The sequence below is a fragment of the Bacteroidales bacterium genome, assembly GCA_023228145.1.
Taxonomy (GTDB): Bacteria; Bacteroidota; Bacteroidia; order Bacteroidales; family CAIWKO01; genus CAIWKO01.
Genome location: JALOBU010000022.1, coordinates 1 through 51,536 on the forward strand (window position 1 = coordinate 1; position 51,536 = coordinate 51,536).

The window sequence follows — 51,536 nt, forward strand, 5'->3', positions numbered from 1 at the left end:
GCTCCCCAGCCTGGACTTGAACCAGGGACCCTCTGATTAACAGTCAGATGCTCTAACCAACTGAGCTACTGAGGAATTTTTAAATTGAAGTGCAAAATTACTTTTTTTTTTGACACCTCAAAATATTTTTTAAATTTAAAACTTAAATTTCATAGTTAGCTTGTGCCTTTTTGACTGATAAGAATTTAAATAAAAATTCCACATCACCATTATGTTTTATTAACTCAATTATAACTTTCCTGCTTTTTAATTTTTTTAATTTCTGTTCACATAACATTGATTCCGATCTTTTTTCACTAACTGCAAATACTGCTGAAATCGACCATGGACGATATTTTGAAGTATAAGTATTATGACGTGATGTGTTATGCTCATTCAGTCGGCGCAGGGTGTCCTCAGTATAACCAATATAATATTTATTTGCTGATTCGGAATGAAGGATATAAATGTAAAACATAAAATTTTTTTACAAATTCTTGACTTTCTGTCGAAATTTTTAAATTGTAATAACCCTCTGATTAATCCCGACAAGTCGGGACTCTAACCAACTGAGCTACTGAGGAATTTTTAAATTTGGAGTGCAAATTTACTTATTTTTTTTAAACTTCAAAAAAATTTTTATTTCTTAAAAAACCATGCAGTTTCATGTATTTTTCTATAAGGCGCGGAACCGGATAATCCTCTAAATCCTTTGCTTTTATCTTTATTAGCTTATCAACATGCAACTCTCCGGAAATATGTAATTGAATAAAAACAGCAAAAATTTCCTGATGGCTGAGTTTATGAATATAGGCAGGTGATACTTCTGAAATTTTATACTTTACACCCCTGGTCATTTTCCTGAATTCATACGTTTTTCTCAGTTCCAAAATACTTAAAGGTTTTGTTGTTTCAATAAGCGGAAATTGAAACAACAGCTTCCAGATATCGTTTTGCCCCCTTTGCATCAAAAAAGTATATGTTATATTATTTTTATTATTAAAAGGGACTATATAATAAAAGTACCTTCTTTTTACCTTGCTCTTTCTTTTCTTAAGGGGTATTTCATCAACTTTTCCTGAATTAAATGCTTTACATTCTTTTATAAAAATACATATTTTGCAATCCGGGTTGACAGGGACACAATGCAGGGCGCCAAACTCCATGATGGCCTGGTTGAAATCGGAGGGATTTTTTTTATCCAGGATTTCATCAAGTTTTTTATAAAATATTTTTTCGGTGCCCGTTTCGGAAATGTCGCTGTTTACAGCGTATATTCTTGCCAGCACACGTTTAACATTGCCATCCAGCACAGGATAAGGTTGGGAATAAGCAAATGATAATATTGCCGCGGCAGTATATTTTCCTATCCCCCTGAGTTTTATTATTTCATCATAACTTTCTGGTAATTCTCCATGATGCATTAAACTAATTTGCTTTGCCGCAATATGCATGTTCAACGCACGAGAGTAATATCCTAAGCCCTGCCATAGTTTTAACAGTTCCTTTTCATCCGCTTCTGCCAAAGAACGAATATCCGGATATTTCTCTATAAATTTCAAATAATAGCTTTTCCCCTGCTCAACACGGGTTTGCTGCAGAATGATCTCTGAGACCCATATTTTATAAGCATCATCGGTATTCCTCCAGGGCAAATCTCTTTTATTTTTATGATACCATTTTATAAGTTTTTTTGCAAAAGACATAAAATTGCTTTTTTCCCCCGTCCAAATGTAATTTTAAATTCAATAAAAAATTTTTATAAATCACTGATTTAAAAAATATTCTTATATTTGCACCCCAAAATTTGACGTAACAAACTTAAAATAAAATACTAACTTTTTTAAAAAATTCAGGTATGACAAAAGCAGAAATAGTAACGGAAGTTGCTAACAAGACAGGAATAGAAAAATTTACTGTACAAACAACTGTTGAGGCTTTTATGGAAGCAGTTAAAACTGCCATGCAGAAAGGCGAAAATGTTTATTTAAGAGGTTTTGGCAGCTTTATTGTAAAAAAACGCGCTGAAAAAACAGGGAGAAATATTTCCAAAAACACTACCATCATTATTCCAGCTCATAATATTCCGGCCTTTAAACCTGCCAAAGTATTCTCCGCTGCAGTAAAAAAGAATGTTAATAAATAAATTGTAAATCATGCCAAGCGGAAAAAAAAGAAAAAGACACAAGATGTCAACCCACAAGCGCAAAAAACGCTTGAGAAAAAACAGGCATAAGAAAAAGTAATACGTAATATTTTTTAATTCTTTAAAGTTCTTTTTACTTTATAGTTTAAAAATGTATTGCTTCATGCATATATGTTTTTTATATTACAGGTGTTTTAACATCTAACATATCAAACTCATTGCCCGTGAACAAGGAGCTTATTATTGACTTCGGCCCTTCTGAAGTATTAATTGCATTACTCGAAAACAAAAAGCTGGTTGAACTCCACAGGGAAAAAAGCAATAACTCTTTTTCCGTTGGCGATATTCATTTGGGGAGAGTAAAACGCATTGTACAGGGATTGAATGCTGCTTTTGTAGATATAGGCTATGAAAAAGATGCCTTTTTGCACTACCTTGACCTTGGCCCCCAGATACATACGGTAATCAAATATTCAAAAAGCGCTATAGCGGGAAAGGCGATAGCTCTGTCAAGCAATAATTTACCTGCTGAAAAAAATATTGAGAAAACCGGAAAAATATCTTCCGTTTTATCTGTCGGGCAGGAAATACCGGTTCAGATAGCCAAGGAGCCTATATCCAATAAAGGTCCGCGCATTACTTCAGAGATTGCCATTGCCGGACGATATCTTGTTTTGGTGCCTTTTTCCGACAGAATTTCAATTTCTCAAAAAATCAGGAATATTGAAGACCGTAACCGGCTGAAAAGATTGGTACAGAGCATAAAACCAAAAAATTTTGGTATCATAATCCGCACTGTTGCCGAAAACAAAAAAGCAGCTGAGCTTATTGCCGACCTGGAAGAACTCATAAAAAAATGGGAATCATTGGTAGCCAAACTGCAACATGCAAAGGCTCCAAAAAAAATCCTCAGCGAAATTGACCGCTCGTCTGTAATACTCCGCGACCTGCTGAACGAATCATTCAACAGTATTATCGTCAATGATGCCGGAACTTACGAAGAGTTAAAGAATTATATCAAATCTATTGCTCCCGACAAAGTTGACATCATCAAACAATACAAAGCAAAAGAGCCCATTTTTGAGCATTTCGGCATTGACAAACAAATACGTAATGCTTTTGGGAAAAAAGTATTTATTAAGAACGGGGCATACCTTATCGTTGAGCACACCGAGGCCATGCATGTCATTGATGTCAACAGCGGGCACAGAAGCAATAAAGACAACAATCAGGAAGAAAATGCCATGGAGGTGAATATGGATGCCGCCACTGAGATTGCCCGCCAGCTTAGGCTGCGCGACATGGGAGGCATCATAGTGATTGATTTTATTGACCTTCATAATTTAACCAACCGGCGCATGCTCTTCGAAAAGCTACGTGACGAAATGCAGACAGATAATTCAAAACACACCATACTTCCCCCGAATAAATTTGGAGTTGTCCAAATTACACGGCAAAGAATTCGGCCGGAAACAAATGTTAAAACATTGGAGCAATGTCCTGTATGCGAAGGCTCCGGCGAAATTCGGGCAAGCATTTCCCTTGTTGACGATATCGATAACCGCATCAACTACCTGTTGAACGAACAAAATGAGAAAAAAATCAAGCTATTTGTGCATCCCTATCTTTATGCGTTCCTGACAAAAGGATTTTATTCCAGGCACCTGAAGTGGTATTTCAAATATAAAAAATGGATACCTCTTTCCTTCTCAAACAACTATCACCTGCTCGAATATCATTTTTATAACAAGAACAACGAAGAAATTAAACTCTGATTTAATTCTTTAATTGTTTTTGTTTATTTTTGGGTATTAATTCTCTCTCAATTAACACATAAACCTGATTTTTTATGAAAAAATTATTTGTTTTATTATGTATTCCTTTGGTATTAACACTTACAAATTGCCAGCGGAGTGTGAAAATCAAAACCACAACTATGAGCTCAATTACACAAACCACCATGGATTCAACCATCAGCAAACTTATTGCTCAATATGGCGACACGAAAAAAGACCGCATCACAAAAGGTATAACCCAGGCAGCTTCTCTTTGGGAAAAAACTGACGGGGATAACAAAGATTTTCAGGCATTTTGCCTGCAATATTTTGCAGGGGATTCTGCTTCTCTTGATGCCCTGTTTCAACGCTTGCTTGTTAACTTTGAAGTCATTTTCGGCAACTTCAATCGTGTAAGCCTTGACCTGAAGAGCCCTTTACATGTTGATGATGGCGAAATGATACCTGTGGACGATATTTTCGGAGCATACGATCCTTATGCCCACCTGAATGACGACTTCTTTAAAAACAAAATAGCGTTTATTACTATATTAAATTTCCCTTTTTACACATTAAAGGAAAAAATTGAGCTTGGCTTACAATGGAACAAAAAACAATGGGCTTATGCACGTCTTGGCGATATGTACACTTCCCGGGTGCCTGCCGATGTACTGCAGAAATTTTCAGACGCCCTTACTGCCGCCGATATGTACATTTCGGAATATAATATTTACATGGGCAACCTGATTGATGATAAAAATCAAACTTATTTCCCGAAAGAAATGAAACTCATCAGCCACTGGGGCCTCCGCGATGAACTGAAAGCAAACTATCAGAGCGAAAATGGGTTAACAAAACAAAAGATGATTTATCAGGTTATGCTCCGCATTATTTTACAGGAAATTCCTGACAGCGCTATCAATAATTCAGCCGTTCAATGGAATCCTTATTCCAATAAAACATTCAAAGGCAATCAGGAATTTACAACTCAGGCTGAAGATAACATGCGCTATGGCCAAATGCTCGGCTTGTTTAATGCTATACAGGAAATAGACAAATATAATCCTCAATATCCCACTTACATACAAAGAGCTTTTGAACAGGGAATGGAAATACCTCAGCCGGAAGTTGAAAAACTGTTTGTTGATTTTGTTTCTTCTCCGGAAGTAAAACAAGTGGCACAACTCATAAGCCAACGTCTCAACCGCAAACTTGAACCGTTCGATATCTGGTATGATGGTTTTAAACCAAGAAGCACTATTTCACAGGAAGAATTAGATGCAAAAGTACAGGCTAAATATAGAAGCACTGTTGATTTTCAGAATGACATGTCAAGCATGCTGGTAAAACTACAATTTACAAAAGCTAAAGCCGATTATATAGCATCTAAAATAGTTGTTGACCCGGCACGCGGTTCCGGGCATGCCTGGGGCACCATGATGAAAGGCGATGTATCGCATCTTCGCACCCGTGTTCCCAAAGAAGGATGGAATTACAAAGGCTACAATATTGCCTGCCACGAATTCGGCCATAATGTGGAACAAACTCTTTCCATGTATGATGTAGATTATTATTCTCTGGCGGGTGTTCCCAACACAGGATTTACCGAGGCTCTGGCTTTTGTTTTTCAGAAACGCGACCTTGAATTACTTGGAATAAAAAATAACGACCCCAACAAAGAATATTTCCAAACACTCGACGATTTCTGGTCATGTTATGAAATTATGGGAGTGTCGCTGGTGGATATGAAAACATGGAAATGGCTGTACGAACATCCTAAAGCCACCAAAAAAGAATTGAAAGAAGCCGTTATTGCAAATGCCAAAGAGGTTTGGAACAAATATTATGCAGATGTCTTCGGAATAAAAGATTGCCCCATACTTGGAATCTATTCGCACATGATAGACAACCCGTTGTATCTTTCCAATTATCCCATAGGCCATTTGATTCAGTTCCAGATTGAGGAACATATGAAAGGGAAAAACTTTGCAGACGAAGTAATTCGTATGTTTACCTACGGCCGCACGATTCCTGAAGTATGGATGAAACATGCCGTAGGCGCCCCTATTTCAATACAACCGATGGTTAATGCTACAAAAGAAGCTCTTAAAAAGGTTGGTAAATAGCTATTTTAATAAATTGACACAACCAAAAATGTTCTTTTAAGAGTTAGAATTGCTATCCTTGTTGTATTGACACAAAGAAAATTAACTTCTTATGTCATTTATAAATTCTCTGTGATTTAATGTTTTTTTATTAAACACAAGATTCCTTGAGATTTATGGTTAAGATATCTTGAATAAGCGATAATGTAATTTTTAAACGCCACGCTTAATTAATTTCGTGGAATATAAATCTTTGCTTACAGTTTCTGAATAAATTTTTTAATAGGAAGGACTTTTTTAAAAACCAACTATAATGACCACAGAATTAAGCGCGTTAATAATTATTCGTTTTCAAGGTTGAACTTATAATTTTTTGCAAAAATTTTTGCTTCTCCCGCAAAGTTGTCAATTCTATCCTGCAGGTTATTATCTATCATCTCGGTTATTTCAAGAAATTTATTATCGTCCTCATAGGTATAATTAACAGCAGGAGTTTTAACGATAGTTATCACCTCAGCATATTCCTTATCGCAAATGTTTTTATAGGTTTCTACTAATTTAATTGCAGCAACCCTCAAGTTGTCCTCTTTGTCAAATGGAGGCATTGAACTAATTTTATTGAATGAAACAGAAATTTGCAGCCTGAGATTGTTGAATGCAATATCGAGTTTTTTATGTAATTCATTTAAAACAGTTGTATCTTCCGTTACAGCGATTGCAGAAGAAGTGACAGAATCATGTATCATGATGGTGTTTATGGCCACAACAAGAGAATCTTCATTTTCAATAACAGATTCAAGTGAAGTTAAAATGTCATGATAATAATTTTCCGCTTTATAGGGAGAAGGTTTACATGCCTGAAAAACAAACAGGGTAATAAAAAACAGAATATAAAAAAAAGACTTCATATTAAAATTTTGGTAAAAATATTAAAAAACAAGTTTCTATCATCTGTTATTAAATAAGAATATTGTAAAATAAATCTGTTTATTTTTGTAAAACCTATGGCAATAAATAAAATTGAATTAATTGCTCCCGTCGGGTCTTTTGATTCGCTTGCGGCTGCTATTCAGGGCGGTGCCCATGCTGTATATTTTGGTATTGGAAAACTTAATATGAGAGCCCGTTCATCCATCAATTTTTCTCTTGATGACCTGATAAATATTTCTGAAATATGTAAAAAAAATAATATCAGAACTTATCTTACTCTAAATACCATTGTTTTTGATGATGAAATTCCCGAAATAGAATCTTTACTGGAGGCTGTTAAGAAACATAGTATTGATGCTGTTATCGCCTCTGATATCAGTGTCATTGAACGTGCTTATAATCGGGGTATTCCTGTGCATATTTCCACCCAATGTAATATAACCAATATTGATGCAGTGCGGTTTTATGCGAAATTTGCCGATGTGATGGTTACAGCCCGCGAGCTGCATCTTGACCAGGTGTCCGCCATTGTCAGGCAGATAGAACAAGAGCAGATCAAAGGCCCTTCAGGTGAATTGGTCAGGATCGAGGTCTTCGCACACGGAGCTTTGTGCATGGCAGTTTCTGGCAAGTGCTACCTGAGCCTGCACGACAACAACCATTCTGCCAATCGCGGAGCCTGTTATCAATTGTGCCGCAGAGCCTATATTGTTACCGACAAGGAAAGCGGAACAGAACTGGAAATTGACAATGAATACATCATGTCGCCCAAAGACCTTTGTACTATAGGTTTTCTGGACAAAGTACTTAAGGCGGGCGCCAACACCTTAAAAATTGAAGGCCGCGGCCGATCTGCCGATTATGTAAAAACGGTTACTGCCTGTTATAAAGAGGCAATAAACAGTATTGCTGATGGCAGTTATACTGAAACAAAAATTCAAGCATGGACCGACAGACTGAAAACTGTGTACAACCGTGGTTTCTGGGATGGTTACTACCTGGGTCAGACACTGGGCGAATGGAACAATGTTTATGGCTCGCAGGCCGTTAAAGAGAAAGTGTATATCGGGAAAATCACCAATTATTATTCAAAAATTAAAGTAGCCGACATTAAGGTGGAAACCCGGTCATTATCCTTGGGTGATGAATTTGTGATTATTGGCAATACCACAGGCGTTTACGAAGATGTTGTTTCTGAAATAAGGATAGATAATAAAAAAACAAGCTTAGCTTCTAAAGGGCAACTTTGTTCTATTCCACTAAAATCGAAAGTTCACAGAGGTGATAAGCTTTATATGCTGACAAGCAAATCCGGGGATTAAAAAAATGTTTTACTTGCTTAAAATCTTAAACTCAGTGCGCCTGTTTAGCTGCCGTCCTTCATCCGTGTCATTTGTTGCAATGGGTTTGTCGAAACCAAAGCCCACATAAGTAAGGCGACTTTTGTTAATATCCTTACCGGTTAGATAATCTACAACAGCTTTGGCTCTGTTTTCCGATAGAGTTTTGTTATATGAAGCCGAACCTTTGTTGTCAGTATGACCGGAAATTTCAATTTTCAGTGTCGGGTAATCATTTAATAGTTTAAGCAATCTTTCAAGCTCAGGATATGATTCGGTTCTCAAAGTTGATTTATCAAAATCAAAGAAAATATTATTAAGCACAATAGTGCTTCCCACTTCAAGCTTCTTGAGTTTTATATCTTTTTCGACTTCTCTGTATGTTGTAGTGGGAGGAATGTTAAGGTTTTCCGAATGAAACAGGTAGCCTTCGGCTTTCACAGCAATACCATAATTTTTCCCGGAAGGCAGGGAAATTAAATATTTACCGGTAACGCTGTTGGACTCAAGGCTTGAAATTACTTCGTTACGCTCGTTATCGGTAATTTCTATAACTGCCCCTAAAGGGTTCAGTGAAATTTCGTCCATCACTTTGCCTTTTAATATGGTTACCTGGTTTTCTTTAATTTGAACAGGTTTTTCTATAACAGTTTCATTAACAGGTTGTGCTATACTTGCCAGAAGGTTATCTTCGTTGTTATTAACCAGAGGTTTCTCCGGCCCCAAAAAGGTAATCACATAAATATCATGCCCGCCATATCCGTCTTTTTGTACCGAAGAATAATAACCATGAACGCCGCTTGCAGAAATTGAAAAGAAAACATCGTCATCGGGGGTGTTTATTGGGTATCCTAAATTTTCCGGTTCGCTCCATTTGCCGTCTTCAAAAGTGGACTTAAAAATGTCGAGCCCTCCCATAGTTTTATGCCCTTCTGAGCTAAAATACAATGTTTTACCATCGGGGTGAATGAAAACGCCTTCGTCATCATAAGATGTGTTAATCATTAGTCCTAAGTTTTCCGGTTCGCCCCAACGGCCTTTTTTGTCTTTTTTCGACATATAAATATCATGTAAGCCATAACCACCCGGCCTGTCGCTAACAAAATAAAGTGTTTTCCCGTCATATGAAATAGTGGCGGACGATTCATGATAAGCAGTATTAATGTTGCCGCCGAGTTTTTCAGGTTTTGTCCAGGCATTTCCTTTTAAACGGCTTTCATATATATCTCCCCCATTTTCGCCTTTGTATGTCAGCAAGGTTTGTCCGTCGGGCGCAAGGCCTACAGTTGCATCATGTTTTGGCCCGTTGAGCGGATTGGCCGGGTTTTTAGGAACAGTCCATCCGGAAGATGTTTTCTCTGTCATGTAAATGTCTTCATAGTAAACATAGAATTCATCTTGTTTTCCCCCTGTTGTATTATCACGCCTTGAGGTGAAAAACAACACGGATTCATCGGCATTAATGAGAGGTGAATATTCGGGATAGACAGAATTTACTATCGAACCCAGATTATCAATATAAACTCTTACCTTGTTTTTAACGAGTTCATTGGCATTTTTACATTCTTGAATTTTCTTTTCAATTCGTTTACTCATTTGTGATAATTCTCCCGGAGGTAAAGATTGCTTGTATTCATTTATGAGTGTAATGGCTTTGTCAAATTCATAATTAAAATGATATGCTCTGGCAAGAAGAAATTTTGTGCTGTCAGAAATATCAGGGTCAAGCGACAGTGATTTCTCAAGATATTCTATTGATTTTGTTTTCTGAACCGTATTAAGATAACATAACCCGATTTTAAAATTCAATTCCGCATTATCGGGATTGAATTTGTTTGCTTTTAAATAATAGTCCAGGGCATTTAAATACATACCCGGCCCAAGTTCAAAAAACTTATTCCCGTTCGAAAGCTGATTTTTTGCCTCTTTAAATTCTTTTTCTTTTCCTCGGAAATTTGTTTTTAAAAATTCAACATTTTGAGCTTCCAAAACATATGAAGAAAGTATTAAAAAGCTTGCTAAAGCTGTGAATATTTTTATTTTCATGGCTTATAACTTTAAATTATTTACACTGTAATTTTGAATAATTATCTGCCGTGCCTATTCCCAGCAATGCTGCCTGTTTCCAGTCTTCACAGGAGTTTTTGGGTTTGCTAAGCATTTCGTAAGCAATTCCTCTGTTCAGATAAGCATAGCCATAATTTGGATTAAGTTCAATAGCCTTGCTGTAATCTGCTATTGCCCCATCGTAATCTTTAAGCTTGTATTTGGCATTTCCTCTGTTGTTATAGGCAAACGCATATTTTGGGTTTAACTGCAGCGCCTGATTATAATCTTTAATTGCATTATCATATTCTTCCAGTTCAAAATACGCTGTTCCCCTGTTGTTAAATGCAATAAAATATTCGGGGTTAAGTTTTACAGCGGCAGTATATTCTTCAATGGCGCCTTTATAATCATTAAGTTTTTTCTTTACACTGCCCTTGTTGTTGAAGGTAAAAGGCATGTTGGGGTTGTGTTTCGTTGCCAGAGTATAATCTGCAAGGGCTTCTTCATATTTTTCAAGTTTCACCTTAGCGCTGCCCCTGTCGTTATATGCGTAAGCATAATCGGGTTTGATTTTAATTGCCATATCGAAATCGTTTATGGCATTTTCATAATCGTTTTTTTCGAAAAACGATTCCCCCCGATAATAATATGCTTGGGCATAGTTTGCATCCAGACCGATAGTAGAAGTAAAATCTCCGATAGCATTTGTTTTATCGTTTAACTCAAATTTTGCCATCCCCCTACTGAAATATGCTTTTGCAGACGGCGCAAGCTCAAGAGATTTTGTAAAATCCGGCATGGCTCCGTCATAATCACCCGTTTCCAGTTTAACAGAACCTCTGTTAAAATATGCTTTTTCAAAATCAGGTTTAAGCTTGATGGCTTCATCGAATTTTTTTATAGCTTCAGCAAAGTTTCTGTTTTCAAACAACTTGATCCCTTCGTTATATAATTTTTCTGCTTCCTGATAATCCCCTTCAAAAAGTGGCTGGTTTTCATTTTGTCCATAAAGAAAGAAATGAAAAGAAATAAGCATTAAAAGAATTAATAATTTTTTCATAATATTTATGTGTTAATAAATGCAAAAATAATAATATCAGGTTCAAAAAGCAAGCTTAAGAGAATCTCTATTAGAATTTGATTAGTGAAAAAACTTCATAATCTTCTTTTATTTGATTTATGCCGTTTAAAAAACTAAGTTCGCAGATAAAATTTATATATATTTTTTTAACGGAAAATAAATTAATTAACTCTGTCGCTGCTTTTGCAGAACCTCCTGTTGCAAGAACATCATCGTGGAGCAAAACAATATCATCTTTTTCAAGTGCATCCTGATGAATGTGCAGGATATTTTCCCCGTATTCAAGCGAATAGGCTTTTGAAAATGTAGGCGCCGGAAGCTTGCCTGGTTTGCGAATGGGGACAAAGCCCGCATTGAGTCTGGCGGCAAGTATTCCTGCAAGAATAAAACCCCGTGATTCAATGCCCACAACCTTTGTAATGCCGGCATTTTTATAATGGTTGACTGTGTTTTCCGTGATGAAACGAAATATTTCAGGCCTTTTGAGCGCTGTAGTAATGTCCTTAAATAATATTCCTTTTTGGGGGAAATCAGGTACATCTCTGATGGATGCAGCCAATTCTTCTTGTGTGATTAATTTCATATGTTTTGATTTTTATTTTTGACCAGTTGTCCGCAAGCAGCCATAATATCAACCCCTTTACTTTGTCGTAAATTTACAATAATATTTTTACTTTTAAGAATAGCAGCAAACTTATTTATATTTTCCGGGCTACTTCCTTTTAAATTATTAATTGTGATATTGTTTAGAGGAATAAGGTTGATTTTGACAGGAAAATTTCTGCAAAACAAAGCAAGTTCCTCGGCGTCTTGGAAGGTGTCGTTAAAATTATGTATCATCAGATATTCAATAGTAATCCGTTTTTCTGTTTTTTTATAATAGTGTTGTAAGGCTTTAATGATATCGTTTATTTGATGTTTGTTGGCGAGAGGCATAATTTGACGCCGTTTGCTGTCAATGGCCGAATGCAGAGAAACAGCCAACTGAAAAGGAATTGCTTCGTCAGCCATACGCCTTATGCCTTCGGTGATACCTGCTGTTGAAATGGTGATACGCTGTGGAGAAAAATTCAATGTGTTTTTATCTGAAATGTGCGTCAGTGCTTTCATGATATTTTCATAATTCAGCAGGGGTTCGCCCATACCCATTACCACAATATTGCTTAACGGAATATTAAAGTATTGAGATGAAAAACGCATCAGCATGATAATCTGATCGTGTATTTCTGCAAAATCAAGGTTTCTTACAAATCCCATAGTGCCTGTAGCACAAAACCTGCAGGCAAGCGCACAACCTATTTGGGAAGATATGCATGCTGTAACTCTTCCTTTTGAAGGTATAAGAACACTTTCGAAAATGCTTCCGTCAGAAAGCGAAAAAGCATATTTGCGTGTTCCGTCTTTTGAAATTTGTTCCTCTGTATCAATAATTGAAGAGCAGTAAAATGAAGAACTTAATTGTTGCCTTAAACTAAGAGGAATATTTGTCATTTCGTCGAAAGAAATGGCTTTTTTTTTCCATACCCATTCGTAAATTTGTTTGCTGCGGAAACCGCTTTCTTTTTGTTTTAAAACAAAATCTGAGAATTCCTGTTCTGTAAGCGTTTTTATATGGATTTTTTCAGGCAAAGGTTGTTGTTACGTATTGTTGGAAATAAAATCATCAACCATTTTAAGATATTCAGCTTGTTGTTCTTTGGCAATGAATGAAGCTTCGAAAGAATTTTTCACCAAAGTAGAAATTTCTTCATAACTTAGGTTAAGAGCGTCTTGTATGGCTATAAAATTTTCGTTCAGATATCCTCCGAAATATGCCGGGTCGTCTGAATTTATGGTAACCATAATTTCTTTTTTTAGAAAATCTCTAAGGGGGTGGGTTTTGAGGTCTTTAACAACACCAAGTTTTAAATTTGATAGCGGGCACATCGTGAGGGGGATTTTTTTCCCGGCAATTTCTTCTAACAAAATGTTATTTTCTCTGGAACGATTTCCATGGTCTATTCTGTTAATTTTTAAAGTATGTATCGCCGAATGAATATATTCCGGAGGGCCTTCTTCACCAGCATGTGCTACAGCCAGGAATCCAAGTTCACGGGCTTTGGCAAAAACCCCGGCAAATTTCTCAGGCGGATGTCCCATCTCCGACGAATCAAGGCCAACCCCAAGTATTTTATCCCTGAAAGGCAAGGATATTTCCAATGTTTCATAAGCAGACTTTTCACTCAAATGACGAAGAAAACACATGATAATTCCTGAGTGAATTCCGTAATGTTTTTCAGCATCTTGTACTGCATTATATATGCCATTAAAAAAAACGGGGAAAGAAACTCTGTTGTGCAAGTGTGTTTGGGGGTCAAAAAAAATCTCTGTGTGGACAATATTTTGCTCAGAAGCCTTTTTCAGATATGCCAGGGTTAATTCATAGAAATCTTTTTCAGAGCAAAGCACATAAGCTCCCGTATAATAAATGTCAAGAAACTCCTGGAGGTTTTTAAACTTATAAGCGCTTCGCAACTCCTCAATGCTATGGTACTCCAATGTTATGTAATTCCGGGCAGCGAACTCAAACATTTGTTCGGGCTCGAATGTGCCCTCAATATGTACGTGTAATTCTGCTTTAGGGATATTAAAAATAAATTCGGTTATGTCCATCAAGGAATATGTTTTTTACAAAGATAAAAAAAGCGGATATGTTATCCGCCGAGTTTGTTAAAGTATTTTACCATTCATCAGGTTTTTCGATTTTAGGCACCATTCCTTTTTTTATGCTTTTAATGATGCCGTTAACTGTGGTGTCAACCTGATATAAAAAATTTTCGTACTGAGTGCTATTATTTGCATTGAGCCACCGTTCCAAGGGAAATTTTGAAGTTGCCTGCAGGTTAAAATCTGTAAAAGTATATCTGTATCTATCAGGCTTGAATTCCAGTTTTAAATTGTATTTTATAACTCCGGCATCAGTTTTCAGGCCGCTTTTATCAATATTAAATATTTTAAACCGATGGTCAAGAACCAGCTTTCCGTTTTCCCTGTCACGAGTTGTTGTAACTTCATTAGGGTTGTTGTAGAAAGAATTGACCCAGCTAATGGCAGTAAGATAAAGCTTATCTGCATCTCCCGGCTGCTGAATCACTTCTTTGTATGTAATAAGCTTAGTGTCTTCATCAACAGGGATATTGGCGCTTTGTGCGAAAAGCCCTTTTGTGGCGATTATTGTCAGTAAAAATAATCCCGAGATTAAAAGTTGTTTTTTCATGATGTGATTTTTTAACAAATTTAATTTATTGCAAAACATATTTACAATAATTAAACCATAATTTATTCAAAGGTTATATTTGTTTTATAGACATTCTTGTTGTTTAATTTATCCGAGACTGACAGTACAAGTTCATTTTCTCCTATTAAAAGATGATTATCTTCTACAAAGTAAGTTAGCATAGAAATTTTAGCATCGTATTCGGCCAGCACCCATTTTCCATTCATTGTGAGATTGTAAGAACCTATGCCGGAAAAATTATCTTTTATTTTAAACCTTAACACATCTCCTGATTTTATTTTGATATATTTTTTTTCGGGTTTTATTTCAGGAATGATGGTGTCCGAAACAATACAGTAATTGCCGAACTGTCTGATATCGGCACATAAGAAGCCGTTTTTCCATTTGCTATTAATATATTCATATGAATTATTTCTAACTCGTGCAATACATAATTTATTTTGCATGGATGAATTTGCTGTTTGGTTGGGTTTTATCTTTATACTGACAGAGGCAAATAAAGGAGTAAATTTATTGTGGATGGAATAAATGTCAGAATAGGTTTCTTTAGTCTGAGGTGTGCTGCCGTAATCAAAATAAACAGAATCAAAAAATGCATCAGGAGGGATGTCAATAATTAAGTTTTTATCCTCAAAATGTTTTCTTATTCCATAATGAATAAGTGTACCTGCATTTTTTTCTTGCGTTTTTCCTGGGGGAGTTAATGTGACTGATTTAACAATCATCTCAGAAGAAGCCATGTTTTCATTAAAGTCAGTAACAGTGATTTTTATTCTGTGATAATTAGTATCGTTAAAAAAGAGCGTTCCATTACCGATATAATGTTTATAAATATTCAGGCGGTTTCCCGGGGCCTTGTATGTGTTTACCTGGCGGATATCTTTTAAGGAGTATTCATTATAATCTATCAAAGTATTAACGTATCTTCCCTCGTCGAAACTTATCGAGTCAAACCCAATTTTGAAAAACAAAGCAGAATCTACATGTACTTCGATAGAATAAATTCCGCAATATTTTGCATAGCCGATGATGTCGTTGGCAACAACTCCTAAATAAATGCTGCCTGAAACCCTGCTTGTGTCTTTTACTTGATATTCATTATTTTTTACAACAGGCTCTATCCAGTATTTTTCATTTTTTTCGTTTATCAGAGCGTATCTGTTTGCGGGAACGATACATATCTTTTTAATAACTGGCTTGTCATTGTCAGTAATTTTATAGCCGAACAACAATGGGTTTATTGGCCTTTCACTCAGTTCACTTCGTATTTCAAAATGAAGATGAGGCCCGCTCGAAGCGCCTGTATTTCCCGAATAACCAATAATATCTCCTTTGTTTATTTTAAACAATTCCGGATTAGGGAATAATTCGATTTCAAAAGATTGTTGTTCATATTGTTGTTTTTTTACATAATCGTCAACTATTATATTGAAATTATTCAGGTGGCCGTAAACAGAAACAAAGCCATTGGGATGAGTAATGTAAATTGCTTTGCCATAGCCAAAAGGAGAAACTTTAATCCGCGAAACATATCCATTGGCTATGGCACAAACTTCAATGTTTTTCTTCCCTTCTGTTGAAAAATCGAGCCCTGTATGAAAGTGATTTGCTCTGAGTTCTCCAAAAAATCCTGTTATTACAGGCTTTATATCCAATGGTAAACGAAAATAATCCTGCGGCAGATTTTTTTGTGCACTAAGCGGAATTTTAAAAAAAATTGTGAGTAAATATAAAACAAAAATTATACGGTGCATTTCGGAATTGAAATCATTGATACTATTTCATTTTTTCCAGGTCACAAAACTTTTCAAGCAGTTTAAATGCAGGGTCATATCCTTTTTCAAACGACAATTTCCAGTCGTTACATGCGCCGTCTTTATCACCAAGTTCAGCTTTGCAAAGCCCTCTAAGGTCATAAGCTTCTGCAAATTCAGGCTGAAGGTCAATGGCTTTGGAAAAATCAATCATAGCATCTTTATATTGCATCAGCATGTATTTTGCCTGGCCCCGGAATACCAATACATCAGCATCATTTGGGCTTAGTCTTAATGCAACATTGTATTTATCAATTGCACCTTTATAATCGGTCGTGTTGTATTTTTCAATGCCCTGGTCAAGGAGTTCTTTAACTGCCTTACTTCTATCCATATCGCTGAGTTTGCGTTTTTTAATATCCTCAAAAGAAGGCAGCAACATGTATAATTTTTTCAGCTCTGCTTTGTCAGCAATTAGTTTTTTTATGGTTTCAATAGGTATGGCAAAGTTGATTCCGGGTTCATTTAAAACAGGAGTAATGGACATACCAATGGCATTTCCTGACATGTCGAAAACCGGTAACCCGCTATTAGTTAGCTGTAATTCAGATTCTATGGTGTAAAGAACAAACTGGTCATAATTTTTAACTTCCTTTATAGTTCCATCAACCAAATTATAATGTCCTTCTTCCCCGGGATTTATTAAATAGGTTTTTTGACCGGCCCCGGGTTGCTTGTTTTCCATGGTTATTGATATTGCACTATCGTATTCTATTTGCAACAAAACAATATCGTTGTCTATATCGGAACTTAGATACCCATCGATATTATAATGATTTCCATTTTGTAATAATACTTGTCCGTTTCTGTAATTGCCAATGGCATTGATGGTGGTAATCACAAGATTTTTATCAACACAAAATCCGTAGCCTACCGGCACCGTATTGGCTTTTATCACAGCGAGGGAGGAAATAATTTTATTGTTAATGATATTGTTTCCCTGTGAAAAAACAATGAATGATGTTAACAATAATGACGTTAGCAATACGAATGATTTTTTCATTTTATTTTTTTTATTTCAAAATTATGAGTTTATTAAAAACACTAAAAGATTATGTCATGGAGTTATTAACAGATTTACTAAATGTTTTATGAATTATTTTGTTGGATATTTTAATAAAGAGTTTATTTTATTCATGTAATATTTTGTTAAAAACGCTTTGTAAACAGGTTGCATTACAAATACAATGCCTAATCCTGTTGTTACTTATTAAGTGTATAAAATGTGTTATATTTTACGTTATTAAGTAAGGACAATTATTATTTTTATACAAAATTTTGATTCAAGTGAATCTGCGTAAATTAAAATCGAAACGCCTGAAAAGAATAATTATCACATTGCTTATAATGATAGTGTTTATAGGTATGGGAGGATTGTTCATCGGATATTTTTATGAAGACGCTGTCAAGCATATTATTATTAATGAGCTTAACAAGAGGCTGAGTACAGAAATTGTTGTTAATGACATTGAAAAAGACATACAATTTTCAGTATTCAGAAACTTTCCTTATGCTTCAGTCAGCTTCAGTAATGTTGTTATACGAGATGCCGTAAAATCTCCAAGAAAAAAAGCAAATCTGCTGGAAGCAAAGAGAGTAACATTGCAGTTCAGTATTCTGGACCTTATTTCCGGCAAGTATAAGATAAAGAAAATCGAAGCGAAAGAAGGTGCGGTAAAAATTAAGATTTATAAAGACCGTACCGATAATTATCATTTTTGGAAACCATCTTCCGACACAACAGCAAAGGATTTTTCTCTTGACCTTCAAAAAGTCATGCTGGAAAAAATGGCAGTTGTATATTCTGATCAGGGTTTGCAGCACACATTCAGTGTTTTTGCAAGGGATGTTGCATTTAAAGGCAAATTTTCAGATGATGATTATAATTTAAATATTGACGGAGACCTCTATGTATATCTTATTAAAATTGACAAAACCGTATTTCTGGCAAACAAAGCATCACGTGTAGGTATTGATATGCATATCAATACTAAAAACAAACATATTACATTTCAGGAGGGAGGTTTGCATTTTGGGCAGATGGCGTTATCCGTAACCGGAAATATTGTGTATGCCAACAGCCCCACTTTACTTGACCTTACATTAAAGGGAGAAAAAATTAAACTTCAAACATTTATCAGGGAACTGCCGTCAAAATATAGTGCTCATGTTTCGGATTATGACTTTGGGGGTAGTTTTAACTTTGTTACGACTATTAAAGGAGAGGCTGGTAATGGGAAAAACCCACTAATTAAAGCAACCGTAAATATCACTGATGGGAATATTACACAGAAAAAAAACAAGGTTGCACTGAGTAATGTTTGTTTTGACGTTTATTACACGAACGGGAAAAACAATGGATTGGAAACATCCCAGCTTACCATAAATAATTTCGGGGCAAAGCTACATGATGGAAATATCAGCGGAAATTTCATTATGACAAATTTCAACAAGCCGGAAATTTCACTAAATGTCTCTGCCCATCTTGAAATGAAAGACATTTTCGATTTTCTTAAAACAGACACCCTTGCATCTGCTTCAGGGAAAATCAGCATACAGGCCTCATATAAGGGAGTGTTGCAGGGTAATAGCAGCTTTACAGTTAAAGATTTTATTGCTTCGTCCAGCACCGGAACGCTGGAAGTTCGTGATGCAGAAATTATTTTTAAAGGGAATGTGCATACATTTTCAAAACTAAATGGTTCGTTTGATTTCAGCAATAATGATATCGTTTCAAAAAGTTTTTCGGGTAACTATGGCTCCACCGATTTTTTGCTGAAGGGAGAGTTCAGGAATATTTTGCCATACTTCTTTCTTGAAAATCACCCCATGATGGTAAATGCCATGGTGGAATCACAATTTGTTGAAATGAATGAGATTCTTGGTTCTTCAGAGAACAAGAAAGATACCGCTTTCCATCTTAAAATTCCGGATAATATTAATTTTAATTTATCATTGAATGTTAAAAAACTTAACCTTGGAAAGTTTTCTGCTGCTGATATTTCTGGCGCAATACTTCTTAAAAACAAGCAGCTTATTGCCAAAGAAATTAAGATGAAGGCCATGAATGGTCAGGTGGTTTTTTCCGGCCTGATGGATGGCGCTATGCCTGAAAAAATACTCATCAGCTGTGACGCATCCATTAAAAATGTTGATATCACAAGACTGTTTTCGGAAATGAATAATTTCGGGCAGAAAGATGGCGGCCTGCGCGATATAAATCTAAAAGGAAAACTCACTGCAGATGTGCAGTTTGCATCCGTATGGTCATCTGCACTAAAAGTGGACCCTAAGACCATATATGCCAATACGAATATTGTGATAGAAAATGGAGAACTGAACAATTATGAGCCCTTAATAGGACTTTCAAAATATCTGAAAAACCGCGACCTGTCTCGTGTTTCTTTCCAGACACTTAAAAACACCATACAAATTAAGAACGAAGTGATTGCGATTCCGGACATGGAAATCAAAAGTAGTGCTATTGATTTTAAAATCAGTGGCACACATACATTTGACCAGGTCATAGATTACCAGCTAAGCGTTTTAATATCACAATTGCGCGGCAACGGAAGTAAACAAGATAATCTCGCTGAAGATATTGGAATCATTACTGATGACGGGCTTCACAAAGAAAAATATTTTTTCCGGATTACAGGAACTGTAGATAATCCCGTTTATCACACTCTTGACAAAGAAGGGTACAAAAAGAATATTAAAACAAATCTAAGTAAAGAAAAAGTAACGCTTAAAGAAATCCTGAACAGGGAATTCGGTTGGTTTAAAAAAGACAGTACCATAAATAAAGATTCCCAAACAAAGCCCGAAGAAAAGTATGATTTTAATGTTATATGGGATGAAGAAGAAACTCCCGAAAAAAAAGAGTAATTTATCTCAGCACAGCAAAACTTCCCTTTAAGCTAAGTTCTTCGTCACGGTCATGGTAATTCACCGTTTTATAAGTAATAATATAATAATACGTTCCTTCTGCTGCAGGAGCTCCATTTACTTTCCCATCCCATACTCCTGAAATGTCACTTGTTTCATAAATTTCCTTACCCCATCGGTTATATATTATCAAGTGTAAACTTTTAAAGTTTCCTTTAGCGTAAAAATAATCGTTATAACCGTCGTTATTTGGCGTTATTACATTAGGAACATCCACGTCAACACAGGGCATTATATCAATGGTATCTCTTGTGATGCAGCCGTGATTATCCACAGCAACCCAGTAAATTCCGGGTTCAGAAACGGTATATGTGTTTTCTGAGCTGCCGTCGGTCCATAAATAATTCTGATATGAAGCACCTGCATCCAGAATAATTATCGGAGCTGAACAAAAATAGATATCCTCTCCAAGAGATATGTCAGGAAATTCATGAACCGTTACAACAATTTCCACATCAGCAGTACAGCCTTCGTCTGAAATTCCGGTTATTGTATACGTTGTTGTGATATCAGGAAATACCATCACATTTGTTGCAGAATCAGGGTTTACAAATACAACTGGTTCCCAGGAATAAGAAATGGCGCCGGAAGCTGTCAGGCCAATGCTGTCTCCCTGACAGATTTCCGGTGACAGAGGGGTGATACTGATTGTGAAACCGGGGAATATGCTTACGCTTAAATCTGCCGAATCTTTACAACTTCCGTTTGTTATTACCCATGTATATGTATAGTTGCCTTCCTGAGAAACAATAACGGTAGGATTTGATATTTGGTTGTTAGGTAAAAAAACAGATTGCCCCGGTCCGAAAGATTGATACCAGTATCCGTTACCGAAAGGAAGCTGGGCGTTAAGATTAAAAGACAAAGTATCGCATATGGTGATTGAGCTTCCGGCATCAGCAACAGGCAGGGAATCTACAATAATTGTAATAATATTGGAATATGCTGTGCCACAGCTGTCAATTGCTTGCCGCACGAAATAAGTTGTTTGATTTAATGTCCCCGGCTGGTAAGTTTCATTATTACTGGCAGGGATAATATTCCAGCCCGGAGTTCCCGGAACAGTTGAACTAGTAGAAAACTGCCATTGATAAGTAACAGAAATTCCATATCCTCCGGAAGCAGGTGATAAACTTGTGAGTAATCCCGGTATATTTTCTTCACAGATAATTGTGTCATCGACAATTATTCCCCCTTCAAGAGGCGGGTAAACAATCAATGTAACAACATTTGAATACACAGTGCCACAATTGTTGATATAAGCTCTTACAAAATAAGTGGTATCAATAAGGTTGCCTGGCATTAAATCGGGGCTGTTTGTGCCCGGAATTATTGTCCACTGCCCGGGCGTTCCAGGAATATCAGTGGTTACAGACATTTGCCACTGATAATAACTGCCGGCAGTATCTCCACCGCTTCCGTAAATAATATTTAACAGGGAGTCGGGTGAAGTTCCATAACATATAACTTCGTTGGCACCACTTATCTGCCCTCCGCTCATTTCGGCAAAAACCTGTAGTGTGTCAAAGACAGGAATAGACCAGCCACAACAAGGTTCGTATTGTCGGAGCCTTATAAAATAAATCCCTTCATCCAGGCCAATTATTTGAGGAGAATTTAGCGGTGATGCAAAAACAGCATTTTCGGGGGAGGAAGTATATATTAGCCATTCATACTGAGTTGCCAGCAAACTGCTGTGGAGATAAATTATACTGTCGTGACATGCAGGGGAAGTTTCAATGATGATGTCGGGCAAAATCCTGTTATCGGTAATTCTTATGAAAGAATCAAATGTGCCGCCGTTTGCGTCAATATCGTAATTGCCTGTATTTGTGAAGAAAATCAATGCACTATCGGATGTATTATCGTAAGATGAGGTTATTTCATTAATATCATAAACAAACTGTGCATTTGATGGAAGCCCCCATGTGCCGGTTAATTTTGTTATTTCAATTTCTGAATTTGTACAACCCCTGTTGTTGTTATAACCAATAGTAATTGTTGTCGGGTTGGGAATTGATGTGCTGGATCCGTTGATTGTTGATGTGTTTCCAAGGGCAATGGCCGTATTAATACCCTGGGCGCCATCCTGCCCTTTGCCTCCTGTGCCACCGTTTCCTCCAATGCCACCATTACCTCCGGCACCATTTTCTGAAAGGCAGGTAGTATTTCCGAGGCCTCCTGCACCGCCAGTGCCTCCCGTTCCGCCAATATTTCCCGTGCCTCCTGATGTTGGTGGGCCTGTATACGGGTTTATTACGCTGGAAGTTATTATTCCGTTACCCCAGCCGCTGGCGTAAATAACAAACGAGGAGCCGCCGCCGCCACCACCCTGTCCTCCTGTGCCTCCTTCACCGCCACCGCCACCGGCACCGCCACCGTTGCCTCTTCCGGGTAAACAAAACGGAAACACTCCGGTGCCTTGTCCGGAAGAGCCTCCGCCACCTTGGCCACCACCACCGCCATGCCCGTCACCACCATTAATTCCGTAAGATGGAATCCAATAATGATTGCTGAAATCATAGTTGGTAACAGCCGGCATTAAATAAGAAACACCGTCTTGTCCGTTAGTTCCGTTTTGTCCGTTTTGCCCTGCCCCGGGAGTACAATGTGTGCTTCTTATACCTCCCTGTCCTGCCGAAGAACCTCCAGGTTCTCCTCCGCCACCGGGACCTCCCGGAAACCCATTTTCTCCCTGTGCATAAACATCAAATTCTTCGTATTGTCCCATGCCTCCGTTACCACCGGTTCCACCCTGCGATATTCCGCTTCCTACAGCAATACCAGCGGTTCCTCCTTGACCATTGGCATCAAGGTCACAGTTAATTATTCCTCCGGAATTTTCTCCTCCTGGCATGCCATTTCCGCCATTATTGCCAATGACACCTGTCGAGCCTGGCAATCCGTTCTCTCCGGCACTCGCTGCACCGGCAGAAATATCGCACCTTGTGATATGATAATTATTGCAACTATCAATGATATGAATGCCATAAACCGAATTCCCGCTTCTGTCCGTTGTACCTGTTGCGCCGGCGGGTTTCACATGAATATGTAAATCCTGAAGTGTCCAGTTACTAACATTTTGCGCAGAAAATCCCCTGTAAAAGCCAATGGTAACATTATTAATATAAACAGTTTCCAGAGGTGGGTTGATATTAATAGTTGTTGTTTCTGCTGATGATTTTATCCAATTGCCATTAATTATTATATAGCCGCCATCTATAGTAAGGTCGTCTTTAAGATGAATAACTTCTGTTTCATTATATGTTCCTCCCAGCATCCTTATGGTATTTCTGGAATCCGTTGCCATAGTGATAGCATAAGCCAGAGTTTTAACCGGTTCATCGGGAGTGCCTCCGGTGGAATCATCTACACCAGCCGGAGAAACATAAACATAATCGCAATGTGAAGAACCCACAATAACCATACAATCAGGCGAAACTGTATTCAGTCCAGAACAGGCATCCATATATTCTACATTAATCTGATAAAGCCCATAAGAAGGGAAAGTAATATTTGTTCCCGATGCATTGGGTGTATGAATTATCAGGCCGGGAGACCCTGTCCATAACCATCCTGAGGGATTAACAATTCCGAAAAGACTTGGTTCAAGATATGAGGAAAAGTAATGTGTGGAATAAGGCAAAACCATGGAGCCGCATAAGGGGCTGTTTATCGGTGTCTGAGGGTAGGGTTGATGCGTAACCCTGATGGGTTGTGAGATAACAGTGGCATTTACAAAAGTGGGAGTGCATGCCGATGTAACTTTAACTCTGTAGTTTCTTGTGCCGGGTATGACTTGAACAGTATAGGACGGGGCGGTAGCGCCGGGGATATCTGTCCAGCCTGTTGGCGGGTTTAGGCTGGTATTTGCAGAAACCTGCCATTGATAAAATGTAACTGAATTGTCGGCAACCACAGTAAGCGTGAGCGGGTCGGGGTCACAAAGCACAATGTCGCTGCCCTGAGATGTTGGCTGGGTTAGAATTATTGGAGGGTCGGATAAGTCCCAACGAATTCTGACCTTAATATCATAAAGTCCGCAGGTAAACCATCCGTAATAGTTCCACTGACATTTAGGGTCATCTCTGAAATTTATTGTAACCAGTGTCGAATCAAAACAAGGCTGGTCGTCTGCCAGAAGGCAAAAGGGCCAGTCGCAGCAACCGTCATAAGTACACCTGTCGGGGACACCAAACCATTCACAATCCTTTTCAAATCCCTCGAAATTGATTGTAACCTGCTGTGCTGTTGAATTGACAATGTCTCTGATAGTATAGGGCAGCTCACCGCTGGCATCTGTTGTATCAAGAGTAAATTGATTGTAGGAAACATCATCTCTGTAGACACAATTGCCACCTGTCCATGACGGGTTAACATCATCTTTTGCCCACACTTTCCATGTCGGGTCTGGCCCGCCGAAAATTCCATCCGAAGCGATATTACACCTTAATGCTATGACCTGAACCTGAAAATTGACATTTTGTGTATAGACACTACTTGCAAAAATGACAAATAATAAAAGAATAAAACTATAACGCAAAATTTACTTCATTTAAAAAGAAAAGGAACTTCTTGTTTTGTGTAATTTATGCAAATTTACTTTAAATTTCAAAAACTTGCTTAATCTGCCGAAATAATACATTATTATCTGGCTTCCAGAACCTGCATAGCTTTTTTAAACATAATGTCGGCATGAAGAATAACAGGATAAAAAGCCGGGTCGTCAAAAATATTTCTGCCGATAGAGCCTTTGATAAGAGATTTCAGGGCATTTTCCGCCGATTTAATTCCTTCATTATCTCTGGCGACACCCTTAGATTCTGCATACGCAATAAACTCTTCAAAAAGGCCATTACTTATTATAAAAGACGAAACGAATTTTTCGGCAGAACCATATTTTTTTAATTGATTTCTGTTTTTATCAGCATAATCAAAACAAAAGTCCCTTAATATATCTTTGCTTATAATTTTGCGGTAATAATCTGAAATAAATTCTGCTTTATAAGGAATGTAGATGTCGGGCATAATGCCTCCCCCGCCATAAACAATTTTACCTCCGGGTGTTTTATACCGTATTGTGTCAGCAAAATTCAGGCTATCAACCACATTCATGTTGTCTTCAAGAAGTTGTATGTAAAACTCGTTATAATATTCTTCGTATCCTTTGGTATATGGTTTTTGTATGCAACGCCCCGTCGGTGTATGGTAACGGGCAACAGTAAGTCGTATAGCCGACCCGTCACCCAATAATATCTGTTCCTGCACCAGTCCCTTTCCAAAAGAACGGCGCCCGATTATTGTTCCACGGTCATTGTCCTGTACAGCTCCGGCAACAATTTCACTGGCGGAAGCTGAAAATTCATCAATAAGAACCACAAGGTCATTTTGTTCAAACAAACCTCCGCCTTTGGCCACATAACTTCTTTTGGAACGATGTGAGCCTTCTGTATAAACAATCATTTTATTTTCAGGCAAAAATTCGTCAGCAATTTCTATGGCTTCGTCAAGGTAACCCCCGCCGTTACTACGCAAGTCAAGCACAAGCTTTTCCATTCCAAGGCCTTTTAATTTTTTGATGGCTTCGTGCATTTCTCCGGTTGTTGTGGCCGAAAACTTACTGAGTTTGATATACCCGGTATTATTGTTAACCATATATGCAATATCCACTGAGTAGGTCGGAATAACATCGCGGGTAATAGTGAAATCATAATATTTCTTCTCATCTTTTCGGTAAACTTTTACCGCTACCTGTGTACCTCTTCTGCCTTTCAGTTGTTTCATCACTTCGGTATCTTTGATTTTAATGCCTGCTGCGTTTTTTTCATTTATTTTAACAATGCGGTCGCCGGATAAGATACCTTCTTTTTCTGAAGGCCCCCCCTGTATAGTGTTGATTACTGTGATTGTATCGTGGATAACCCTGAATTGTATCCCAATCCCGTCGAAGTTGCCTTTGAGGGGGTCGTTGCTTTCGTTAAACTCCTCGGCTTTAATATAACCTGAATGCGGGTCAAGGCTTTGCAGTAATCCGGCAATGCCTTTTTCGATAAGTGTTTTTCTACTTATAGTATCCACATAATCATTTTCAATGTAATTCAGCACATCATTTAATTTATCGTAACGGTTGAGTTTAAGAGAAAAAATATTTTTTTGAGCATGCGGAAGAAGTAGATTACCGAGCAAAACTCCTATTATAAGTGTAAGTGCAAAGAATAGCGGAAGGTATATATTTATTTTTTTCCCCATAAATAAGTGATTAAAACTAAAAAAACAGCCTGATTTCTGCCTTCCTTATTTCAGGAAATGAACAAGCTGTTTTTATAGTACCCGAGGCCGGAATCGAACCGGCACGAGATTGCTCTCATTGGTTTTTGAGACCAACGCGTCTACCTATTCCGCCACTCGGGCAAATAAATAAAGAACTTTTTAATGAGGCGCAAAGATAAAGATTTGTTTAGTAAGTGACAAAGAAAATCGTTGTTTCTTACAGATGGCGTTTTTTAAATTCGTCAACCCCTTTTTGCAGAAAGGCCGCATAGTTTTCAACATCGGCATCATAGGCGCTGGGCTCCGACAGTTTAGCCGTATTCACCATGTTTTTATCCTTTATCTCAGTAAAGGGGTCAAGCAACACATAATATGGTTGAGCATTAACACCGTAATATTCAGCCTGCATGTCCGACCATTTTTGTCCGTAAGTTTTAATGCTGCGCTCCTTTCCGCTCACTACAGAAACATATTTTTCACTCTCGGGCAGTTCCTCCCTGTCGTCGGTGTATAGCGTAATGATGACGTATTCTTTTTTTAATAAAGGCAGCACCTTGTCTTCGCCCCATACCGATGCTTCCATTTTTTTGCAATTGGTGCATCCCAGGCCGGAAAAATCGAGCAATACGGGTTTGTTTTGCTTTTTGGCAAATTCAATGCCCTGCCGGTAATCCAGAAAATGAACCAGGCCGTAAGCACCTTCTTTGGTATTGTAATCTTTGTATAAGGATTTATCGGTATTATCAGAGACAGCAACTGCTTGCTTATTTAAATTAAATGACTGTGTGGTAATCGAAGGCATAAATCCGCTGATGGATTTTAGCGGTGCCCCCCACAGGCCGGGTATTAAAATCAAGGCAATAACAAAACTTGTCATGGCGAGAAATAATCTGAAGACACCAATATGTTTCAGCTCGCTGTCGTGCGCCATTTTTATTTTTCCCAGCAGATAAAATCCCATCATGACAAATATGGTTATCCAGATTGCCAGAAAGAGTTCACGCGACATAATGTGCCACCCCGCAACGGTATCGGCAGTTACAAAAAATTTTAACGAGAAGGCAAGCATCAGGAAGGCCAGCACTACTTTTACTGAGTTCATCCAGCCGCCGGATTTTGGCATGGATTTGAGCCAGGATGGGAAAACGGCCAGCAACATAAAAGGGATAGCCATAGCAATGGAAAAACCAAGCATTCCCATCAGGGGAGATAAAAAGTTAGCCGAAGAAGCAGTCTCTACTAATAAAGCGCCTAGTATAGGACCCGTACAGGAAAAAGAAACCAACACTAAAGTAATGCCCATAAAAAATACTCCGATGAGGCCCCCGCTTTGTTCGCTTTTTTTATCAAGAGCACTGGTCCACCTACTTGGCAGGGTTAATTCAAAAACACCAAAAAAAGCAATGGCAAAAACAATCATAAGTGCAAAGAAGAAGAGATTAAAGACAGGGCTGGTTGCGAGTTTTCCCAAAGCATCGGGGCCGAAAATTAAAGAAATTGCCAGCCCGAGAGCCACATACACCACAATGATGGTCAGTCCGTATATTATCGATTCACGAATGGCGCTACGCCTTGATTGTGTTTTGTTTAAAAAGAAACTTACGGTCATAGGAATCACTGGCCAAACACAAGGTGTCAGCAGTGCCAGAAATCCGGCTCCCAGCCCAAAAAGAAAAATCAGCCAAATTGATTTTCCATCTTGTTTTTCTTTTTCAGAAGTTTGTATTACAGAAGCAGTATCGGTTTTCAGAGAATCATTTGTTTTTGCGCTGCTGTCAATAACAGGTGTATTGGCAGCTGTTGTGTCAGGAACGGTATTGTTTTCTGACATCTTAAATTTTGAAACTTCAACTTTAATTTTAAGATTTTCTGATAAGGGAATACAACTATTGTCATTACATACCATGTATTCTATGTCCACATTTATGGTAAAATCTTTATTGCCTGAAACGATAATTTTTTGCATGAAAGAGACATTCTTTTTCCATTTTCCGATTTTCATCTCAAACATTTCATCATATACTTCTGTTGGCTTGGGCGTTGTTATGATTTTACCCTGAGTTTTGTAACTTCTCGCAGCCGTAAATTTAATTTCTGTCGGCAGCGGGCCACCCGTGGGTACCTCCATGGCATAAAGATTCCATCCTTCATCAATTTTAGCCTTCAATATGATTTCTGCAGGATTGTTTTCAAGAGGCTTTACTTCATAAGACCATTTTACGGGATTCAGAATTTGTGCCCCTGCATTGAAAATGCTCAAAACAAAAACAGCAAAAACAAAAAATAATTTTAGTTTTTTCATAAACATAGATGATTCAGAAATTGAAGATTTACATATCAAAATAAGTCTGCTAAATTAATACATTATTTTAACCATTTTATTTCTAAAATAGTATGTGTGGATGGAGTAATTTTAAAACGGTTGTCAATTCTATGGCCAACAATCCAAATAATTTTGTTTCCCGAACACAAAATCCAGGTATTTGATTTTTCAACAATAGAAAATTTATTATCACTAAAAAAATCACTGAGTTTTTTTTTGTTTTTCATGCCCAAAGGATAAAAAATATCACCTTTCTTCCATCTGCGCAAGCTTAGTGGAAATAGTAATTTATCATAATCAAGCAGGGCGGTAGTTTTTGCTTTGTTTGTTTTTTCAGAGTTTGTATTTTTTATTTTCTTCAAGTGAAGCACAAGAGGCTCTGATATTTTTTTTATCTGTTTTTCTATTAGAAAAGTCTCAGCTTCCTGAGGTTTTTTTATTTGTTCTATAATAAGATAATCTCTGTCTTTTATCAGGCGATGAGTTTGGGAATAAAAAATTTTGCCTGAAATATTGTTAAGTGTTCGGCAGATGTCTTCGCAAACAAACTTGTTGAAACCATAAGGAGAAATATATTCATAGAGAAGGTGGGAGCATGGTGTATTTGTTTTCAGAAATTCCAGAGGAAGTGTAATATTTCCGTTTTCAGAAACAAACAAAGGGGAGTTGCTTTCGAGATAATGATGATAAATCGTTTCAGTGTTTTTTAGCCTGCACATGCACTCCAAAATGGTTTTTCTATATTCGGGTTGAATTTTTTCGAGTACGGGGAGAAGCTTCAGCCTTATTTTGTTTCGCAGGTATTTGTCTTCGGAGTTTGACGAATCGGAACAAAAACATATTTTGTGTTTACAGGCATAATCTTCGAGCTCATTTCTGAAAAAAGGTAAAAGTGGCCGTATAACGTGGTTTTGCTTTTCGGGTATTCCCGTTAGCCCGCGGATACTTGTTCCGCGAATAAGATTCACAAAAAAAGACTCTATTTGGTCGTCAGCATGATGTGCTGTGGCAATATAATCGTAATGAATTTCTTTTCTTAGTGCTTCAAACCAGCTATAGCGCAGTTTTCTTGCAGCTTCCTGTATGGATAATTTGTTTTGTTTTGCATAAGCTGAGGTGTCAAAACTTTTTACAAAGTATTTTATTTTTTTTCTTTTTGCATAGTTTCTGACAAAAAGTTCGTCATGGTCGGATTCATTTCCCCTTAATGCAAAATTACAATGCGCTATTGCAACATGATAGCCTCCTTGTAAAAAAAGTTCTGCCATCACCATGGAGTCAATCCCGCCGCTTACAGTAAGCAATATCTTATCCGTTTCGCAACATAATCCGCTCTGTTTTATATGTTTAAGAAATTTTGACAGCATGCTGAACAAAAGTAATAAAAAAAGCACACCTTTCGATGTGCTTTCTGTGGCAACGACTGGAATCGAACCAGTGACACAAGGATTTTCAGTCCTCTGCTCTACCATCTGAGCTACGTCGCCCCCTCAAAAAAGAGAGGGCAAAAATACAAAATTTTTACAATTCCGAAAAACAAAATAAAAAAAACGTCATAATTTGCCATAAACCGCTAATTTTGTTGAGATTTATGACTAAACTAGTCCTTGATATAGGAAATTCTTTTCAAAAAGCTGCCATATTTTCTAATAATGATATGGTTTATTTTGAATCTGCTGAAAACATTTATGTAAGCCTTGAAAGCCTTTTTTGCAAATTTCATCCTGCTTCTGCAATTATAGCCTCCGTAGTTGAAAAAAATAAAGCATTAATAAACCTTTTAAATTCAAAATGCCCTACCCTTATTTGCAACGGACAAATTCCCACACCCCTGACTAACAAATATTTAACTCCGGAAACACTAGGAGGAGACAGGTTGGCGGCGGCTGTTGCAGGAAACCAAATGTTCCCTGCAAAAAACCTGCTGGTAGTTGATGCCGGAACATGTATCAAATATGATTTTGTTCGTGCCGATGCAACATATCTCGGCGGTTCTATTGCTCCCGGAATACAAATGAGATTTAATGCCCTGCATACTTTTACTGGAAAACTTCCGTTAGTTGAACGAACAGAAAATACCCCATTGACAGGAAAAAACACAACACAGTCTATTTTATCCGGAGTGCTGAACGGTACTGTTGCTGAAGTGGACGGTATTATTTATAAGTATAATGAACAGTATTCGGATATAAAGGTGGTGTTAACCGGAGGAGATGCAGATTATTTGGCTGGCAAACTAAAAAGTAAGATATTTGCAATCCCGAATATGGTGTTGATTGGGTTAAAAATAATTCTTGATTATAATGATAAAGAAAAATAAAATAAAATATATATTCCCGCTTATTTTGTTGTTGCTCAGTTTTTCAGTGACTGCACAAATAAGAATCAGCTCCCCTTATTCCCGATATGGGCTTGGGGAAATGAATGTTACACAATCTACCTATTCAGCAGGAATGGGGGGAATAGGGCTGGGACTCAGGCATCCTACTTTCATTAATGTTAACAACCCTGCTTCATATACCGCTTTTGATTCAAACTCTTTTGTATTCGATCTTGGCCTTGTCAGCAAATCAACGCAATTAAAAAGTAATATATCCACACAGGATTATACAAATTACACGACCCTTAATCATCTTTTCTTCGGGTTTCCCATCACCCGCTGGTGTGGGGTTTCTTTAGGAATTATGCCTTTTTCCAAAACAGGTTATAAAGTTAATTTTTCCGACACCCTGACAAATGTTGGAAAAGTTTTGGAAGAATTTACAGGTAGCGGAGGTGTTAATAAGGTGTTTTTAGGAGTGGCATTCAAACCTTTCTCGGGATTTTCTATCGGCTTAAACTTGAATTATTTCTTTGGAACCATATTTAAAGATCGCTCGGTTTATCTGCCGGATGATGCTTACTCATATAGTATAAGGGTAAAAAATGATATTTCTGTTTCCGGAATAAATATTGATTACGGGATGCAATATCAGCTTAACCTGAAAAAAAATTACACTCTTATTGTAGGAACAAAATTTAACCTTCCAATGAATGTTGGGGCTAAGCGAACTCTTGTTGCAGAGCGCTTTACAAAAAGCGGAGAGATTGAAAGTATTAAAGACACATTAATGTATTTTGACTCCGAGCGGGGAAAAATCAAAATGCCCTTTGGTATTGGCGGAGGATTTACTTTTTCAAAGAAAAACATTTGGATGCTTGGCGCCGATTTGGAATGGCAGAATTGGAAAAACTTCAGGAATTTTGGGGCCACCGATTCGATAAACAACAGCCTGTCGGTATCTCTGGGAGGGGAATATATTCCTTCCTATCTTTCGCCCACAGGCTATTGGAAAAAAATGTCTTACCGGCTGGGGTTTCGTTATTCACAAAATTATCTGGAATTACGTAACACAAAGATTAATGATTTCAGCGCCACTATTGGGTTGGGGTTTCCTATAAGAAAAATTAAAACCATTTTGAATGTTGCTTTTGAAGCCGGGACAAAAGGCTCTGTTAGTCAAAACCTGTTACAGGAAAATTATTTTCGCGTTATTTTAGGTATATCTTTCCGCGACTTCTGGTTCTACAGGCCAAAACTTGAATAATTACTTAATTATGAATTATTTGTTGCACAAGACATTTATTGTCTTTATTTGCATTGCATTGCTTTTGTCTGTATCTTGTAAAAACAAACTTGAAGATATAAATGCTATCACCTTCGCAGATACTTTTCCGATAGAAGCTGGAAAGAATATTGAAATAATTTACAGCGAAAATGCACAAATACAAACGGTATTAAAAGCTCCGGAATATTTCAGGTATGGAGGGAAAAATCCTTACTCCGAAATGCCTAAAGGTATTGATGCTACCTTTTATGATTCTTCTATGAAAGTTAAAACACGTTTAACATCAAAGTATGCCATAAAATATGATAATAAAAACACGATGGAAGCCAAAAATGACGTGGTTGTTATAAATGAAAAAGGTGAACAACTGAATACAGAACACCTTATTTGGAATGAAAAAGAAAGAAAAATTTATACAGATGTTTTTGTTAAAATTACCACAAGCGACAAAGTATTTTATGGTGATGGAATGGATGCCGATGATTCCTTTATAAAATGGGTCATCAGAAAACCCCGCGGAACATTTTATATTAACACAGAAGATTCTGAAACAGAATAATTGTTCAGATGGAATACAATTATATAATTGCTCTAATTTCTGTTTTGTTTTCTGCTCTTTTCTCTGGAGCCGAAATAGCTTTTGTTACTTCAAATAAACTTAAGATCGAGCTGGATAAAAAAAACAGAAAAATAACGAACCGGATTCTGTCCGGTTTTATGAACAAGCCTTCCGATTTTGTTTCTACTTTGCTGATAGGCAATACGATTGCCCTCGTTTTTTTTGGGATGTCCATGGCGAGAATTCTAGCTCCTGTAATTATCAAGATTTTACCCGAATATTTGCTTTCAGACTTTCTGATAATGATATTTCAATCTGTAATATCTACTCTGATAATACTTATTCTTGCGGAGTTCACGCCCAAAGTGCTTTTTAGGCTGAATCCAAATCGTATATTACAGTTTTTTGCCGTTCCGCTTTTTGCGATTTTCTATTTGCTTTTTCCTTTGCAGTTTCTTTTTGTCAAAACATCTGAATTCATACTTAAATTTGTTTTCAAATTAAAACTGAGCGGTGAGAAATATTTATTCAGCCACGCAGATTTAAACAATTATATTAAAGAATATTCTTCCGAACATAACGAAAGTGAAAATGTGCTTCCCGAAATACAAATGTTTCAAAATGCTATAGAATTTGGGCAAACCAAGCTCCGCGAATGCATGGTGCCTCGCAATGAAATAGTAGCAGTTGAAGAAAATGATGACACATCTGAACTTTTGAAGAAATTCGTCAATTCAGGACATTCAAAAATTTTAGTTTATTCTAAACACATTGATAATATTGTTGGTTACACACATTCTTTTGATATTTTTTCAACTCCCGAAAACATTAAGTCAATTATTAAACCTATAATTTATGCCCCGGAAACCATGCTTGCCAAAGATGTTATGCCATTGTTAATTCAACAGCACAAAAGCGTTGCTGTTGTTGTGGACGAATTTGGCGGCACATCAGGCATGATTACACTGGAAGACCTGATTGAAGAAATTATTGGAGAAATTGAGGACGAGTTTGATGTGGACGAACCTGTTGAAAGAAAAATAAATGACAACGAATTTGTTTTATCAGGGAGGCTGGAAATTGATTATTTAAATGAAAAGTATCAGCTTGATATACCCGAAAACGATGAATATGAAACCATTGCCGGGTTTATTATCCATCAAATAGGACGAATACCCGCCGAGAAGGAAATTTTAAATATTCCCCCGCTTATTATTTCTGTGGTTAAAGCCAGTAATAAACGTATTGAACAGGTATTTATACAGAAATCAATACACAATAATTTATAACAAATTATTTTCTAATTTCACATAATATTGTACATTTGCAAACTTATTTAAAAAAGATATTTTATGGCAATTATAGGAAAATTAAGAAAACATTCAGCATTAATTGTAATATTGATCGGTGTTGCTATTGCCGGTTTTGTTTTACAGGATTTATTCAGGAAGGGCGGCAGGGGTAGCGGGGATGTTGATTTTCTTGCAAAGATTGGTAATGAAAAAATTGCCAGAATTGATTTTGACCAAAAAGTTGAAGAACAAATTGAAATTATAAAACAAAATCAGCAAAAAGAAAACCTGACTTCTGCAGAGAATTTTCAGGCAATGGCACAGGCATGGGAGCGCTTGGAACGACAGATGATTATGCAAAAAGAGTTTGAAGAACTGGGACTGGCTGTTGAATACAACAAAAGCATTACAGCCTCTATTTCACCAGAAGAACTATACGAGCTGATGCTGGGAAACAACATGCATCCTTATATTGCCCAGACATTCACCGATCCGAATACGGGCAAAGTTAACAAACAACAGATACAAAATATTGTAGAAAATTTTGACCAGCTAAGCGATGAAGATAAGATTCAATGGAAACGTCTGGAACAGGGTATCAAAGAAGACCGCCTTAATACAAAATATAATAACCTGGTGGAAAAAGCTTTTTACATGCCCAAAGCTTTTCTGCAGCGTTATGCCGACGAAGCAAGCCAGACAGCCAAATTGCGGTTTTTCGGAATAAAATACCAGACTATTTCCGACAGTGCTGTTACAGTAGCTGAGGAAGATTATAAGAAATTTTATGAAGACCACAAGTATGAATATGAGCAGGAAAAATCCTGTGATATTGATTATGTTATTTTTGAAGTGGTCCCCTCAAAAGAAGACCTTGAAGCTATTAAACAAAAAGTGGAGAGCTTATATAATGAGTTTCAGGCGCTGGCACCCGTAGATGTTGAAAGCTATGTTAAAGCCCACAGTGATGAAACTTATGACAGCAGCTTCTTTAAAAAAGGCCAGCTTTCCGTGAAACTGGATTCTTTTATGTTTGCATCAGATGTTGGCGCCATTATTCCCCCTTATCAGGAAGATAAGGCATATTATATGGCAAGACTTGTTCAGATAAAAAACAGACCTGACTCATTGAAAGCCAGCCACATTTTAATTGCATATAAAGAAGCTCCAAACCCATTGCAAAATATTACAAGAACAAAAGATCAAGCAAAAAAAATTGCCGACAGTTTATATGAAGTGGTAAAAAAAGATGCAAAAATTTTTGGCACTCTGGCTTCCGTGAATTCTGATTTCCCTACAGCAAATAAAGATGGAGGCGATCTTGGATGGATTGTTGACGGAGACAACGAAATGAAATTCTTTTTTGACTCTGCTTACGTTTTAAAAACAGGAGATGTGAAAGTGATTGAATCAAGCATGGGTTATCACGTTTTGTACCTTACAGATAAAAAAGAATCTTACAAGAAAGTTAAGGTTGCTGTTCTAAAGAAAGACATTAAAGCAAGTAGCGAAACTTTTAATAAGTACCTAACAGATGCCAGTGCTTTTGCAGGCGAAAACCGAACCGCAGAACAATTTGAAAAAACAGTAGCGGAAAAAGGACTGAACAAACGTTCAGCCCAGTTTGTCAGGGAGATGGATTATTCAATACCCGGTTTGGAATCAGCAAGGGGCATCATTCGTTGGGCATTTAACAAAGACACGAAAACAGGAACAGTATCAGAGCAAGTGTTTGATGATGATGGGAAATATATAGTAGTTGTTTTGAAAGAAAAACGCGAAAAAGGTATTGCACCTCTGGAGCAGGTGAAAACATATATAGAACCCCTTGTGAAACGCGAAAAGAAAGCAGAAAAAATAGTTGAACAGATAAATACTGCAAGTGGAAACGATTTGTATCAAATAGCTGCAAAAATAAATGCCGTGGTGGATACCGTGGATGCATTGACATTGTCAGCTTACAATTTCCCTGATTTCGGGCCGGAACCGGAACTTATTGGAACCATATTCACTCTGAATAAAAACTCCGTGTCAAAACCTATCAAAGGAAAGATGGCTGTCTATAAAGTTGTAGTTGACGATTTTATCCAGCCGCCTGCACAAATAAATACGGACATGGTGAAAATGCAACTGGCAAGCTATTTCCGTCAGAGAGTAAGCAATGATTTATTCAAAGCTATAAAAGACAAAACCGAAATTGTGGATAACAGGATTTTCTTTTATTAAAAAATCTGGGAATAAAAATTATTTGTGGCTTACTACTAATTTCTTGGTGTAATAAATATTATTTTCTATAATCACGGAATAAAAATATATTCCTTCAGGTAGTTGATAGGTATCAATACGAACATTTCCTTTTTTCTCGATTAGCTGAAATTTTAAAACTTCATTTCCCATCATGTCATGTAAAACAATGCTGTTCTGATATCCTGCGAAAGGGAAAATATAATTTATGTATGTACTTTTATCGCTGGGATTGGGATAAGCAGAAGAAATGTATAGGTTCTCGTGTATGTCTGATATACCGGCAGGCATTACTACATATTTGGCAACAAAAGAAACAGAATCGTTTGGGCTGTTCATGTCAAAGAATGTGTACATAACATAAGATGTGCCTTCGAAACCCTTGGGGTCGTACTCGCCAACAAAACTTGAATTGTTAGTTTCCCCTGCATTTATAGCCACATAATCGTCAGACACGAAAACATCAGCACCCCAGCAACTGCCTGCCCAGCAAAAAGTTGCTTCTGCGCCGGGAACCAGAAAATTTATTTTTTTTCTCACCTTAACATTAATTGAACTTGTCCCGTTATTTGTAACATACATGGGACAGGTCAGCAAGGGGCCTAACGCACCGGAAACTGTTATTTCAGTGCCGTTGGAGACATTGCCGTCGTCATTTGATAATGTAAGATTCTGGCCTCTTGTAGTCAGAAAGGATATTAAAATAATGGTTGTGAGTAGTATTAATTTTTTCATAATTTTTTTATTGATTTATAATTTTCATCTTACTAAGTAACTCGTACAACAGCAAAAATAATACAGAAAACCTCGTTTTTTTATAGTTTAACGAAATATTAACCTCGATTATTACAATAAAGTGCCCGATTTTTGTTTATTAATCATACTTTTGTATTGTTAAGCCGTAAATATCATGAGATTAATATTTTTATTAGCATTCACATTGTTGTTTGGAGTATCTCTGGGTATTTGTCAGACAGAACAGCAACATAACCCCTTTACTAATAAAAAAATTCCATCAGTAGAAATAAAAACACTTGACGGAAAAACCATGAATACCGGTGATATTTCTAATGACGGCAAGCCGATAATACTTAGCTTCTGGGCAACCTGGTGCAAACCCTGCCTGAACGAACTTTCGGCAATTTCCGATGTGTATGACGAATGGGTAGAAGAAACAGGGGTAAAACTTATTGCAGTTTCTATTGATGATTCAAAGACCAGCGGAAACGTAAAGCCCACCGTGGACGGAAAAGGTTGGGATTTTGAATGTTATCTTGACGTGAACAGCGATTTTAAACGCGCGATGAATGTGAATTTAGTGCCCCATACTTTTATTCTTAATGGCAAAAACGAAATTACCTGGCAACATACTTCCTACTCTCAGGGCAGCGAAAAAGAACTTATTGAAATAGTCAGAAAACTCATCAGCGAAGACACTCCATCTCCTGAAAAATAAGCAATTTAAGTTTAATGATGAAATATCTTAAAACAATAATCATCCTTTTGGTTTTTTGCGCTTTTTCATATAGTGAAACAAAAGCGCAGGGAATTGAGAAATTTCTTAAAAACAGTCAGGTCAGCGGCAATTTTCAGTTTGACGGGATGTATTATATTGAGGATTCTTCGATAGGAGCGCCGGAAGTTCCGCAAAAAGTTCTTATGAATGCCTTTGCAAACATAATATACTCCAATGGGCCATTTTCGGCTGGCCTGCGCTTTGAGAATTACCTATACGCATTGCAGGGCTTTGACCCAAGATATAAAGGCATAGGCATCCCTTATCGTTATGTTGCCTTTGAAAAAGATAAGTTTGGGTTTACCATTGGTAATTCTTACGAACAATTTGGTTCCGGGCTTATTTTCAGAGCCTGGCAGGATGCATCACTCGGATACGATAATTCACTGGATGGTATAAATATACGTTACAGCCCGTGGAAAGGTATTACACTTAAGGGCATCTGGGGCATGCAGCGGTTTTATTTTGAACGAGGCCCCGGTATTGTTCGGGGGGTGGATGGTGAGTTTGCCATAAATGATATTTTTAACAAGCTGAATGATAAACAACTCAGGGTGTCTGTGGGAGGTACTTTTGTAAGTAAATATCAGGAAGCTTCGGACCCAGTGTACAACCTGCCCAAAAATGTGGCTGCTTACGGGGGCCGTGGCAGTATCAATTATAAAAACTTTGAAATAAAAGGCGAGTATGCCTATAAAATAAATGACCCTTCCTATATTAATAATAAGATATACAAATCCGGTAATGCCACCCTGCTTCAACTGACATACAGTCGTAAAGGACTGGGCCTTTATCTTGCAGCCATCCGGACAGACAATATGAGTTTTAAATCCGACAGGGAAGCCGAAGGAACAGACCTTAACATTAATTATATTCCTTCTCTGGCAAAGCAAACCACATATGCCCTGCCCTCAATTTTTGTTTATGCAACTCAGCCTAAGGGAGAATTCGGTGTTCAGGGGCAAGCCATTTACACCTTTAAGAAAAAAACAAAACTGGGTGGTAAATACGGCACAAACATTTCTGCGACCTATGTCAGGTATAATGCCATACATAAGGCAAAGATAAATGATGAAACGCCGGTTGACTCCTCCGGCACATTAGGCTATCGTTCAGATTTTTTTAAGTTAGGAAAAGATGTGTATTATGAAGAGTTTAATTTTGAGTTTTCTAAAAAAATCAACAAACAATTTAAGCTGATATTTAATTACTTTTATATAATGTATAATGCCAGGATAATTGAGGGACACGAAATACCAGATGTGCATTCTCATACAGCTCTGGTTGATTTGACTTATAATATCAATGACAAACATTCACTAAGAGCAGAATTGCAACACATGTATGCAAAACAACACGAAGGTTCATGGATTTATGGGCTCTTAGAATACACTATTGCGCCAAAATGGTATGTTTCCGTTTCAGACATGTATAATTACGGAAACCCCGAAAGTAGTAAGCGTTTGCATTATTATGGTGTGTCTGCAGCTTATGTTACCGGAACAACACGAATAGCCTTAAACTATGGCCGCCAGCGTGCAGGATTTTTCTGTATTGGAGGCGTTTGCAGGTATGTTCCGGCCGCCAATGGCGTTACACTTACCATCACTTCAAGCTTTTAAAAGGAATCCGATGAAAAGAAAATTTATACATATTACTTTTTTAGCTGCTGCATCGGCAATTATTAGTCTTGTTTCCTGCGATAAGATTTACCCGCCCTATATGAACGTCACAGACGTGTCGGACTGCTCTGTGCCCGACTTCCCTGCCGATACACATCATGTTAAAACAGTGTTGCTTGAAGAATTTACCGGGCATAAATGTATCAATTGCCCCGAAGCTGCATTTTATATCCATCAGATTAAACAAGACTATGGTGAAAAAATAATTACACTTGCCATACATGCAGGAGGCTATGCCACTCCCGACGAAACAGGAGATTATGCTCTTGATTTAACTACGGATATTGGAACCGACTATAATTCCCATTTTTCAATAAATTCTTGGCCCCGGGCTATGTTTAACAGGGATACGATAAACAACCAGAGAACTTTTGGAAATTCTTCATCATGGGATGGATTAATTGCTCAGATAATTAATCAGCCGGCAAAAATTTTTATCCAGATTATCAATGATTATGATAACACAAACCGGAAACTTTGCACTCACGTGAAAGTAACCTTTCTTGAAGATATGGATATAAATACCAAGCTGGTGGTATTGCTTGCCGAAGACAGCATTAGCGGTTTTCAGAAGAATAATAATACAACCTACGGAGCGGTTCCGGATATTTCAAACTATATATTTAATGATGTACTGCGCGAATCATTTAACAGTGCCTATGGCGAAAATTTAACTGCCGGAGGGGTTTTGCAGGATTCTGCAATAATAAAAACCTATAAAAAATTCCTGCCTTCAAATTACATTGACAGGCATTGTAAGGTTATAGCCTACGTTTATAATTCGGATACGGAAGAAATAATTCAAACGGCAGAAAGGCATGTGGAATAAGTTATCAGAAATCGTAATGCCTTCCGGTGATTGACATTCTGAGCCCCAGCATCAGGGTGTGAGAATAATCATGATATAGTTCCGAATCCGAACTGCGGTAGTAATATTCTAATACGAAACGAAGATTATTTTTTGGATTAAGAAGGTATGCAACATTTAATGAGTAGTAAGCTATTTTAGTTTTTATGCCCTGTCCTATTGTATTTAAGTATGGCTGAACAACAACATTGTTTAGGGTTGCATCATAAGCATCCCAGGCAGGCTTGTAAATATCCTGCCCGAAATCTGAATGAACAGTGTCAAGTCCGGTAACAAGATAATTAAAATGCCCTTCAAAGAACCAGCGCTTGTAATTATAACGCAAAAACATACATGTTTCCCAAAAATTGGCACCGGCAGGATGAGCAAGCGGCTGGTTGTAATGCCCGTAATTTTGTATCACAAGCCGGTGTGCATAGGTATAAGGACGGGCAAAATTAAATTCAAGCTGAGCCGAGAGATTTTTAATTTTAAAAAGGTCATACGATTTAACACCTAACTGCCATGCAACTTTATTAGTCCAATACCCATAAGTCAATGTTGAATCGTTGGGATGAATGATGTGTTTTAAACGATTAATAATGCCGTTTTTTACTTCTCCGAATATCAAATCGTCAATTAAAAATTGCCCGTAAAGCGAGGTTTTTTTACCCACTTTCACACGCAGGCTCACTCCAAGTAAAGAATTATCAGGTGAGCCACGCGAAAATTCTACTGGCCTGAAAAAGATAACCGGGCTCAGGTAACTTATTTCAAAGCCACGGTTGCCGGCAGTATCTTTTCCCTGCCAGATAATAGCTTCGAAGAACCCCAGATTTACCCTTTTTGATATGTCCCAACTTAGATAATGAAAGGCACCGTATTTATTTTCCATGTTTGTCCATCTGGAAGAACCGGTACCCGACATATCTTTAAAGTTGGTGTATAAGTTTACCAGTTTTATATGCCAAACATTAGTGGTAAGTTTTAAATAAGGATAATTATATGCGGCGTCTGATAAAAAAAGTGAACGGTAACCGTCTCCCCAGAAGTTTTTACCCATACCGCCTTCAAGAGTAAAATACTTTAAAAACCCATAGGATATATATCCGCTGTAATCAAGGTAGTCGTACCCGCCGAGAGAAGAACTATAGGCATACCCTTGCCCGGGAACAACACGCGTTATCTCGATTTTTTTTTCCAGAAACTTTGGAAAAGAAGACTGATGGTAAAATAAAGTACCGCCAAAAGAAAGTTTTTTGAAAAAATCCGCCTGGATATTAGCGCCGATACCGGTTTCAAAAAGCGCTTTGTTCTCTGACATGTCAGTGCCCCCAACGATATCAAACAAGGGGTCGGAAACGATATGAACTTTCTGGGTTTTAAACTGAAAAATGTTTTCTGTGAGTGCTTTTGTGTAGAATTTATTTTGTTTAGGAATCTTAAAGGCATACAAACTGTCCACATCCTCAACCGGAACTATGTCTTTAAGATAATAAGGCTGTACATCAGGATGAAAATCAACACGGTAAGGATACAGCCTTGCATTGAGTACTTCGCGGGTACCCCAAAAAACTTCATAATGATTTTGTTGTGCAAAAGAAAAACTACCAAGGGAAATCATGGTAATTATAAGGGTAATATGTAGTTTTATCTGCTTCACAAATTTCTAAAAGTCATGATAGATATTAGTTAACGAAGTTTTTAATCCGAAATAAAAATAATGAGTCAATTTTTCCTTGTAATCATTTTTGATATATCTGGCATTATAACCAACTTCAAATAATAAATTTGTTTTAGGGTTGAAAAGGTAATATGCTCTTACTCCTGCATTCAGTATTTCTGTGTTAATACCTTGTGCTGTTTTATTCCCATCGGCCTGGTATCCATATTGAGCAGAAACCTGTGACAAAAATACATCCTGCCCCCAGTTAGTATTTGTTGTATCAAGCCCGGCAACAGCATAATTGAATTGTGCTTCAGCAAATATTCTCCGGTAGCGGTAATTTATAAAACCTGTCAATTCTCTGAAATTGGCTCCGAGAGGGTGTGTCAGAGATTGATTGTAATGAGTATAACTCTGCAGAGGATAAAAATGCGAATAGGAATACGGGCTGACCTGATTGTATTCCACTTGCATATTAAGGTTTTGCAAACCAAACATACCGAACCATTTTCCACCGATTTGAAACCCCCAGTTATTTCCCTGATAACCTTTGGTAAATAACTTTTTTAATTTCAGGTTATCTACCATCAGCTGACCGTAAAACCCAAGTGTATTCAAAGGTTTATATTTTGCAGTTATGCCTAGCAGCGCATTATTTTTATTATTCAGGGAGTATTGTATTGTGTTCACCAATATCACAGGTATAAGGCTGCAGAAATTAAATTTTGTGTTTTTTGCAGAGGAAGTAAACATGATGCCTTCAAACAAGCCCAGCTCTACTTTTTTTCCTATCCTGAACCCCGCAAAATTGAAGGTGGCCGGTTTGGTTTGGTAGCCATGATACCATACATAAGGTGCGTTCAGCACACTATCTGTGTTCAGGTTCTGAAATGAAGCAAAAATAGTTTGATAATAAAACCACTTATAATTGACAAATACTTTCAGGAAGGGATATTGAAAAGTATTGTCCGAAAGCAGCAATGAACGGTAACCGTCGCCGATAAAATTTTTATCGAACCCAAACTGAAGATTCCAGTGTGAGTCAGGGCTGTAAGAAATCAAACCGACCGGGGTTCCAAAATCATAGCCTCTCGCTTTAAACTCTTTCACACGCCCCGAGCCGGGAGCCACTTCGTATTTTTCAATAAAATTGCTTACATAATCGGGGAAACGCGCCTGTGTTTCGTAATATTTGCTGATAAAAAAAAGTTTGTTGCTTATCACCCCCCGAATCTGAACTCCACGTGTGTTGTAATACAGGCTGCGTGTGTCGTTAAAGGAATAGCCATATCCAAAATTAAAAAGCGGGCTGACATAGAGGTGGAAATCCTCATGGTTAACAACAAACAAATCTTCGCGAAAAATTTTTCTTTTAAACCAGCGTTCGTTATCACCGGCTTTTTTACAGCCCGGTGTCAATGCCGAATCTGTAAGGATGTATTGCCCGACAAAACTATTATTGTAAGGCTTTAGTGCAGTAAAAACTTCAGCATCTTTATGATTAAGGTATTTATCAAGCGCAAAATTTATATCACGTTGCAGGGGAATGTTTTCTTGAGCCAGCCCGCTGAATGCAAACAGAACAAAAAACAATAATATGCTGCAACTTTTCTGCATAGTCTAATGTTTTCCTTCGATAATGAGTACAATTTCACCTTTTATAGGTTTTTCCTTATATTTTGCAAGCAATTCTCCAAGAGTCCCGCGGCTAATTTCTTCATGGATTTTGGTAAGTTCTCTGATGACGGCAGCCTTGCGTTCAACGCCAAAGGTTTCTGCACATTGCTCCAGGGTTTTCAGCAGGCGGTGCGGCGATTCATAAATAACCACCGTGTTTTGTAAATCAGCAAGAAAAGTAAGCCGCGTCTGCCTTCCTTTTTTATGAGGCAGAAACCCTTCAAAATGAAAGCGGTTGCAGGGCAGGCCAGAAACCACAAGCGCCGGGACAAAAGCCGTGGCCCCCGGCAGGCATTCCACCTCGATGCCGTTGGCAATACATTCTCTAATCAGCAAAAATCCAGCATCGGAAATTCCCGGAGTTCCCGCATCGCTTATCATTGCCAGAGTCTCACCAGATTGTAACCGAAGCATAATGTTTTGAAGGTTGCGGTGCTCATTAAACTGGTGATAAGAAATTAACTTGTTGCTGATAGCATGGTGTTTGAGCAATATACTGCTGGTGCGGGTGTCCTCGGCCAGTATCGCGTTAGCTTCTTTAAGGATACGGGCGGCACGCAGCGTAATATCTTCAAGATTGCCAATAGGCGTTGGTATGATATAAAGTTTCGGCATGACAGATATTTAGGCGAAATAAAAGTAAAAAAAAATGGCGGAAAATCTTAAAATATTTTATTTCGTGAAAAATTATTATATTTGCAACCCTTATTTGCGGAAGTAGCTCAGTTGGTAGAGCACGACCTTGCCAAGGTCGGGGTCGCGGGTTCGAGTCCCGTCTTCCGCTCAAAAAAACTCCTCTCGAGCAGGGAGGATTTTTTTTAAACAAGTTCTTTGTTGCCCTGGTGGTGGAACTGGTAGACACGCAGGACTTAAAATCCTGTGACCATTGCGGTCGTGCGGGTTCAAGTCCCGCCCGGGGTACAAATTCAGAGTGAGAAACGAGAGCGAAAATTATTGTAATTTGTTACACTCCCTCGCTGCCGCACGATTATATCGTGTGGCATATTAACCTTATATTCATCTAACTACAATAATATCATTAACCAATCCTTTTTCACCACAATAATCTCTGGCGCTGCTATAAATATAGTCTTCCGGCTTATAAACCAAACCGGCTTCGACAGGATTGGTATGGATATAATTTATTTTTTCCGCAATTACTTTATTACTCCAAAGTTCAATAGGATGATTATCATGTTGCCAAAACTGATATCCTTCTACATTTGATGATTTTGATGCCGATTCCTTAAAGCATGCGAGTAATAATTCTCGTCTGCTTTCGCGTGGATTCTCAGTTATTTCTCTTACAATTTTTTTACTTGTGAATCTTTTAAAATCTCCCAATACCTGTTCCGGCAACAACCCATTAACAATTCTGAAAATCAAATGAACATGATTTGTCATGATGCACCATGCAAATATCTCCATCCCTTTTTCTTTCTGACAATAATGCAAACTATCTATAATAACTTGCTTATACTCATTTCTTGTAAAAACATCAAGCCACTCAACCACAGCAAAACTTGTAAAATAAGCTCCTTCTGGGTTATGAAACTTATAATTTCTGCTCATTTTTTACCAAATAGTTATGTTCAAAGTTAATGTTTTTTATAAAGTAAAAATTTTTTAAACCACACGATGCAATCGTGCGGTAACGGGGAGAGCGAAAATTATTGTAATTTGTTACACCCTCACACTTACTCTCACACTCACTCTCATTACCACATTACACGACCGCAAAACACAATAAAATGTTTGACTTCGAAAAACTTGAGGTTTATTATAAGGCAAAATCATTTCATTCTGGTATACGAAAGTTCATTAACACACAAAGGCTGGATGTTACAACTAAGAACCAACTAAGGAGAGCAGCTTTTAGCGTTGTGCTTAATATCGCAGAAGGTTCTGGCCGATTTTCTAAGGCTGACAGGCGCAATTTCTTTATCATTTCACGCAGTTCCATTTTTGAGTGTGTGGCAATTCTTGATATATTAAAAGATGAACAAATGATAAGTTATGAAAGCTTTCAGGCGTTTTACAATGATGCCGAAGAGTTATCAAGAATTCTGTTTGCTTTGATAAAAAACCTCAGCTCATGATCAGAATGAGAGCGGTGAGCGGGTACTTATATTTTTAATGAACCCCCTGTTATTATAGGTTTTTCTGAGGATTTTATTTTGTCCTGTATAAACATTGCAGAAACATTTCGGATTTTTTCTTTTATTACGGTTTTTTTAGTGTAAAAAAATATATATTGCAAAAAACTCCTTCTTTTATTTTAGTATATTTGAAGGTGCAAAACTAAAAAAATGAAAAATTTTTTATTTTGCTTTTCTTTTGATAAATATCAATGATATGATACAGGTTGGCGCTCCGAAGACTCCTTCATGGTTTTTCGCCCTTGCCTCTTTAGCAAGTCGTAGTACCACTTGGAGTGGTGTTACGACTGCATCTTCAAAAAACAAATTTTATTTAGTTCGCCTGTCTGCTGCCGACTTCGGGCTTCTAACTTCTGACTTCCGGCTTCTTCGACAAAAAAAGCACAAACATCAACCCGGCAACTATTACCCCGCTGCTTATTATCACAAACAAATTATCTGAACTGCCAAAAGTTTCAAAATTAAAATCAACCATTCCTCTTGCCGACAGCCATGCAACCACCACTGCCAGGCCATTATTTATAAAATGTACAATTATTGGCACCCATAATGAGCCCGACCAGTAAAATATGTACCCCAGAAACATCCCCAGCAAAAAGCGCGGCAGGAAGCCATAAAACTGCAGGTGAAACGCACTGAAAATCACCGCAGTTACAATAACTGCCACATGAACATTTTTAAACCATTCTCCCAGCAAACGCTGCAGCACACCCCTGAAAAAAAACTCTTCTCCAATAGCAGGCAGGACAGCAATCATCAGAATATTTATAAAAAATCCTCCCACAGTGGCAGTATCCAGAAAAGCATTCGTTACAGCTGCTGCTTCGGCTTCGGAATCACGCATCCATTTTTCAACACCTCCCAATTGCTCAGGCAAACTCATGTTGCCGTTAAATTCTGTAATAAGATTGATAAGAGGAAGTACCAAGATAATAATAGCTGCCGCTATCAATAAAGAAAAAATTTTAAATTTATTAGAAAGCTTTAAATAATGAGAGATATTTTTCCCTGCACACATAGAAAAAACCAATACCGGCACAATAAATATGGCAAGCTGATTGACGACCTGTAAATATTTTAACTGTGCAATAATTAAAGGGTCAGAATAATCGGGAGCAGAGGAAAGGTTCTCGATAAATGATTTCCCGAAAAACGGCACAGCCAGCACCAGCCCGAAAATATTAACGAGTAACAGGCTGCATGCAACAATTATAATGAAGTACACAAGTTTAAGGTATGCGGGTTTTACCTGCAGAAAAGGATGAAATACCATGAATTAATTAGTTTTCCGGCCTGCAAAAATGCAATTATTTTTCAGATAATATTAATTTTTCTCTGTATTTTCTTTTGTTTTGTGCTTTATGGAAGGAAAATTTTATATTTACTAAAAAATATTATGGACCAACGCCATCAGGAATATATTGAATACTACAGGGTGCGTATGAAAAAATACGAAAACAATCCTGTTTACAAAAATAGTTATGAAGCGGAAAAAAACATTTTTGACGCCATTCAAAACAGTACCAGCCTTGAAGAGTTTCGCACCAGGCTGGAGAATGTAAATCTGCCTCTCAAAAACGCAATAGCTCTTACCAAAGACAAATCGCTGGCACGCAAAGAACTTTATGAAAATATCAACGAACCCATACGCAAAAAAGCTTCAGAGCAAACTCTTGACATGATAGAAACGGTGCAATCAGTGAACGAGCTTACTCAAAAAGCCAATGAAATTGAGGCTGCAGTCAGCATTGAGGTTTCTATCGACCTTTTTACATCTTATTTTTACAGTGATTTTATTGCCCTTGAAAATATTGAAGTTTGGCAACAAGCAGAGATACCTCCGGAATGGCATAAAGAAATTCACGAAGAGTGGGTAAACGAGTCTTTAGCCGAAGGCCGAAAGATATGGACGAAAGTGGTAATTCCCGAATCACAGAAATGGAAACCAGACTGGAACTTTGATTATAAACTGATATGGGAAGACCGCCACCGCCGCCTTATTCCGGTGCCAGACGAAGTAATAATGAAACGTATTGAGCAATTTAAAACATACAGGGGGATATAACATGCCGGTAGAAAAACAATATTCCGATTCGATGCTGGGCACTTTTCGTAATATGTATCAGGAATTGCTGGATAAAAAAGCATCCGGAGAAGCATTTGACAAACTTAAATCCATCCTGGACCGCATGGAACAGCTTGCCGTGGAATTGGACGACCTGGGTTCGTTTTCTGCAAAACTGACCACCGAAGGACTTTTTGTTCAATTCAGCAATTTATATTCTGAAATATTAGGCGAGTTGTCATCAAAACAATACTCAAAAACAGGCAGTGATGAAGAACTGATGGAGCAAACATTGAAAGCTTATGAAGACGCTTTAAAAAACTATGAAAATGAACCCAAACAAAAACCGTTGTATGATATTTTAAAAGAAATTATTGATTTGGGACGGTCGGGGGTTTCCTATCCTGTTTTTTTAAAAATCTGTGAAGAAAAAGGTTTATACAAACATCTGGAGGGTAGTATTATTGCCCGTGAAGGATTAATGGAGGAGAAGACATTTAATGAAATATTCTGCATGCCTCTTCCTTTGAAAAAAACTGAAGAACTTATACAAATATATGATGAGCTTGCCTCTCAATCGCCATTCGGTACACCCGACAGTTTTCTTTTTACGTTGAGGCGTATTCATAAAGACTGGGAATACGAACCGTTGTTGAACCGGTGGAATGCAATATGCCGTTGCTGGGACAGACTCATGGAGCTCATATATGACTGGCTTGATTCTTTTTGCGACTTTGCCCCTTATGATTTTCGCTGGATGTCAATGGAAGGGCCACAAAAAACCATGCATAATATCAAACGCACTAATGACTGTAATCCGGGTTTTTTAAAAGAGAGAGAACGTATTTTTTACGAATATTTTCAACTCAAATGGGATGATATTTTTATGCATGAAACTTATATAAACGAATACAACGCCGGCCGCATCTGGTATTCTGACGAAACGATTGCATTAATTAAAGAAACATATCCCATATGCAAGCCGTTTCAGAAACCCACAAATGAATTAATAAAAAAGGCTGAAGATATTCATCACAACAAACGTTACCAGCGCATAAATTCATTTCAGCTTTCTGATGAGAATAAAAAGCGGCTTCAGGAATTAATAGGAAAAGAAAAGTTTGAAAAATATTATGGCATAAAAAAAACCTGATTTTTAATATCAGGACTTATAAAACTTGTTTTTGATGTGTCTGTGTTTTTTTGGCCTGCAGTATACTGGCATTCAACTCAAATCCCACCAGCAATGCAATTGAGTTAAAATACAGCCACATCATAATGACAATAATCGTTCCTATGGAGCCATATAGCGCATTATAACTGGCAAAGTTGTTTACATAGTATTTAAATCCTAATGTACTGACAACAAATAAAAACGTGGCCAGTGTTGAACCGGCAGAAATAAAACGATATTGTCTTCTTCTGGCAGGTCCCAAATAGTAAATAAATGAAACAACAAAAAAAATCATCATAAAAATTATTAGCCATTTAATAATTTTCAATACAAACAAAAGCACACCTTCTCCAATAATTTGAGTTGATATCAGGTATTGCAGGCCGGCAGTACCCAGCATCATCAGCATAACGGACAGAAAAATTATAAATGTTAAAATGACCAGCAGCGCAATGGAAATGGCATATTGCTGCCATAGTTTTCGTGTTTCGACATCATGTGCGGTATTATTGAATGCAGTAATAAGGCCAAGAATTCCGTTGGATGAAAAATACAGTGCAAGTATAAAACCCACCGACAAAAGTCCCCCGTGCTGCCTTGAAATGATATCGGTTATTGTTGTGCTTATAAGTACAAAGCCGTTTTCAGGCAAAGCCTTTTTAATAATATCAAGTAATGTTGTCTGGAACCCCTCAACGGGTATATATGGAATAAGCGTGAAGAGGAAAATAATTGCCGGAAACATGGCCAAGAAAAACTTAAAAGCTACAGAACTTGCACGTGTGGTAATGGCGCCATTGACAAGCCCTTTCAGAAAAAAAACAACCACATCATACAGCGGCATGCCATCAAAGCCGGGAATTATTATTTTTTTTGTTGCTATCCTGAAAAGCCTGAAAGTTCTGGATGAAAAAATCTTTTCTTTAATGTTTATGTTTTTCTTCATTCTATGGCTTTTAAACTTAGGTCAAGGCTGCGTATATGATGCGTTACAGCGCCTACGGAAATAAAATCCACACCGGTGAGGGCATATTCACGTATGTTTGTTAGGTTAATTCCCCCTGATGCTTCCGTTTCATATCTGCCCTGAATCATTTTAACTGCTTTTTTCAGGTCTTGCGGTGTAAAGTTATCAAGCATAATGCGGTGAACACTACCACAATTGAGGACTTCTTCAAGTTCTGTAAAATTACGAACCTCAATTTCAATTTTTAATTTTTTTCCGAGTTTTTTTAAATATTCATTTTCAGCAATAATTGCCTGTTTTATTCCTCCGGCAAAATCCACATGATTGTCTTTTATCATGACCATGTCGTAAAGCCCCATTCTATGATTCTTTCCTCCGCCGATTGCAACAGCCATTTTTTCAAAAATACGCATATTGGGCGTGGTTTTTCTGGTGTCAAGCAGTCGGGTATTGGTTCCTGCAAGTTGCTTTATATAAGCATGTGTAACTGTTGCTATTCCACTCATACGCTGCATATAATTCAGCATGGTACGCTCAGCTATTAGCATGGAGCGGCAATTGCCGGTCACTATAAAAACGATGTCGCCTTTTTTGATTTCATCGCCATCAGAAATAAATTCATTAAAAACTATTTCGTTATCAACAGCGTTAAAGACTTTTTTAGCAATTTCAATCCCTGCAATAATTCCGTCTTCTTTTACCAGAAGTTTCATTTTGCCTATAGCATCTTCAGGTATGGTGGCCCGGGATGTATGGTCGCCTTCGCCAATATCTTCTGCAAGGGCTTGGGCAATGTGTTGAGCAACAATATCCATAAATATTACTTATTATATCTAAGACTAAATTATAAAATTACTTTATTATTCTGAGATAAAACTATTCTTCTTCAAATTGAAGCTGGTGAATCAGAAGAATGTTATCCTGACTTCTGACGTTTAGTGCGGTAAAATATTCCATTTTGAAATCAGTTTCTCCAGAGGGCTTTTCATAATGCTTTTTATTGGCGACCGAAAAGTGAAATTTTCTTTCGTTAAATTATCTTG

37 protein-coding genes, 5 tRNA genes and 4 pseudogenes are annotated in these 51,536 nt (G+C 37.4%); 19 read left to right on the top strand and 27 right to left on the bottom strand.

Going from position 1 to position 51,536, the window contains the following annotated elements; translation table 11 throughout:
• Window position 1 precedes the first annotated feature (1 nt).
• Both M0R16_10405 and mutY read right to left on the bottom strand, forming a co-directional pair.
• Window positions 2-75: transfer RNA gene (locus M0R16_10405), tRNA-Asn, on the bottom strand.
• Between the two features lie 524 nt (window positions 76-599).
• Complete coding sequence (mutY, locus tag M0R16_10410; GenBank protein MCK9613292.1) at window positions 600-1,685, bottom strand: A/G-specific adenine glycosylase; 1,086 nt, start codon at window positions 1,683-1,685, stop codon at window positions 600-602.
• 152 nt (window positions 1,686-1,837) lie between these two features.
• Between mutY and M0R16_10415 the strand changes: the two genes are divergently transcribed.
• The 3 genes from M0R16_10415 to M0R16_10425 all read left to right on the top strand — a co-directional run bounded on the left by M0R16_10415 (window position 1,838) and on the right by M0R16_10425 (window position 6,026).
• On the top strand, window positions 1,838-2,125 hold the full coding sequence (locus M0R16_10415; protein ID MCK9613293.1) for an integration host factor subunit beta: 288 nt from the start codon (window positions 1,838-1,840) through the stop codon (window positions 2,123-2,125).
• Between the two features lie 224 nt (window positions 2,126-2,349).
• Window positions 2,350-3,900 (top strand): Rne/Rng family ribonuclease, encoded by a 1,551-nt coding sequence (locus M0R16_10420; protein ID MCK9613294.1) that lies wholly within the window; start codon window positions 2,350-2,352, stop codon window positions 3,898-3,900.
• Between the two features lie 74 nt (window positions 3,901-3,974).
• The gene (locus tag M0R16_10425; GenBank protein ID MCK9613295.1) at window positions 3,975-6,026 is read left to right on the top strand and encodes a hypothetical protein; all 2,052 of its coding nucleotides are present in this window, start codon (window positions 3,975-3,977) and stop codon (window positions 6,024-6,026) included.
• Between the two features lie 320 nt (window positions 6,027-6,346).
• On the opposite strand, the gene M0R16_10430 is transcribed toward M0R16_10425, so the two are convergent.
• Window positions 6,347-6,913 (bottom strand): hypothetical protein, encoded by a 567-nt coding sequence (locus M0R16_10430; GenBank protein ID MCK9613296.1) that lies wholly within the window; start codon window positions 6,911-6,913, stop codon window positions 6,347-6,349.
• Window positions 6,914-7,009: 96 nt separating this feature from the next.
• Here M0R16_10430 and M0R16_10435 point away from each other — a divergent pair, with 96 nt between their 5' ends.
• Window positions 7,010-8,257: a U32 family peptidase gene (locus M0R16_10435; protein ID MCK9613297.1), complete on the top strand. Its 1,248-nt coding sequence runs from the start codon at window positions 7,010-7,012 to the stop codon at window positions 8,255-8,257.
• A gap of 9 nt (window positions 8,258-8,266) precedes the next feature.
• Here M0R16_10435 and M0R16_10440 read toward each other — a convergent pair whose 3' ends face one another.
• From M0R16_10440 to M0R16_10480, 9 genes and pseudogenes are all read right to left on the bottom strand, one after another.
• Window positions 8,267-10,321, bottom strand: a complete 2,055-nt coding sequence (locus M0R16_10440) for an OmpA family protein (protein ID MCK9613298.1) — start codon at window positions 10,319-10,321, stop codon at window positions 8,267-8,269.
• Between the two features lie 16 nt (window positions 10,322-10,337).
• A complete protein-coding gene (locus tag M0R16_10445; protein MCK9613299.1) occupies window positions 10,338-11,384 on the bottom strand; it encodes a tetratricopeptide repeat protein in 1,047 nt (348 codons plus the stop codon).
• 70 nt (window positions 11,385-11,454) lie between these two features.
• Complete coding sequence (locus M0R16_10450; protein MCK9613300.1) at window positions 11,455-11,979, bottom strand: adenine phosphoribosyltransferase; 525 nt, start codon at window positions 11,977-11,979, stop codon at window positions 11,455-11,457.
• A gap of 5 nt (window positions 11,980-11,984) precedes the next feature.
• On the bottom strand, window positions 11,985-13,034 hold the full coding sequence (gene rlmN / locus M0R16_10455; protein MCK9613301.1) for a 23S rRNA (adenine(2503)-C(2))-methyltransferase RlmN: 1,050 nt from the start codon (window positions 13,032-13,034) through the stop codon (window positions 11,985-11,987).
• 9 nt (window positions 13,035-13,043) lie between these two features.
• The gene (locus tag M0R16_10460) at window positions 13,044-14,057 is read right to left on the bottom strand and encodes an adenosine deaminase (protein MCK9613302.1); all 1,014 of its coding nucleotides are present in this window, start codon (window positions 14,055-14,057) and stop codon (window positions 13,044-13,046) included.
• Between the two features lie 67 nt (window positions 14,058-14,124).
• Entirely contained in the window at window positions 14,125-14,661 is a 537-nt protein-coding gene (locus M0R16_10465) for a DUF4468 domain-containing protein (GenBank protein ID MCK9613303.1), read from the bottom strand.
• A gap of 1,292 nt (window positions 14,662-15,953) precedes the next feature.
• Window positions 15,954-16,133: pseudogene (locus M0R16_10470) on the bottom strand (M23 family metallopeptidase).
• A gap of 3 nt (window positions 16,134-16,136) precedes the next feature.
• Window positions 16,137-16,436, bottom strand: a pseudogene (locus tag M0R16_10475) (M23 family peptidase).
• Between the two features lie 22 nt (window positions 16,437-16,458).
• A complete protein-coding gene (locus tag M0R16_10480; protein MCK9613304.1) occupies window positions 16,459-17,499 on the bottom strand; it encodes a hypothetical protein in 1,041 nt (346 codons plus the stop codon).
• A gap of 284 nt (window positions 17,500-17,783) precedes the next feature.
• Between M0R16_10480 and M0R16_10485 the strand changes: the two genes are divergently transcribed.
• Entirely contained in the window at window positions 17,784-20,384 is a 2,601-nt protein-coding gene (locus tag M0R16_10485; GenBank protein ID MCK9613305.1) for a hypothetical protein, read from the top strand.
• Window position 20,385: 1 nt separating this feature from the next.
• Here the strand turns inward: M0R16_10485 and M0R16_10490 are convergent, their stop codons facing one another.
• Window positions 20,386-20,676, bottom strand: a complete 291-nt coding sequence (locus tag M0R16_10490; GenBank protein MCK9613306.1) for a gliding motility-associated C-terminal domain-containing protein — start codon at window positions 20,674-20,676, stop codon at window positions 20,386-20,388.
• Between the two features lie 1,860 nt (window positions 20,677-22,536).
• Window positions 22,537-22,671: pseudogene (locus M0R16_10495) on the bottom strand (TPM domain-containing protein).
• Between the two features lie 88 nt (window positions 22,672-22,759).
• Here M0R16_10495 and M0R16_10500 point away from each other — a divergent pair.
• Window positions 22,760-22,837 (top strand): annotated as a pseudogene (locus M0R16_10500) (polymer-forming cytoskeletal protein).
• Between the two features lie 2,254 nt (window positions 22,838-25,091).
• On the opposite strand, the gene M0R16_10505 reads toward M0R16_10500, so the two are convergent.
• The 5 genes from M0R16_10505 to M0R16_10525 form a co-directional block, all read right to left on the bottom strand.
• A complete protein-coding gene (locus M0R16_10505) occupies window positions 25,092-26,693 on the bottom strand; it encodes a S41 family peptidase (GenBank protein ID MCK9613307.1) in 1,602 nt (533 codons plus the stop codon).
• A gap of 78 nt (window positions 26,694-26,771) precedes the next feature.
• Window positions 26,772-26,855, bottom strand: a tRNA-Leu gene (locus M0R16_10510).
• A gap of 76 nt (window positions 26,856-26,931) precedes the next feature.
• A complete protein-coding gene (locus tag M0R16_10515; protein ID MCK9613308.1) occupies window positions 26,932-29,016 on the bottom strand; it encodes a thioredoxin family protein in 2,085 nt (694 codons plus the stop codon).
• 62 nt (window positions 29,017-29,078) lie between these two features.
• Window positions 29,079-30,404: a tRNA lysidine(34) synthetase TilS gene (gene tilS / locus M0R16_10520; protein MCK9613309.1), complete on the bottom strand. Its 1,326-nt coding sequence runs from the start codon at window positions 30,402-30,404 to the stop codon at window positions 29,079-29,081.
• A gap of 47 nt (window positions 30,405-30,451) precedes the next feature.
• Window positions 30,452-30,524: transfer RNA gene (locus tag M0R16_10525), tRNA-Phe, on the bottom strand.
• A 104-nt stretch (window positions 30,525-30,628) separates the two neighbouring features.
• Between M0R16_10525 and M0R16_10530 the strand changes: the two genes are divergently transcribed.
• The 5 genes from M0R16_10530 to M0R16_10550 all read left to right on the top strand — a co-directional run bounded on the left by M0R16_10530 (window position 30,629) and on the right by M0R16_10550 (window position 36,722).
• A complete protein-coding gene (locus M0R16_10530; GenBank protein MCK9613310.1) occupies window positions 30,629-31,357 on the top strand; it encodes a type III pantothenate kinase in 729 nt (242 codons plus the stop codon).
• Window positions 31,341-32,624, top strand: a complete 1,284-nt coding sequence (locus tag M0R16_10535; GenBank protein MCK9613311.1) for a hypothetical protein — start codon at window positions 31,341-31,343, stop codon at window positions 32,622-32,624. Before M0R16_10530 ends, M0R16_10535 begins: the two co-directional genes overlap by 17 nt.
• Window positions 32,625-32,634: 10 nt before the next feature.
• Window positions 32,635-33,204 carry an LPS export ABC transporter periplasmic protein LptC gene (gene lptC, locus M0R16_10540; GenBank protein MCK9613312.1) on the top strand — a complete coding sequence of 190 codons (570 nt, stop codon included), beginning with the start codon at window positions 32,635-32,637 and terminating at the stop codon, window positions 33,202-33,204.
• Window positions 33,205-33,212: 8 nt separating this feature from the next.
• Complete coding sequence (locus M0R16_10545) at window positions 33,213-34,493, top strand: hemolysin family protein (protein ID MCK9613313.1); 1,281 nt, start codon at window positions 33,213-33,215, stop codon at window positions 34,491-34,493.
• Between the two features lie 63 nt (window positions 34,494-34,556).
• A complete protein-coding gene (locus M0R16_10550) occupies window positions 34,557-36,722 on the top strand; it encodes a peptidylprolyl isomerase (protein MCK9613314.1) in 2,166 nt (721 codons plus the stop codon).
• Between the two features lie 18 nt (window positions 36,723-36,740).
• On the opposite strand, the gene M0R16_10555 is transcribed toward M0R16_10550, so the two are convergent.
• A complete protein-coding gene (locus M0R16_10555; protein ID MCK9613315.1) occupies window positions 36,741-37,475 on the bottom strand; it encodes a T9SS type A sorting domain-containing protein in 735 nt (244 codons plus the stop codon).
• A 175-nt stretch (window positions 37,476-37,650) separates the two neighbouring features.
• Between M0R16_10555 and M0R16_10560 the strand changes: the two genes are divergently transcribed.
• From M0R16_10560 to M0R16_10570, 3 genes are read left to right on the top strand one after another with little or no spacing between them, the layout of a single operon-like run.
• Window positions 37,651-38,196 carry a TlpA family protein disulfide reductase gene (locus M0R16_10560; protein MCK9613316.1) on the top strand — a complete coding sequence of 182 codons (546 nt, stop codon included), beginning with the start codon at window positions 37,651-37,653 and terminating at the stop codon, window positions 38,194-38,196.
• Window positions 38,197-38,210: 14 nt separating this feature from the next.
• On the top strand, window positions 38,211-39,878 hold the full coding sequence (locus M0R16_10565) for a DUF6029 family protein (GenBank protein ID MCK9613317.1): 1,668 nt from the start codon (window positions 38,211-38,213) through the stop codon (window positions 39,876-39,878).
• 10 nt (window positions 39,879-39,888) lie between these two features.
• Window positions 39,889-40,767 carry an Omp28 family outer membrane lipoprotein gene (locus tag M0R16_10570; GenBank protein ID MCK9613318.1) on the top strand — a complete coding sequence of 293 codons (879 nt, stop codon included), beginning with the start codon at window positions 39,889-39,891 and terminating at the stop codon, window positions 40,765-40,767.
• 4 nt (window positions 40,768-40,771) lie between these two features.
• Here the strand turns inward: M0R16_10570 and M0R16_10575 are convergent, their stop codons facing one another.
• Genes M0R16_10575 through rsmI form a run of 3 tightly spaced genes read right to left on the bottom strand, consistent with a single transcriptional unit; the run spans window position 40,772 to window position 44,743 of the window.
• Window positions 40,772-42,448, bottom strand: coding sequence for a hypothetical protein (locus M0R16_10575; GenBank protein ID MCK9613319.1), 1,677 nt, complete (start codon window positions 42,446-42,448; stop codon window positions 40,772-40,774).
• 6 nt (window positions 42,449-42,454) lie between these two features.
• Window positions 42,455-44,068: a hypothetical protein gene (locus tag M0R16_10580; GenBank protein MCK9613320.1), complete on the bottom strand. Its 1,614-nt coding sequence runs from the start codon at window positions 44,066-44,068 to the stop codon at window positions 42,455-42,457.
• 3 nt (window positions 44,069-44,071) lie between these two features.
• The gene (gene rsmI / locus M0R16_10585; protein ID MCK9613321.1) at window positions 44,072-44,743 is read right to left on the bottom strand and encodes a 16S rRNA (cytidine(1402)-2'-O)-methyltransferase; all 672 of its coding nucleotides are present in this window, start codon (window positions 44,741-44,743) and stop codon (window positions 44,072-44,074) included.
• 96 nt (window positions 44,744-44,839) lie between these two features.
• Here rsmI and M0R16_10590 point away from each other — a divergent pair.
• Together M0R16_10590 and M0R16_10595 are read left to right on the top strand one after the other, a co-directional pair.
• Window positions 44,840-44,912 (top strand) — tRNA-Gly (locus M0R16_10590).
• 52 nt (window positions 44,913-44,964) lie between these two features.
• Window positions 44,965-45,049: transfer RNA gene (locus M0R16_10595), tRNA-Leu, on the top strand.
• 96 nt (window positions 45,050-45,145) lie between these two features.
• On the opposite strand, the gene M0R16_10600 is transcribed toward M0R16_10595, so the two are convergent.
• On the bottom strand, window positions 45,146-45,700 hold the full coding sequence (locus tag M0R16_10600; protein ID MCK9613322.1) for a transposase: 555 nt from the start codon (window positions 45,698-45,700) through the stop codon (window positions 45,146-45,148).
• A 179-nt stretch (window positions 45,701-45,879) separates the two neighbouring features.
• On the opposite strand from M0R16_10600, the gene M0R16_10605 reads away from it, so the two are divergent.
• A complete protein-coding gene (locus M0R16_10605; protein MCK9613323.1) occupies window positions 45,880-46,227 on the top strand; it encodes a four helix bundle protein in 348 nt (115 codons plus the stop codon).
• Window positions 46,228-46,633: 406 nt separating this feature from the next.
• Here M0R16_10605 and M0R16_10610 read toward each other — a convergent pair whose 3' ends face one another.
• Window positions 46,634-47,560, bottom strand: a complete 927-nt coding sequence (locus M0R16_10610; protein MCK9613324.1) for a CPBP family intramembrane metalloprotease — start codon at window positions 47,558-47,560, stop codon at window positions 46,634-46,636.
• A 123-nt stretch (window positions 47,561-47,683) separates the two neighbouring features.
• Between M0R16_10610 and M0R16_10615 the strand changes: the two genes are divergently transcribed.
• The gene (locus M0R16_10615; protein ID MCK9613325.1) at window positions 47,684-48,352 is read left to right on the top strand and encodes a hypothetical protein; all 669 of its coding nucleotides are present in this window, start codon (window positions 47,684-47,686) and stop codon (window positions 48,350-48,352) included.
• A gap of 1 nt (window position 48,353) precedes the next feature.
• On the top strand, window positions 48,354-49,505 hold the full coding sequence (locus tag M0R16_10620) for a hypothetical protein (GenBank protein MCK9613326.1): 1,152 nt from the start codon (window positions 48,354-48,356) through the stop codon (window positions 49,503-49,505).
• A 16-nt stretch (window positions 49,506-49,521) separates the two neighbouring features.
• On the opposite strand, the gene M0R16_10625 is transcribed toward M0R16_10620, so the two are convergent.
• Entirely contained in the window at window positions 49,522-50,472 is a 951-nt protein-coding gene (locus M0R16_10625) for a YihY/virulence factor BrkB family protein (protein MCK9613327.1), read from the bottom strand.
• Window positions 50,469-51,308, bottom strand: a complete 840-nt coding sequence (gene nadC / locus M0R16_10630; protein MCK9613328.1) for a carboxylating nicotinate-nucleotide diphosphorylase — start codon at window positions 51,306-51,308, stop codon at window positions 50,469-50,471. Before nadC ends, M0R16_10625 begins: the two co-directional genes overlap by 4 nt.
• Window positions 51,309-51,536: the final 228 nt, after the last annotated feature.

What these genes read in the sequence shown, in the direction of transcription:
- M0R16_10555 (MCK9613315.1), bottom strand. Translation starts at nt 37,475, where the DNA reads ATGAAAAAATTAATACTACTCACAACCATTATTTTAATATCCTTTCTG.
- M0R16_10620 (MCK9613326.1), top strand. Translation starts at nt 48,354, where the DNA reads ATGCCGGTAGAAAAACAATATTCCGATTCGATGCTGGGCACTTTTCGT.
- M0R16_10545 (MCK9613313.1), top strand. Translation starts at nt 33,213, where the DNA reads ATGGAATACAATTATATAATTGCTCTAATTTCTGTTTTGTTTTCTGCT.
- M0R16_10625 (MCK9613327.1), bottom strand. Translation starts at nt 50,472, where the DNA reads ATGAAGAAAAACATAAACATTAAAGAAAAGATTTTTTCATCCAGAACT.
- M0R16_10460 (MCK9613302.1), bottom strand. Translation starts at nt 14,057, where the DNA reads ATGGACATAACCGAATTTATTTTTAATATCCCTAAAGCAGAATTACAC.
- nadC (MCK9613328.1), bottom strand. Translation starts at nt 51,308, where the DNA reads ATGGATATTGTTGCTCAACACATTGCCCAAGCCCTTGCAGAAGATATT.
- M0R16_10480 (MCK9613304.1), bottom strand. Translation starts at nt 17,499, where the DNA reads ATGAAAAAATCATTCGTATTGCTAACGTCATTATTGTTAACATCATTC.
- M0R16_10560 (MCK9613316.1), top strand. Translation starts at nt 37,651, where the DNA reads ATGAGATTAATATTTTTATTAGCATTCACATTGTTGTTTGGAGTATCT.
- M0R16_10530 (MCK9613310.1), top strand. Translation starts at nt 30,629, where the DNA reads ATGACTAAACTAGTCCTTGATATAGGAAATTCTTTTCAAAAAGCTGCC.
- M0R16_10435 (MCK9613297.1), top strand. Translation starts at nt 7,010, where the DNA reads ATGGCAATAAATAAAATTGAATTAATTGCTCCCGTCGGGTCTTTTGAT.
- M0R16_10515 (MCK9613308.1), bottom strand. Translation starts at nt 29,016, where the DNA reads ATGAAAAAACTAAAATTATTTTTTGTTTTTGCTGTTTTTGTTTTGAGC.
- lptC (MCK9613312.1), top strand. Translation starts at nt 32,635, where the DNA reads ATGAATTATTTGTTGCACAAGACATTTATTGTCTTTATTTGCATTGCA.
- M0R16_10415 (MCK9613293.1), top strand. Translation starts at nt 1,838, where the DNA reads ATGACAAAAGCAGAAATAGTAACGGAAGTTGCTAACAAGACAGGAATA.
- M0R16_10610 (MCK9613324.1), bottom strand. Translation starts at nt 47,560, where the DNA reads ATGGTATTTCATCCTTTTCTGCAGGTAAAACCCGCATACCTTAAACTT.
- M0R16_10430 (MCK9613296.1), bottom strand. Translation starts at nt 6,913, where the DNA reads ATGAAGTCTTTTTTTTATATTCTGTTTTTTATTACCCTGTTTGTTTTT.
- M0R16_10440 (MCK9613298.1), bottom strand. Translation starts at nt 10,321, where the DNA reads ATGAAAATAAAAATATTCACAGCTTTAGCAAGCTTTTTAATACTTTCT.
- M0R16_10490 (MCK9613306.1), bottom strand. Translation starts at nt 20,676, where the DNA reads ATGCCCTGTGTTGACGTGGATGTTCCTAATGTAATAACGCCAAATAAC.
- M0R16_10600 (MCK9613322.1), bottom strand. Translation starts at nt 45,700, where the DNA reads ATGAGCAGAAATTATAAGTTTCATAACCCAGAAGGAGCTTATTTTACA.
- M0R16_10605 (MCK9613323.1), top strand. Translation starts at nt 45,880, where the DNA reads ATGTTTGACTTCGAAAAACTTGAGGTTTATTATAAGGCAAAATCATTT.
- M0R16_10425 (MCK9613295.1), top strand. Translation starts at nt 3,975, where the DNA reads ATGAAAAAATTATTTGTTTTATTATGTATTCCTTTGGTATTAACACTT.
- M0R16_10570 (MCK9613318.1), top strand. Translation starts at nt 39,889, where the DNA reads ATGAAAAGAAAATTTATACATATTACTTTTTTAGCTGCTGCATCGGCA.
- tilS (MCK9613309.1), bottom strand. Translation starts at nt 30,404, where the DNA reads ATGCTGTCAAAATTTCTTAAACATATAAAACAGAGCGGATTATGTTGC.
- M0R16_10445 (MCK9613299.1), bottom strand. Translation starts at nt 11,384, where the DNA reads ATGAAAAAATTATTAATTCTTTTAATGCTTATTTCTTTTCATTTCTTT.
- M0R16_10565 (MCK9613317.1), top strand. Translation starts at nt 38,211, where the DNA reads ATGATGAAATATCTTAAAACAATAATCATCCTTTTGGTTTTTTGCGCT.
- M0R16_10580 (MCK9613320.1), bottom strand. Translation starts at nt 44,068, where the DNA reads ATGCAGAAAAGTTGCAGCATATTATTGTTTTTTGTTCTGTTTGCATTC.
- M0R16_10615 (MCK9613325.1), top strand. Translation starts at nt 47,684, where the DNA reads ATGGACCAACGCCATCAGGAATATATTGAATACTACAGGGTGCGTATG.
- rsmI (MCK9613321.1), bottom strand. Translation starts at nt 44,743, where the DNA reads ATGCCGAAACTTTATATCATACCAACGCCTATTGGCAATCTTGAAGAT.
- mutY (MCK9613292.1), bottom strand. Translation starts at nt 1,685, where the DNA reads ATGTCTTTTGCAAAAAAACTTATAAAATGGTATCATAAAAATAAAAGA.
- M0R16_10465 (MCK9613303.1), bottom strand. Translation starts at nt 14,661, where the DNA reads ATGAAAAAACAACTTTTAATCTCGGGATTATTTTTACTGACAATAATC.
- M0R16_10535 (MCK9613311.1), top strand. Translation starts at nt 31,341, where the DNA reads ATGATAAAGAAAAATAAAATAAAATATATATTCCCGCTTATTTTGTTG.
- M0R16_10550 (MCK9613314.1), top strand. Translation starts at nt 34,557, where the DNA reads ATGGCAATTATAGGAAAATTAAGAAAACATTCAGCATTAATTGTAATA.
- M0R16_10505 (MCK9613307.1), bottom strand. Translation starts at nt 26,693, where the DNA reads ATGGGGAAAAAAATAAATATATACCTTCCGCTATTCTTTGCACTTACA.